Source organism: Dermacoccus sp. Ellin185, from assembly GCF_000152185.1.
GTDB classification, from domain to species: domain Bacteria; phylum Actinomycetota; class Actinomycetes; order Actinomycetales; family Dermatophilaceae; genus Dermacoccus; species Dermacoccus nishinomiyaensis.
This window is the reverse complement of sequence record NZ_AEIQ01000121.1, coordinates 1-48,724: the sequence shown is the minus strand read 5'-3', so window position 1 is coordinate 48,724 and position 48,724 is coordinate 1. Positions and strand designations below refer to the sequence as shown.

The following is a 48,724-nucleotide window of genomic DNA, read 5'->3' as shown; positions in this document are numbered from 1 at the left end:
CGCCCCCCGTCGGGCGCGGCCGTGGCGCCGCCGCCCAGGTCGGCGTCGCCGTCGACGCGGCGGCAGTTCGCCGCGAAGACGATGCACGCGGTCGCCGTTCCGACGGATTCGGGCGTCACGGTTTCGAGCGTGCCCTCCACGGTGCGGACCGAGAGGTGTGCTGCGTGGCTCATGCGCATGAGAGCCGTGTCGTCGCCGAAACCCCCGCGGGCGACCAGGACGTCGTTCATGAGCACGACTATAGGCAGCCCGGCATACCCTGCGGTGCCTTGCGGACCGACGAATTGTCAGTTGCCCATCCAGCCGACTTGACAGAAATGTATACAGCAGGGCTTTGTCGCCGAATCGTCACCTGGCGTTCACCCGCAGGCGTCCGACGCCCGATCCGTCCAGCAGGATTCGTCCTGAGCAGAGTGCTTCAGAAAGGTCCGTCAGAGCAGGATCCAGGCCGCGCTGAGGCCGATACCCGCGAGTTCCAACGGTTCGTGCGCGCGCAGCGTCGACTCCGGGTCGTGACGCAGCGCGTCGGCCGTTGCCTCGTCGACGAGGATCTGACTCGCCGCGGCGGCGTTCGTCAGGCGTGCGGCGCGGTTGACCGTCGTGCCGTAGATGTCGCCGAGACGCGCGAGCACGCGACCCGTCGACAGGCCCACGCGCATCTGCGGCAGCAGGTCGTCGACCTCCGACATCTCCTTGAGCGCACGCGCGATGCGCGAGGCGCCCTCCGGGTCCTGGTGCGAGAAGAGGATCTCGTCACCGACCGTCTTGACGACGGCGCCCCCGTGCTCGCTGACGATGTCCGAGGCGACCGCCTCGAACCGCGTGACGAGCGCCGCGAGATCACTCTCACTGAGCTGACGCGCGAGGCGCGTGAAGGAGACGAGGTCGGCGAAACCGACGGTGCGCACGACACCGAGGTGCGTCTCGGGCTGCGCGTCTGCCAGCAGGCGCGCGAGGGCGACGCCGACGTTGCGGCGCCACACGTAGAGGAGCAACGGCTCGAGGTCGTCGACGAGGCTCGCCATCTCCTCCGCTGCGGCGCGGGCGAGGGGCTTGCCGCCGCGCGGGCCGCCGTCACGCTGCGCGAGCATGTCGACGACGAGTTGCACCTGCCACATCGCGAGTCGATCGGTCGTGCGCCCCAGCGCACGCGCCAGCCCGAGGAGGGTGTCGACGTCGAGATCGTGCGCGGCCGTCATCGCGGACACCGCGCGCAGGGCGTCGAGGTCGGTGTCGGAGAACGCGACGTCCGCCTCACGCGAGTTGGCGAAACCGAGAGCGCGCCACACGCGACGGGTGTCGTCGGCGTCGACCCCGGCGTGCGTCGACAGGTCACGGCGCTTGTAGCGGCGCGGCGCGCCCATGAGGCGTCGCTCGACCGCGTCGATGAACATCGAATCGTCGGAATCGAGGTGGGACACCGGGTCAGCCATCACGTCTCGCCTTCTGCCTCGTACCGATCACTCGTCGGCGTTCCGCCCGTGTGGCTCGCCGGCCTCCGCGCGGCCGCCCAGGCGGGCATGCACGACGTCCGCCACCGAGTACGCCATCGTAGGCGCTGAGCCTGGACGCGCACCGGGAACGGTCGTCACGAGCCGCCCGCCGTCGTCGATGCCGACGCCTCGCCGCCGCGCCACCTTGCCGTCGGGGGTGTGCACGTCGACGAGGCTGCCGATCGTGCGACAGTGTCGACGCACGCTCTCGCGGGCGGCCGCGAGCGCCACGGGTTCGCACCAGGCACGCGCGGCACGGGCGACGTGCGCAGCGACGGCCGCGAGCACCTCGTCACGCGCGGCGTCCAACCCGACGAGTGACGTCGACGTCGCCGTGTCGACGGGCAACTCGCCGCGCTGCTGAGCCACGTTCACCCCGACGCCCGCGACGACGAGGTTGCCCGACGCCACCTGACACAGGACGCCGGCGACCTTGCGCCAGTCGCCGCTCGCCCCGCCGGTGCCCGGGCCGGCGTCGGCGTCGGCGCCGCTCTCGACGCCGTCGTCATCCCACACCAGGACGTCGTTGGGCCACTTCGTGACGAACTCGACGTCCGCCCCGCGCTCGTCGGCCAGCTGCGCGAGGGCGGCGCGCACGGCGTCACCGACGAACAACGGCACCCAACCCCACGTCGCCGCGTCCCGTGGCAGCGGCAGCGTCATCGAGACGGTGACGGCGGCGCCCGTGGGCGTCACCCAGGCCCGATCGAGGCGTCCGCGCCCGGCGCGCTGGCGATGGGCGGCCACGAGGTGCCAGCGCTCGGCGGTGTCGAGGGCGACCACATTCGTCGAATCGACCTCGTCGAACAGGTCGACGCGAGCCCACCCGTCGGCACGCAGATCCCGCGCCATCCCTGGCGAAAAGGCTACTGACGAGTTCGTGTTCGAGGTCACGTGACAAGGTTAGGCTGTCGCCCATGACGCTCGACGACGTGCCCCCGGACACCTCCCTCGATCTGCACACCACGGCCGGAAGGTTGAAGGATCTGGCGAACCGCACGGAGGAGGCGGTGCACGCCGGTTCGGCCCGCGCGGTGGAGAAGCAGCACGCCAAGGGCAAGCTGACGGCTCGTGAGCGCGTCGAACGGCTGCTCGACGAGGGCTCGTTCGTCGAACTCGACGCCCTGGCGCGTCACCGCTCGACGCAGTTCGGGCAGGACAAGAACCGCCCCTACGGTGACGGCGTCGTCACCGGCTACGGCACGGTCGACGGGCGCACGGTCTGCGTGTTCAGTCAGGACTTCACGGTCTTCGGCGGCTCCCTCGGTGAGGTCTTCGGCGAGAAGATCTGCAAGGTCATGGATCTCGCGATGAAGCTCGGCGCACCCGTCATCGGCATCAACGACTCGGGCGGCGCGCGCATCCAGGAGGGCGTCGTCGCGCTCGGTCTCTACGCCGAGATCTTCCGTCGCAACGTGCACGCGAGCGGTGTCATCCCGCAGATCTCGCTCGTCATGGGCCCCTGCGCCGGTGGCGCCGTCTACTCCCCCGCGATCACCGACTTCACCGTCATGGTCGATCAGACGTCGCACATGTTCATCACCGGCCCTGACGTCATCAAGACGGTGACGGGTGAGGACGTCGGCTTCGAGGAGCTCGGCGGCGCGCACACGCACAACTCGCGCTCCGGCGTCTCGCACTACATGGCGAGCGACGAGGACGACGCGATCGAGTACGTCAAGGCGATGCTCGGCTACCTGCCGAGCAACAACATGGACCCGGGGCCCTCGTTCGAGGTCACCGCCGACCTCGAGATCACCGACGCCGACCGCGCGCTCGACACGCTCGTGCCCGATTCGGCGAACCTCGCCTACGACATGAACGACGTCATCGCCGCCGTCGTCGACCCCGCGGATCCTGACGATGCGGGCTCCGGCCCCGACTTCCTCGAGGTGCAGCCGCTGTTCGCACCCAACATCATCTGCGGGCTCGCGCGCGTCGAGGGGCACAGCGTCGGCATCGTCGCAAACCAGCCGGCTCAGCTCGCCGGCACGCTCGACATCAACGCGAGCGAGAAGGCGGCGCGTTTCATCCGCTTCTGTGACTCGTTCAACATCCCGATCCTCACGCTCGTCGACGTGCCCGGCTTCCTGCCCGGTACCGACCAGGAGTGGGGCGGCATCATCCGCCGTGGCGCGAAGCTGCTCTACGCCTACGCGGAGGCGACGGTGCCGCTCGTCACCGTCATCACGCGCAAGGCGTACGGCGGTGCGTACGACGTCATGGGGTCCAAGCACCTCGGCGCCGACGTCAACCTCGCGTGGCCGACGGCGCAGATCGCCGTCATGGGTGCGCAGGGCGCGGCCAACATCGTGTACCGCAAGGAGCTGACGGCGGTCGCCGAGAACGGCAGCGCCGAGGACGTCGAGAAGCGTCGCGCGCAGCTCATCGCCGAGTACGAGGACACGCTCGCCAACCCGTACATCTCAGCCGACCGCGGCTACGTCGACGCGGTCATCCCGCCGCACGAGACGCGCGTCCAGGTCGTCAAGGCGCTGCGGGCGCTGCGTCACAAGCGCGAGGACCTGCCGCCCAAGAAGCACGGAAACATCCCGCTGTGAGCGAGGCAACCGAGAGCCCGCGCCCGACGATCCGGTTCGTCAGCGGCGCGCCGACCGACGAGGAGATCGCCGCCGTCACTGCTGTCGTCCTGGCGCGAGCGGCTGCGGCGTCGGGCACTGAATCATCCGCCCCGGTGCGTTCCATGTGGGGACGCCCCGCGCACGTCCGCCACGCCCGTCCGCGCAGTTGGGCCGAATCGCGCCTGCCGCGCTGAGGCTCGCCTTCGGCGGATGATCGTTGCCCGGAATCGCGTCAGAGGTGACGCGATTGCGGGCAATGATGCTCAGCGCAGCTTGGCTTCGAGCTTGGCCTGGTAGCGCGGCGCCATCACGCCGGCCGCGACGACGCGTTCGATGATCGCGCGGGCACCGCCGGTGTAGGCGCGGAACACGTCGACGACGGTGACGCCGTGCTCGGGCACGTCGACGACGTCGACCATGTCGCCCGCCGTGATCGTCCCGGGCTCGACGACGCGGGTGTACGCGCCGGGCCGTCCGTGGTCGGTGAAGCGCTTGACCCAGCGCGGCTCGTCGATCGCCCAGGCGAAGGTTCGGCAGGGAACGCGGGGGCCGGTCACCTCGAGCAGCGCGGTGCCCATGCGCCAGCGGGTGCCGATGACGGCGTCGTCGACGCGGACGCCCCGCGTCGTGACGTTCTCGCCGAAGGCCCCGTCGGGAATCGAACGCCCCAGCTCGGCGCCCCAGTGGTCGAGCTCCTCACGCGCGACCACGTACACCGCCTGCTCGCTGCCCCCGTGATGCTCGAGATCACCGACGTGGTCACCGCTGACGCCGCTGCGCCCACCCGCCTCGCGCGGGCCGGGGTCGGCGACGCCGATGCTCGCGACGGGTCGCTTGCGCATCCCCGTGCGGTGCTTCTTCGCATCCCACACCTCTGGTCGGCCGATCTGGACACCGACGACGACGAGCTCTCCACCTGCGGTGGGTGACGTGGCGTCGGCCCGCGCCGCTGAGGTGGAAGCCAAGTCCGTGGACGCCGCGGTGGAGCTCGCGGACTCCGCCGAGCCGGATGTCGGTGACGCGGCCGTCGTCGCGGTGGATTTCGCCTGCTCCTCCGAGCCCGATGCCGAGGCCTCGGCCGACGCCCTCTGCCCCGCTGCCGCTGCCTTCACCGCACCCGCCGCAGCGGGCCGGGCGTCAGGATCGGGGTGAGCTGGACTCATCGGCGGCGTCGTCATGGGCGTCAATGTACTTGCGCGCTGTGACGTGCGTCGCGTTGGATCGGTACATGAGCACCTCGAGCGAGCCCCGCGCCACGACCCGTCTCGACGAGATCGCGGACGGCTACCTCGACGCGTCCGTCGCGCTGTCGCCGATCGAGGCAACGGCGCTCGGCATCCCGGGCCAGGATCATCTGCTCGACGACTTCTCCCCCGACGGTTACGCGGCCGCGTCCGATCTGCGTCGCTCGACGTTGTCGGCGCTGCGCACCGCGTCGGCGCAGGACGACGTGGACGCCGTGACGCTCGCCGCGCTGCAGGAGCGCCTCGAGCTCGCCGAGGAGATCCATGACGCCGGCTACGACCTCGCCGACCTCAACGTCATCGCGTCGCCGCTGCAGATGATGCGCGACACCTTCGACCTCATGCCGACCGACAGCGACGAGGACTGGGAGACGATCGCGCACCGGCTGCGCGCCGTCCCCGAGGCGCTCGACGGCTGGTTCGCGTCGCTCGATCACGCCGCGTCGCAGGGCATCGTCGCGGCGCAGCGCCAGATCGAACGCTGCAGCGAGCAATGCGCCGAGCACGGCGGACGCGACGGGTACTTCCTCTCGCTCGCCGAGCGCGCCGCCGTCGAGGGTGGTGGCGATGCCAGCGCGGTGCAGGACGAGGTGCGCGAGGCTGCCGCGCTCGCCGCGCGGGCCTACGCCGACGCAGGGGCGCGGCTGCGCGACGAACTGCTGCCGCGCGCGCCCGAGCACGACGGGGTGGGGCGTGAGCGGTACGCGCTGCACAGCCGCGAGTTCCTCGGCGCGCGAGTCGACCTCGAGGAGACCTACCGCTGGGGTCAGGACGAACTCGCGCGCATCACCGACGAGATGTCGCGCCTCGCCGAACGCATCGCGCCCGGCGCCGGCGTCAAGGGCGCGATGGCCGCCCTCGACGCCGACGACGCGTACGCCCTGCACGGCACCGACGCGCTGCGCGCCTGGATGCAGGCGAGCGCCGACGCCGCCGTCAGCGCTCTGGCGGACACGCACTTCGACATCCCCGACCCGGTGCGTCGCATCGAGTGCATGATCGCGCCCACGTCGTCGGGCGGCATCTACTACACCGGCCCGAGCGAGGATTTCTCCCGCCCCGGACGCATGTGGTGGGCGGTGCCGAAGGGCGTCGAACGGTTCGGCACGTGGCGCGAACTGACGACCGTCTACCACGAGGGCGTCCCCGGCCATCACCTGCAGATCGGGCAGACGATGTACCGCTCGGGCCTGCTCAACCGGTGGCGCCGCATGGGGTCGTGGACATCCGGGCACGCGGAGGGCTGGGCCCTGTACGCCGAGCGCCTCATGGACGAGCTCGGCTTCCACACGGACGACGCCACCCGCCTCGGCATGCTCGACGGGCAGTCGCTGCGCGCCGCGCGCGTCATCGTCGACATCGGCGTGCACTGCGGTTTCGAGGCTCCCGCCGAGGTTGGTGGGGGCGCCTGGACGTACGACAAGGCGTGGGCATTCCTGTCGGCGCACGCCGACATGGCCGAGGGCTTCCTGCGCTTCGAGCTCGACCGCTACCTCGGCTGGCCGGGGCAGGCGCCGTCGTACTCGATCGGCGAGCGCCTGTGGCTGTCGCTGCGCGAGGAGACGCGTCGTCGCGAGGGCGCAGCCTTCGACCTCAAGGCCTTCCACCGTCGCGCCCTCGACATCGGCGGCGTCGGCCTCGACGTCCTGCGCGACGCCATCCTCGCCCCCTGACCCACCTGCGATTCCTATCCACCTTCGCGATTCGCGTCCCCATCGGCGAACCGCGTCCACCTTCGCGCCTCTGAGCGAATGTGAACGAAAAACGCAGATGGGGCGGGCCCCATGCGTGCCTGACGGGGTGGGAGCGGGGGCGCCGGTAGGCTGGCGCAAGCCGATGTCCCCAACCTTCGGAGCGCTACGCCACCATGTCGCCCACCCAGTCGAGCCTCGCCACGACCTCGCCCTACTCGATCGTCGCCGTCGACGCTGACGAGTTCGTCCGGACGATCCACGACGCGGGCGCGCGCGTGCCCGTCGAGCAGTCGCCCGAGTGGGCGCGCTACGACGATTCGCTGCCGGGCCGCCGTCACTGGCGCTACCTGCTCGTCCACGACGCCGCGGGCGCCCACGTCGCCGCACTGAGCCTGACGGAGTTCGCCGGCCGCACGCTGGTGCAGCTGTGGGGCAAGTTCGCCCCGATCTGGCTGACGCACGCGGCGCCCAGCGCCGCTGAGGAGCGCGCCCTGCGCGACGCCCTGGCAGCGTACGTCAAGGCCGAGCACCCCAGGGCGGCACTCGTCCGCCTGCACGCCACGCACGCGGCGCCCGACCTCACCGAGCCGCTCACCGAGGTCTTCTACGACCGTACGCTCGTGCTCGACCTCTCGCTCAGCGAGGACGAGCTGATGGCGTCGATGTCGAAGAACGGCCGCCGTGACCTGCGGTACGGGCTCAAGAACGACGCCCTGGTCTTCACCGACGAGACGGGCATCAGCGAACAGGACTTCGCCGAGCAGGTCTTCCCCGTCTTCACCGAGACCGCCGAACGCGGCCACTTCGACCTGCGTCCCGCGCAGTTCTACTTCAACATGCTCTCCCAGCTCGGCCCCGACATCTGCCGCCTCTACACGGTGCGAGACACCTCTGCGGGCGGCGCCGTCGTCGCGTGGGCGCTCGTCACCATCTATGACGGCGAGGCGCGTTACTTCTACGCCGCGACGAGCGCGGCCGCCCGCAAGAGCTTCGCTGCCAACCGCATGGTCTGGGAGTGCATGCTCGCGGCGAAGAGCCGCGGCGCGTCGACGTTCGACTTCATGGGTCTCGGCAGCGACCGCGCGCCCGCGCTCAGCTCGCTCGACGGTTTCAAGCTCAAGTTCGGCAAGGACGGCGCGCGTGACGTCCCGGGCCCGTGGGATCTCGTCGTGCGCCCGCAGGTGCTCTCCGCGTACCGTGCGTCGACGAAGGCCAAGGCCCTCGTGCGTGACGCCCGCAGCAAGGGTCCGAGCACCGTTCGCAGCCTGCCGTCGCGGACGATGCGCACCGCCTCGTCCGCCGCCACCGCCCTCGCCGCGAAGGTCGCCGGCCCCGCACGCGGTGCGACGCCGGGTCAGGGCGGCACTCCCGCGGTGCTGCCGGTCGTGCTCGACTTCACCCTCTCGGGCTACGCCCTGGCGCGCGCGTTCCACGAGCGTTACGGCCTGACGAGCGTCCTCGTCGTCCCGTTCACGACGGGCGCGACGGCCGACTCAACGCTGTTCCACGACACGCGAGAACTCGGGTTCGCCGCGATCAACGACCACGACCTCGTCCTCACCGAGATCCGCCGTATTGCCGCTGAGAACCTCGATCTGACGATCATTCCGCTGACGAACAACGACGGCTACGTGCAGTCGTTGTCGGCGAAGCGCGACACGCTCGGCACCAACGTCGTCGTGCCACACGAGAGCCCCGCGATGCTCGAGCGCATCTCCGACAAGAACCACTTCAACGCCGTCTGCGCCGAGGCGGGCGTCGCGACGCCGGGCACCGTCGTCCTCGACTTCGCCACCGGGCGCCCGAGCGCCGACGACGTCACGTTCCCCTACCCGATCATCGTCAAGCCCGCCGATTCGGCACTGCACAACGCCTTGTCGATGCCGGGCAAGAAGAAGCTGTACGAGGTCGACTCGCGCGACGAGCTCGACGCGCTCATCACCCGCCTCGTCGACGCGGGTTTCACCGGCGAGATGCTCGCGCAGGATCTCATCCCCGGCGACGAGATCCTGTCGGTCACGATGTACCGCGCGAAGAACGGCGAGATCACGCTGGCGCGCACGTCGCGGGTGCTCCTGCAGGATCCGCGCCCGGCCTACCTCGGCATCCCCGACGTCCAGGTCGTGCAGGACATGCCCGACGTCGTCGAAGCCTCGCGCCGCATCCTCGAGACGGCCGACTATCACGGCTTCGCCAACCTCGACGCCATCCGCGACCCGCGTGACGGTTCCGTCAAGTTCTTCGAGGTCAACCCGCGCTACGGACGCAACTGCTACTACGCCACCGGTTCGGGGGCGAACGTCGCCGAGCAGCTCGTCAGCGACCTCGTCGAGAACTCCCCCGTCACCGCGCCGGCGCCGTCCGACGACCTCGTCTACACCGTCCTGCCGCCGCAGACCATCGCGCGTCTGCTGCCGAAGGGCGCAGAGCGCGACGCCGCCGCGGCGCTCGTCAAGCGCGGACGCTGGGCCGACCCGCTCAAGTACGACGGGGAGCGCAACCCGAAGCACAAGGCGTACGCGCAGATCGCGGCGTGGAACCACGTGCGCGCCTACCGCGGCGCGCCGCGCATCATCGGGGGCTGACGCCGCACGCAGTCTGTCGCTCACCCACTCGCCGCCCGGTCGAGCCCGGCATCGGTCCTCACTGATGCCGGGCTTCGTCATGCTCGCGCCGGCCGCGCCACAACCCTCCCCGTCCGAGACGCAACGAGAGCTGCATCACGTCGATGTGACCTGCATCATGTACAGTTTGGTCTGACCAATAATGGTCCGACCAAAGCTGAGCCAGCCTCCCCACCCCCGCAAGGAGTCCGCGTGATCACCTACACCGCGACCCCCGACGCCGTCGGCGACAGCCTGGCGCTGTCCGCTCTCGTGGGCTCGTTGCCCCTCCTCACGTTCTTCGCGATGCTGTTGATCGCCAAGGCCAGCGCCTACGTCGCAGGCCTCGCGAGCCTCGTCGTCTCGCTCGTCATCGCCGTCGTCGCGTTCGGCATGCCGACACACCTCGCCCTGCTGTCGGCGACACAGGGCGCCGTCTACGGTCTCGTGCCGATCGTGTGGATCGTCGTCATGGCGCTGTGGTTCTACCGGGTCACCGTCATCTCGGGCCGCTTCAACGACCTGCGCTCGATCTTCGACGCGATCGGCGGCGGCGACATTCGCATCCAGGCCATGCTCATCGCGTTCTGCTTCGGCGGCCTTCTCGAGGCCCTCGCCGGGTTCGGCGCGCCGGTCGCCATCACGGCGACGATGGTGCTCGCCCTCGGGCTCAAGCCGCTCAAGACGGCCGTCGTGTGCCTCATCGCGAACACGGCGCCGGTGGCGTTCGGCGCCGTCGCCATCCCGATCACGACCGCCGGGAACCTGACGGGCCTCGACCCCGCGCACATCGGTGCCGTCGTCGGCCACCAGGCACCGTTCTTCGCGATAGCCGTTCCCTTCTTCCTCATGATGATCATCGACGGCAAGCGCGGGCTCGTCCAGGCGTGGCCCGCTGCGCTCGTCACCGGTGGCGCGTTCGCGATCGCGCAGTGGTGGTGTTCGACGTACTTCTCGTACGAGTTGACGGACGTCGTCGCCTCGCTCGTCGGGCTCGCGGCCGCCATCGTCCTGCTGCGCTTCTGGAAGCCCAAGGGCGCCGACGACGTGCGTCGCAGCCTCGACATCGAAGCGCCCGTTCCCGCCGAGGCGCTCAGCGCCTCCCGCATCTGGATGGCCGTGCTGCCCTATCTGCTCGTCGTCGTCGTGTTCGGCATCGCGAAGCTGTGGAAGCTGGGCGTCGACATCCCTGCGAAGCTCAGCGCCACCGACGTCAAGATTCCCTGGCCGGGCCTCAACGGCGAGCTCGTCAACGCCAAGGGCAAGTCGATCTCCTCGACCGTCTACACGCTGCAGTGGCTGTCGAGCCCGGGCACGCTGCTGTTCCTCACCGGGCTCATGGTCGCGATCGTCTACTCCCTGCGTGACGGCGGCGGCCGCTTCCCGCTCACGCTGGGTGAGGCGTTCAAGGAGATCGGGCGTTGCTTCTACACGATGCGCTTCTCGGCGCTGACGATCGCGTCGGTGCTCGCGCTCGCCTACGTCATGAACTTCTCCGGCCAGACCATCGCGATCGGCACGTTCGTCGCCGGGCTGGGCGCGTGGTTCGCGTTCCTGTCGCCCGTGCTCGGCTGGGTCGGCACCGCCGTCACCGGCTCGGACACCTCGGCGAACGCCCTGTTCTCGACGCTGCAGCAGACGGCCGCGGAGAAGGCCGGGCTCGACCCGCACCTCATGACGGCGGCCAACACCTCCGGTGGAGTCGTCGGCAAGATGATCTCGCCACAGTCGCTGGCCATCGCGGCGACAGCCGTCGGCCTGCAGGGCAAGGAGTCGAAGATCTTCCGCGCCGTCGTGCTGTGGTCGCTCGGCATGCTGCTCGTGCTGTGCACGCTCGTCTACCTGCAGGCGCACGCCCTGTCGTGGATGCTGCCCTGAGTCACCTCATCCTCTGAGCCCCGCATGACGGCCGGACGTATTCTGCGGATCCGCTCGCCATCCGCGACAATGTCGACGTGCACATCGCTCTTCCCATCTTCCTGCTCGTCGCGACGACGATCAGTGTCTCCGTCCTCGCGCGCCGCGTCGGCCTGTCGGCGCCGCTGCTGCTCGTCGCCATCGGCGCGGTGGCGTCGTACCTGCCGCAGGTCCCCGAGGTCCACGTCGACTCCGAAGTGATCCTGCTCGGGTTCCTGCCGCCACTGCTGTACGCGACGGCGATCCGCACCTCGATCATCGATCTCAAGCGCGACGTGTTCCAGATCGTCCAGCTGTCGATCCTGCTCGTCCTCGTGACGGCGTTCGCCGTCGGGCTCGTCTCGTGGTGGCTCATGCCCGTCGGGTTCGCCGCCGCGATGGCGCTCGGCGGTGTCGTCGCTCCCCCGGACGCCGTCGCCGCGACCGCCGTCGCCCGCCGCATCGGGTTGCCGCGACGTCTCGTCGCCGTCCTCGAGGGCGAGTCGCTCTTCAACGACGCGACGGCCCTCGTCACCGTCGGCACCGCCGTGAGCGCGCTGACGGGGTCGTTCTCGGCGAGCAGGGCCGGCCTCGCCTTCGTCATCGCGGCGCTCGGCGGCATCGTCATCGGTGTCATCGCGTTCTACGTCGTGGAGTTCGTGCAGAAGCACATCCGCGACGCCGTGACGAGCGTCGCGATCAGCATCATCACGCCGTGGGTCGCCTACCTCCCGGCGGAGGCGATCAAGGCATCTGGTGTCATCGCCGTCGTCGTCACCGGCGTGCTGCTCGGCTTCAAGGCGCCGTACTACAACACGGCGCAGGCGCGGGTCGCATCGCGGATGAACTGGAACTCGATCCAGTTCCTGCTCGAGAACATGGTGTTCCTGCTCATCGGCCTGCAGGTGTCGATGATCATCGACCAGGTCCAAACATCGGACCTCGGCCTCCAACGCACCAGCCTGTACGCGGTCGCCGTCCTCGTCACCGTCATGCTCGTGCGGCCGATGTTCATCATCGCGGCGGCTTGGCTCGGCAAGGTCTCGCGCTGGGATTCGCGCCCCCTCAGCCTGCGCGAGGGCGCCGTCGCAGGCTGGGCGGGCATGCGCGGAGTGGTGACGCTCGCCGCCGCGTTCCTGCTGCCGCCCGAGACGCCGCACCGCGAGTCGCTCGTCTTCATCGCGCTCGTCGTGACGATCGGCACGCTCGTCATCCAGGGCTTCACCCTCGGCCGCGTCGCCAACCTCATGAAGCTACGCGCGCCCGACCCGCGTGAGGACGCCCTCGCGCGCGCCCAGGTCATGCAGGCCTCCGTCGATGCCGGTGAGGCGGCGATGCGCAAGGCCCTCGCCGACGACCCGGAACTGGCGGACACCCCCGAGGCAATCATCAAGTCGCTGCAGAAGCAGGACATGCGCCGCGCGAACCTGCAGTGGGAACTGCTCGGCAACAACGACACGATGGGCCCGACGCAGCAGTACCGCATCCTGCGTCAGAAGATGATCAACGCCGAACGCGACAAGGCACTCGAGATGCGTAACGAGGGCCGCGTCGACCACGAGGTCATCGACAGCATCATGATGCAGCTCGACATCGAGGAGTCGATGATCGTCACCGCCGAGGAGCGCAACGCCGGGCTGCGCGATGCAGGCCCGCTGCTCACGCCGGAGGTTCGTCAGGGCGGCTGCGAACACCTGGAGAAGGCCGCGCACGACTACGCCTCACCCCAGTCGCACGACGGCTGCCAGGGCTGCCTGGAAGAGGGTCGGACGTGGCTGCACCTGCGCATGTGCACCGAGTGCGGGTACGTCGGCTGCTGCGACTCCTCCGCCGGTCAACACGCGACGAAGCACTTCCGCGCGACCGGTCACCCCGTCATGCGCTCGTTCGAGGCGGGTGAGGAATGGCGCTGGTGCTTCGTCGACAACCTGCCGGGCTGACGGGCGTCCGGCCCGCCTCGGCGCGCCGATATTCTTGAGCCCATGACCGTCCTCGTGCTCGCCTCGAAGTCCCCCGCCCGCCTCGCGACCCTGCGCAGCGCCGGCATCGAACCGTTCGTCCTCGTCTCCGACGTCGACGAGGACGCTGTCGTCGTCGCCGCCCGCGCGCAGCACGACGGGCCGGGCGAACTCGCCGCCGAGGACGTGGCGCTCCTGCTCGCGAACGCGAAGTGTGAGGCCGTCGCGTCGGTCCTCGCGCAGGACGAGGTTCCGGCCGAGACGCCCGACGCGTTCATCGAGGACGGCGGCATCATCCTGGGGTGCGACTCGGTGCTCGAGTTCGACGGTGCGATCCTCGGCAAGCCCGCGGACACCGCCGACGCCTGCGCGCGCTGGCAGGCGATGCGGGGGCGCAGCGGCACCCTGCACACCGGTCACTGGATCGTCGACGACCGCGTCGAGGGCACCGGCGCGACGTTCGGTGCCGTCTCGTCGACGATCGTCCACTTCGCCGACCTCGACGACGCGGAGATCGACGCCTACGTCGCCACCGGCGAACCGCTGTGGGTGGCGGGCGCGTTCACGATCGACGGCCTCGCGGGCGCCTACGTCGAACGCATCGAGGGCGACCCTCACACCGTAGTCGGCCTCGGTCTGCCGCTGCTGCGCGAGATGCTCGCCGAGGTCGGCGTCGCCTGGCACGAGCTGTGGAACATGGCAGCCTGACCTGGCTCGATCAGCAGGGACCACCGCACGGGCGCGTGGGGAAACCCTGATCCGCCGCCCTGTCGTCAACCCCTGATGGCGAGAGCTGGTCGCACCGCGTCCGGCGCAGGGCGACGCATCGAAAGGCCGCTTACGCCCCCGTGCGCCTGATCACCTGAGACACTGTCAGCGCACGAACTCATGGGGAGGAACACGATGGGCAACTCGCGCGTCGCGGCATCGCTGACGGCACTGACGTGCGCGGCCGCCTTCGCGGCAGCACCGGCGTACGGCGAGGACCCCGCGACGAACACATTCGTTCCCGGCGGCCACGCGGTCGAGTTGTCCCTCGCCTCCGGCCAGGGCACGCCGCTGGCGCCGGGGCTGTACTCCTCGACGCTGCCCGTCGACGCGACGTCACGGTACGTCGAGGTCAAGCGCGGCGAGGGCGAGCGCCTCAGCGTCAGCATCAACGGTTCGGCGAGCTGGAAGGACAACGCGTGGTCCGTCGACTCCGGTTCGCAGGGCCTGCAGCTCACGCTGACGACAGCGGACGGCGCCACGACGTGCAGTTCCGACTCGGATTCGCTGACGAGCAGCGGCACGCCCGGGTTGCTCGCGACGCACGTCGACGTCGACGAGGCCAAGACTGCGCGCACGTCGTCATCGCTCGGTTCGGGCGCTGACGCCTGCCTGGCCGCGACGTCGTATCGGCTCGAGATCAAGCGCACCATCGACGGCGACAACGCCACGCCCATGCCCGTGCAGATCGCCGTGAAGCGCACGCCCCGCGTCAACGGCACCGTGAGGGTGCCTGCGGGCGAGGTGCCCGACATGACGACGCAGGCGCTCGAGGCGTCCACGACGGCGACGGCCGGTGACGGTTTCGCCAACGCCACGATCCTGCGTCCCGGCGGGTACACGGTGAAGACGCCCATCGGCCGGCGCATGTTCTTCCGCGTGCATCTGTCGTGGGGTCAGCGCATGTCGTTCGGCTGGCAGGCGCCGAAGAACGGCACGACGTACAACCCGTCGCAGGATCTCAACCTGTCGATGCAGATGTTCAACCCCTCCCTCGTCTCCGCGACGCTGTCGGGCGCCGGGACGTCGTCGGGTTACCTGTTCGAGTCGTCGTCGGATCCGGGCTCGAAGGATCTCGGCGTCTACACCGCGCCGATCGACTACGGCAACGCGAACGTCGACTCGAGCGGCTCGGACGCACTGCAGTGGCACAGCGACCCGGGCTGGTACTACGTGGTGCTCGACGTGACGCCGTCGTCGTCGACGCCGAAGCTGCAGGATTCCTCGGAGTTCGACAGTGTCCTGTCCGTGCGCGTCACGGGGACGCCGAACGCGGGCCCGTCGATGGCGGTGCAGCAGCCCGAGCCGGGCAACATCAGCGGCGTCGGCAAGTCGTCGGCCAACCCGCTGCTGTGGGGCGGCGCACTCGTCCTCGGCATCGGCGCGGTCGTCGGGCTCGGGTACGTGCTGCGACGCCGCGAGAAGCACTGACGCTCGTCGGACGCCATCAGACGCACTCGAGCCGTCGCCTGTCGCTGCAGGCCGACGTCTTGCCCGCCCGCGTCCTGCCGGCCGTCGTCAGCCCTGCCAGGAGTACGAGCCGTCCTTCTCGGTGCAGGTGAGGGTCTTGCCGCTCGTCGTCTGGGCGGTCGTGCCGGCGTCGGCGTAGGCGCAGACGCCGCCGGTGTTGGCGAGCTGCGGGTCGTACGCGCCGTCGCCCGCGCCCCACGGCTGCCAGAACGCGAACGCTGCCGCGATGGCCGCCGCCAGAGCGGCCGGAGCCGCGATCCACGCCTTAACGGCGGGGCGACGGCGCACCGCTGCGCCGTCGATGACCGTGGCGGGCGCCGCGGAGGAGTCCGTGAACCCGTCGAGGGCGCGGGCGGCCGCACCTGCCTCGAGGCGGACGAACTCCCCTGACGTCGTCATCTCGGGCAGGCGGTCGGGGATCGGGCGGGCCGCCCATTCCTGCCAGGCGTTCTCCGGGAGCATGAGCCAGCTGAGGGCGTCGCGCGCGTTGGCGGGCCGCCGGTCGGCGACGGGATCGGCGAGGGCGACGAGCAGGTTCCACAGCGAGTCGGGGATACCCTCAGGGCGCGGGGGCACGTCGTCCTTGCGGACACGGATGCTGGCTCCGGGTTTGATGCCGGTCAGCATGTGCAGGCCCATCATTCCGGCGGAGTACAGGTCCTGACGCGGGTCGGGGTCGTGGCCCTTGGCCTGCTCGGGCGACATGTAGCCGGGCGTCCCGAGCACCATCTCGTTGCTCGTCAGGCGGGGCGCGTCGACGCTGACGGCGATGCCGAAGTCGGTGATCCACGCCGAGGGGCGGCCCATGCCGGTCGCTTCGAGCAGGATGTTGGCGGGTTTGATGTCGCGGTGCACGATGCCGGCGCTGTGGCAGGCGTCGAGTCCGTCGAGGATCTGGCGCATGAGTTCCGCGACCAGCGGGTAGGGCAGGGCGCCGTTCTCCTTGACGAGTTCGCTGAGCGAGCCACCGTCGATGAGGGGCATCGTGAAGATGACGCGGCCGTCCTCGCCGGCCCAGCCGAGGGGGGTGACGACGTGATTGTGCTCGATGCGCATGCCTTGTTCGCGCATGAAGCGCAGCAGCGATCCGGCGTCGGACTGGCGCAACAGTTTCGCTGCGACGAGGCGGCGCGACTTGTGGTCGTGGACGCGCCAGACGGACCCCATGCCGCCTTCGCCGATCTGGTCGACCAGCTCGTACCGGCCCGCGAACATCTCACCCATGCCTGCTCCTCCCCTGCGTCGAGTCAAGGATACGGATCACGGGCGCGGGCGCGGGCGTGCAGCGCAGCTGCGATTCTCCTTGCGGTCTCGACCTACGTCGTCGTCGCTCGCGGCGGGGTTCCCTTGAGCGATGCTGCAGTGTGGCACAGATGCTGCTCACGTCGAGCCGTGCTTGTTCACCACCAAACATAAGCTGACGAACCGATCGGTGCCGGACACGCCCCTCGCGTCGGTCAATTACGTCGAGGTGGCTTGGTGCACGCGACGACCGAGTTACCTGTCGCCGCATGCAGACGTCTCCAACGCCGGGTCCGTCCCAGCTCTCGTGAACCCATCGATGGACTCGGGAGGGGGAAACTTGTCTGCGCCATCAGTCGGCCGACGCACGCATCGACCCGTCACACAGCGCGGTTCAACGAATACAACGTCGGCGTTCCGTATGCAGCGGACGTGACGAACGCCTGATCGCCGTACCCGGCCACAACGATCACGGTCTCGTTGGACCGGTGTGTCGGCTTCCCCGACACGAGCTCGCCCGATCTGTCACAGGCGAGGATGTATGAACCATCGTCACCCCACGCGAAGCCGTCCGAGATGGCGACAGGCGTCCACTTGGCTGCGATGACGGATGCCTTGCCCGAGGTGAGATCAACACGGCGGTTTCCCACAGTGGCCCAAGTCTGGTCAGGCGCAATCCGAGCCGTACCGAGGTATGCCTCCCAGCGCGGCTCCGACGGCGTCGTCCAGCGGGGCTTGAGCGTCTTGAGGTCGTATGGTCTTGAGGTCGTATGCCCGCAGCGCTACGTTCCGCCACCTGTTCCACGCCAGAACTAGCACTTCGTCCGTGACAGCGACCACCCGGCCGGGCGTGGCGTCCTTGGGGCCCTGCAACTTGACGGGCTCGGGTCTGGCTTCCCGGACTCAAGCTTTCATGCCTGCGCCCCGGAATCGACCACCAACATGCGGTCACCGATTGTGCCGAAGCTCGATGCCTCGTCCGGGATGTCGAACGGAGCCAGGCCTTTCTTCGTCAACCCGTAGAACCGCCGTCCGCCGGTGCCGATCCAGGCACCCAACAAGTCGAAACCGACACTCGCGTCCTCCGTGGTGAAGGCGTGATCCGTGAAGGAAACACCGGTTCGAAGCTCCCAGCCGAGAAGGCGCTTCGGCGTCGTCACGAAGACGATGAGCTTGCCGTCCCGGTTCAGGATGAACGGGCCGTCCGTGACGATCTCGCCTACTTCGAGCGTGTTGCTCCACCGTCTGCGGCCATCGCGCGCACCTGCCACCACGACCTCGACGGCTCCGGTGCGGGGAGGTTGGGTGAGCACGGCGAACACGCCGTCACGCACATCGACCTGCGGCTTCGGATCGGCGACATCTTCGACCGACCAAACTGCCTGCTCCAGCCACCCCGCAGGTGCGTTCTGCCCGTGAGGAAGTACCACCGAGCGAGAGGGTGTCGACGAGGCTGGTTCCGGGGGCCGCTCGTCATCGCCTGCAGTGGCGTGTGCCCACCCGCCGCCTGCCAGTGCAAGCGCACCGATCGCGCTGCCGCCGTCGAGCAGGGCGCGCCGCGAAGGTGCCACGTCATCGCGCTTGAACCGATTGCTCCAGCCACGCCCGCCCGGCTGCCGCGGCTCGGTGCTCCACGCACTCAGGGCTGTCGGGGGCGCCGACACCGGGGCAGAGTCCAGGTTCGGTTCCTCCGCCGGAGTCACTGCACCGTCCGCACCCACGTTCACCCACACATCCGTGCCCGCTCCGTCGCGCAGGTGCGCCAACACCGGCCCCTCGATTCGAGCTCGGTCCTGCGCGTGAGCCACGAGGGCCGCGGCTGGATCCGCGCCGGGAGGAAGCTCAAGCGGTGTTCCGTCAACGAGGGCTCGCCCGCCGTCGACGACCAGGTCGAGACGCGTCACAGGTCACTCCTCGAGGCCACGGGCAATTGCTGCACCAACGGCGAGCCACGCGCGTTGCGTGCGCGGAGCCAGGTCGTCCCACCTCAACCATTCGCGCGCCATCGCCGGGTCGTGCGGGATGGTCAGCACCTCACGGGCCATGCCCTCGAACCGCGGGGCGACCTGCTCGGGAGCTGGGTCGTTCGTCGAGGCGTGCGACACGACGATGACCGCGTTTCGCGCCAGTTCGGCTCCGTGCCCGCCGGCGGCCGTGAGCGCCTCGAGCAGCAGCTTCGCTGATTCGCAGTGCTTCGGCGTGGTGGCAGTCGGCACGACGAGCGCGTCGCTGTGATGGATCATACGCAGCCAGTTCGGTGCCGACTCGTCGTTGCCGGAGTCGAACACGACAACCCGATAGAAACGACGAAGCAACTCCTGGATCGCATCAAACTCAGCGTCGTCGAGCGCCTGGTCGCGCGCCAGCTTCTGCGGGCGGGATTGTAGAACGTCGCAGCGGTCCGTCGTCTGGTGGTGGGTGAAGCGCGCCATGTCAGCCGCGCGCTCCGACCCGTCAAAGGTGGGTAGCGCGGCGATGAGGTCTTCCTTCGTGGCACCGTGCGCGGCGTTCTCCGTCTGCCAGCCGGCGGCACCGCGGAAGGTGTTGTTGTCGTCGACCAACACCATGCCGCCCCCGAGGCGAGCAAACATCGCAGCAAGGTACAGCGACGTCGGCGTCTTGCCTGAGCCGCCCTTACCGTTGGCGACGGCATTGCCCTTGGGCCGGGTCCACACCTTCGAGACGGCGATCTTGTCCGCTTCCTCGGCCTGCTGTGCCTGGCTCGGGCCACCCATGCCGAACTGGGCGAGAACGCCCGCGAATCCGCCGACGGGCGCCGGGGTGGGCGTCTCGGTGCGGTGCTTCCCGATGAACGTGTGGTCAAAGGGCTGGTGTGCGTCAGGCGCGCGCGGCTCTGGCGGAGCGAACAGAGGTGTCGCTTGGATACGTCGGACGCCTTCGCGGCCGGCTGCGGGCCTGGCAGGTGCGGACTTCGGCGTTGGCCGCCCACGCCGAGCGCAGGGACGTCATGATGTCACCACCGTCCTTCCAGCCAGTGGCCGCCGGCGCGTCATCATCCGCCGGTTCTGGTGCTCTTGGCGTACTCGCGCCCTCGGCCGAGTGGAGACTCTGCATAGTGCCGGCGGCTGGCTCTGCTCGGGACGGCTCGGTGGCAGATTCGATCCCGCGCGAGTTGGCAGGTTCGCCCGTGTCCGCGGACCCTGCGTCGGACGCGGTCGGTTCGACGCGGCCTGCGCTCACTTCACCGTCCGTGATGACGAGGGGAACACTCCCTGATCGTTGCGTACTTCGATGTGCACGCTCTCGCCGGGTCTCGATCCAGTACTCGCCATCTCCTTGGCGGCTCGCACGGCGATGGTGTGCGGGTTGGCCCCCGCGGGAACATCGATGGAGCGGCCGTCGAGGGCAACCTCGTTACCGAAGACGGTCAGGTGGTGCGACGCCATGGTGCAGTTCTCCAGTGTGGTGACGGCATCGCCACGAAGCACGGGCGATGCGCAGGTGGGGTCGCCGTCAGTGTGCGGCGCGCTCGGCTACCCAGGCTGCGAGCGTAGGGTGAGTGACAGCGTTCGTGCCATCCGGGTCGTAGTGGATGACCTGACCGTGTGAGCCGTTCGGGCCGGGGTTGCAGTCGAGCAGGTCGAACGCTCCGGTCCCGTAGTCGTAGAACGGCACCCACCCCTTGACGAAGTCACCGTCCTTGACGCGTCCGGTGCCGGGTTCGATGTTGCGCTCGCTCGGGGCGAGGTTGCTCTCCTCGACGACGTCTTCCCACAACTCGAGGAGTTCTTCGGCTGCCTCTACGGACTCCTCGATCGAGCAGAATTCACGATCGTCGGTGCCGTCGTGCCACTCCAGAACCCTTCGGTACGCGCTCGGAACCTCGATTCCGAGGGATGCCTCCAGGCTCTCGAGCTCATCCGGATCGGCAGCATCGTTCCAGACGAGCTCCTCGCGCGTCGCGATCCGCTCAAGGTTGGCCAGGAGCTGCTGGTCGTCGGTCATGCTGGTATCTCCTCGTCGACGTGATGTGTGGGCATGGGGAGCGCCGGTCAGCCGAGGCGGATCGGCGTTCCGGGAGGCGTGTCTTTCACTTGGTTGTACACCTGGGCGTTGAAGCTCCAGTAGACGTCCATGTCGTTGACCTCCATGTTGGCGATGGTTTCTTCGCCTCCGAGGAACGCAGGAACCTTCAGGCCGATGCAGTCGGTGAATCGCAGGCCGAAGATCTGCAGGGCTGCGAAGGCTTCTTGCATCACTGCTTCTTCAAGGAATTCGACGGCCCCGGGGTCGTCGAGGAGGAAAGCGACGGTACCGGCGTAGTCGGTGAGGGGGCTCGCTTCATTGAACGCACTGTCCGCCCGCAGCGCCATGTCTTCGCCGTCGAGCTGCACCCGGCAGAAGTGACGGCCGCGCCAGTCGAAGGCGAAGGGGGTGAGCTCACTGGCGCGATCGCCGAAGAATTCGTACAGGTTCTGCTGCGCAAGTTCGGCAGATGCCGCGTTGTGGAAGCGGAGCAACCCGTTGTTGAACGTCGCTCCAGCAACGTTGCGTTCGGAGAGAACCCCGTCGAGGAGAGTCGCCTCGTAAGGTCGCGTGTCGGCGTCGGTAGCCGTGAGTGTCAACGACATGAGAACCTCTCGTGTTGCGGGCAGTTGGGTCGGCCGGGCGAACTCGGAACGCCGCTGGGCCGGAAAGCCGACACTAGCAGGGTGGCACCCACACGCCGGGACAGATTCGCCGCCCGACCGGACCAAGGAAGCAAACGGATCTTTCCCGCGCTGAGTCGGCCACTCGTCGCACGAGCGTTCACCTCCACCTCGAATGCCGTTCGCTGAACGGGTCCTCTCGCCCGCCCTCGGAACTCTCTTCTCCTGGAGAAGGGGTTTGGGCATTTCGCCGCCACAGAATTCGAAATTGCGTGTGAGTGTCAACGCTACGATTCACCGAACGCTCCAACCACTGCATATTCGTCCTCGGATCATCCAAGCCACCAACCCTGCACATCACGCGGGCGATCGAGAGCGCACGTACACAACGCCCCATCACTGATGGGTGACCTCAGAGATTGCGCTGACGCTCCTGCTCCAACCACGCCTCATGCCGCGCCGACCCATACGGGCCCGCAAGCACACTCGCACCCGAAACCTCCGCAGGAGGCAACTTCCCCAGCGCACGACGACGAGCCAAACTCGTCCGCTCAGAACGCCGATACGGCAACAAACCCTTGAACCCATCCGGCAAATCCACGCGCTCATCCACCTCAAATACCGGCAACGCCGAACTCAACCCCAGCACCCGCCGCAACAACCCCGCATCAGCCACCAACTCATCCTCAAAATCCTGAGCCGACAACCCCAAATCGTTATACGCAGGCCAAAAACGATACGCAGCCATCTTTGCCATGTCCTGCAACAAATACCTCATGCTCGTTACCTGATCGCTCGACCAATACGACTCCCTGGTCGCATCAGAGCCAGCAATGAAGTACTGAGTCACCGGAAAGCTAAGAATCTTAGACGTCAGCTCCAGCCCCAAATCATCCGCATCGCACGGATCAAAAAACAACCGCTCCCAACCCGGCAAGCTCAACACCTGAGCACACCAATGAAGCGCGCCGCGCTCCATCCCGCGCGCCACCAGACCATCCTTGCCCTGATCCTCGGTCGCCTGGGCACGCATCAACGCGACAGCAACATCGCGCTGCCCCATCACCGTCGCCAACATCGCCACATTGCGGCACCCCTCAGCGAAACCGGCCTCGGTCGCCAACTCAGAACGAATCTCCGGACCCAAGTACTCATTCGCCAGCCGTGAAATGCTCCGATCCCACAACGACAAGGCCTCATCCACACACGCCAACGTCTCCGGAGAAACCTGGCTGTACTCCTCCCACTTGATACCGCGAAACCAACTCACCGCGCCGCCCCCGCCACAAACTCAGTGACCTGCGTACCCGTACCCGGCTCGTCGAAACTTCCGCTCTTGACAAAGGGATTCACAACTCGCCGCCCCTGATGACGCAACTGCGCACCAACACTACGATTCACCGAACGCTCCAACCACTGCATATTCGTCCTGGAATCATCCAAGCCGCCAACCTACCGTCCTCCTCCGGGACGAACCGCGGGAGGGAGTCCCCGCCCCAGCAGTCATCATGGAGGCGATGTACCACGCCTTGATGCCCGAAGTCGGCTGATGGGTTCACCCCCACGTGCCGCCGCGAGCATGTGCTCGCGGCGGCCACAACGTCAGTTGAAGTCGTTCGGGTGGGGGCCGATGCGACCGTCGGAGCTGTCGAGGTCGCTGATGGCGTGGAGGTCGTCTTCGGTGAGTTCGAAGTCGAGGACGTCGAAGTTCTCGGCGATGCGGGCGGGCGTCACGGACTTGGGGATGACGACGTTGCCGATCTGCAGGTGCCAGCGGATGATGACCTGCGCGACGGTCTTGCCGACGCGTTCGGCGATTCCTTCGAGCACGGGGTTGGTGAGGATGTCGCCGCCCTGGCCGAGGGGGCTCCAGGCTTCGACGACGATGCCGTTGTCGGCGCAGAAGTCACGGACGGCCTTCTGCTGGAACTTGGGGTGCAGTTCGACCTGGTTGATGGCGGGGAACTCGCCGGTCTCGTCCTTGAGGCGCTGCAGGTGCTCGGGTTCGAAGTTGCAGACGCCGACGGCGCGGATCTTGCCGGCGTCGCGCAGTTCGAGCATCGCCTTGAAGGTGTCGACGTAGGTGTCCTTCTCGGGCGTGGGCCAGTGGATGAGGTAGAGGTCGAGCGGCAGGATCGATTCGCCGCCGAGGCGTTCGATGGACGCGTCAAAGGCCTTCTTCGTCGCCTCGGCCCCCTGGTCGTCGTTCCAGACCTTCGTCGTGAGGAAGATGTCGCTGCGCGGCACGTCGGAGGCGGCGATGCCCTGCCCGACGCCTTCTTCGTTGTCGTAGATGCGGGCGGTGTCGATGCTGCGGTAGCCGACCTTCAGGGCTTCCTGCACGGCGGCGGATGCGCCGTCGTTCTCGACCTGCCAGACACCGAAGCCCAACTGCGGCATCTCGATGCTCGCCGAGCCGGCCTGGAGGGTCACGGTGGGGACGTTCGTGTTCTCAGCCATGTCAGCGGCAACCACGCCGCGCGCTCTCGTATTCCGGCGTTGAGCGCTCGGATGACGTCGATCCCGGCGCCTGAGGAACCTACCGCCGGGTATTCTCGCCGGTCACCCCCCGCGGCGATAAGGTCACGGACATGAGTTCTGTCACCAAGGTCCTGATCGCCAACCGTGGCGAGATCGCAGTCCGTATTGCGCGCGCGGCGAAGGACGACGGCATCGCCTCCGTGGCCGTCTACGCCGAACCCGACCGTGACGCTCTGCACGTGCGCGTCGCCGATGAGGCCTACTCCCTCGGCGGCTCGACGCCCGGCGATTCCTATCTCGTCGTCGACAGGATCCTCGACGTCGCGAAGCGTTCCGGCGCTGACGCCGTCCACCCCGGGTACGGTTTCCTCGCGGAGAACGCCGAGTTCGCGCAGTCCGTCCTCGATGCGGGCCTGACGTGGATCGGGCCGTCGCCCGCCGCCATCGACTCGCTCGGCGACAAGGTCAAGGCGCGTCACATCGCGACGAAGGCCGGCGCTCCCCTCGTGCCCGGTACGAAGGATCCGGTCGACGACGCGGACGAGGTCGTCGCGTTCGCGAAGGAGCACGGCCTGCCCGTGGCCATCAAGGCCGCCTACGGCGGTGGCGGACGCGGCCTCAAGGTCGCGCGAACGATCGAGGAGATCCCGTCGCTGTACGAGTCGGCTGTGCGCGAGGCCGTCACGGCGTTCGGGCGCGGCGAGTGCTTCGTCGAGCGCTTCCTCGACAGCCCGCGCCACGTCGAGACGCAGTGCCTCGCCGACAACCACGGCAACGTCGTCGTCGTCTCGACGCGTGACTGCTCGCTGCAGCGCCGCAACCAGAAGCTCGTGGAGGAGGCGCCGGCGCCGTTCGTCAGTGACGAGCAGCACGCCGAGCTGCTGCGGGCGTCCAAGGCGATCCTGCGCGAGGCGGGTTACTCGGGTGCGGGCACCTGCGAGTACCTCATCGGCACCGACGGCGTCATCAGCTTCCTCGAGGTCAACACGCGCCTGCAGGTCGAGCACCCCGTCTCCGAGGAGGTGACGGGTATCGACCTCGTGCGCGAGCAGTTCCGCATCGCCCGCGGCGAGGAGCTCGGTTATGACGACCCGACGCCGCACGCACACTCGATCGAGTTCCGCCTCAACGGCGAGGACGCAGGCCGAAACTTCCTGCCGGCGCCGGGCACCGTCGAGAAGTTCGAGGCGCCGAGCGGGCCGGGTGTGCGCGTCGATTCGGGTGTCGTCTCCGGCGACGTCATCGGTGGCGCGTTCGACTCGATGCTCGCGAAGATCATCGTGACGGGCCGCACCCGCAAGGAAGCGCTCGAGCGCTCGCGCCGCGCGCTGGACGAGACCGTCATCGAGGGCATGCCGACGGTGCTGCCGTTCCACCGCGTCGTCGTCGAGGATCCGGCGTTCGCGCCCGAGTTCACCGACGCCCCCGACGCGCCGTTCAGCGTGCACACGCGCTGGATCGAGACGGAGTTCGACAACCAGATCTCGCCGTACGATGGCACGCCCGAGGCCGCGGCCGAGCAGGCTGCCCGTCAGAGCGTCGTCGTCGAGGTCGGCGGCAAGCGCCTCGAGGTGTCGCTACCGGGCGCCCTCGCCGTGAGTTCCGGAGCGGGCAAGGGCTCCTCGGCCGGCCCGCGTCGCGCCGCACGCAAGGGCGGTGGCGGCGCCGCGGCGAGCGGTGACTCGCTCACCGCGCCGATGCAGGGCACCGTCGTCAAGGTGGCCATAGAGGACGGCACCACGGTCGAAGCCGGCGACACGATCGTCGTCATCGAGGCGATGAAGATGGAGCAGCCGATCACCGCGCACAAGGCGGGCGTCGTCAGCGGCCTCGCCGCGACCGTCGGCGAGACGGTGACGGCCGGCACGGTCCTCGCGCAGATCAAGGACGTCGACGCCTGACGGCTCCGACGTTCGAACGCCCCGGCACGCCGAGCGTGCCGGGGCGCCTGCGTCTCACGGGTTCCTACGTCTCACGATGGACGCGAAACGCTGGTTGGCTCGATGCCCCGTAGCTCAGTGCGCCCGTAGCTCAGTGCGTGGGGCGCGCGTCCTCTGGCGACGCGGTGCCGAGCAGCACCATGCGCAGCGTCTTGTCGATGTACGGGCCGCGACGCTCCGCAGGCTGCGCGAGCGCCGACAGGACGATGCCCTCGATGCTCGCGACGGCCGTCTCGGCGCGCAGACGCGAATCGGAGCGCGCGCCGGTCTCCGAGGTGCGGCACACGATCGTCTCGACGATGCTGACGAGCTCGCTGCGCCACTCCCCCACGGCCGGCGCGAGCTCGGGCGTGCGCAGCGACTCGAGGGACAGTTCGAGGATCGCGACCATCAACGCGCCGTCGTCCTGCGTCACCCAGCGTTCGAGCAGGGCCGTCGCGAACGGTGCGGTGGCGAGCGGGTCGTCGGTGCCGGACGGGATCTGCTCGCCCAGCGCGCGGACCTGCACGGCCACGCGGGAGCCGACGTGCGTCGTCAGGCCGGCGAGCAGCGCGGCGCGCGTGCGGAAGCTGACCGAGCACGTGCCCTCGGGAAAACCCGCCTGACGATCGACCGCCCGGTGCGTCAGCCCACGCAGCCCACTCGTCGCGAGGACGCTCGTCGCTGCGTCGAGCAGCGCCGCCGGGCGTGGGTTCTCGCAGGCGGCATCGCTGGGCGCGCTCGTCCTCGTCATCGCGTGCGGCGAGGGATCAGAAGACGTCGCTGCTGTGCAGACGACGTGCGGCCTCGGCGATCGAACCCGTCATCGACGGGTACACCGAGAACGTGTTGGCGACCTGGTCGACCGTCAGGCGGTTCGCGACGGCCATGCCGATCGGGTAGATCAGCTCCGAGGCCTGCGGCGCGACGACGACGCCGCCGATGATCGTGTTCGATCCCGGGCGGGCGAACAGCTTGACGAAGCCGTCGGTGATGTTGCGCATCTTGGCGCGCGGGTTCGTCGAAAGCGGCAGCGTGACGACGCGCGCCTCGATCTTGCCCTCCTCGACGTCGGCCTGGCTGTAGCCGACCGTCGCGATCTCGGGGTCGGTGAAGATGTTGGCCGTGACGCCGCGCAGGTTGAGCGGCTGCACCGCGTCGCCGAGGGCATGGTGCATGGCGACGCGCCCCTGCATCGCTGCGACGGACGCGAGCGGGTATACGCCCGTGCAGTCGCCGGCGGCATAGATGCCCTGCGCGCTCGTGCGCGAGACGCGGTCGGTGACGATGTGGCCCGAGTCGGTGAGGTCGACGCCCGCGGCCTCGAGGCCGATGCCCTTCGTCTGCGGGATCGAACCCACGGCGAGGATCGCGTGCGTGCCTTCGACCTTGCGTCCGTCCTCGAGCGTCACGACGACGGTGTCGCCTTCACGCGTTGCGGCCATGGCGCGGCTGCGGTTGAGGACCGTCATGCCGCGGCGGCGGAAGACGTTCTCGATGACCGTGGCCGCGTCGGCGTCCTGGCCGGGCAGCACGCGGTCACGCGAGCTGACGAGCGTGACGTCGGCGCCGAGGCCGAGGTAGGCGTGCGCGAGTTCGGCACCGGTGACACCAGAACCGACGACGATGAGCTTCTCGGGGACCTCGGTGAGGTTGTAGATGTCCTTCCACGTCAGGATGCGCTCGCCGTCGGGCTTCGCGGTGTCCATGACGCGCGGGGTCGTGCCCATCGCGAGGAGGATGACGTCGGCGCGGATGTCCTCGGTCTCGCCGTTCGTGAGCTCGGCCTCGACCCACCCGTGGCCCTTGACGCGGCCGGTGCCGCGCCGGATGCGCACGCCGACACTCTCGAGCTGAGCCTGGATGTCGACGGACTGCGCCTTCGCCAGGCGCAGGATGCGCTCGTTGACCTGGCCCAGGTTGGCGTGCGCGTGCTGGTTCTCCTCGTTGCCCTCGAAGCCGACGCCGAGGCGGCCGGCCGCCTCGAAGCGCGAGAGGAAGTCGGAGGTGGCGATCAGGGTCTTGGAGGGGACGCAGTCGGTGAGCACCGCGGCACCACCGAGGCCGTCACGGTCGATGACCGTGACCTGCGCACCGAGCTGGGCGGCGACGAGCGCGGATTCATAACCGCCCGGGCCACCACCGATGACGACGACAGACTTCTTCCGTGAGCTCACCCCCCTATCCAATCACTTGACGTCAAGAGACTTCGAATCGCGGGCACGTCGATGCATGTGGCGCGAGCAGGGCACGGCGGTAGGTGCGCCTGCAGGTGCGTCGGCGGGCGCATCGGCAACAGGGACGTTCGCGCGGTCGGCACCGGTTGTCGGCCTCGCCACGTACCCTGAAGGGGTGACTCAGCAGACCACTTCGCCCCTGTCCGATCCGAGCGTCGATCCCTTCGAGATCGCGCGTGACGCCGCGCGCGTCATCGCCGAACGCACGGGCGTCGAGAAGCACGACGTGGCGCTCGTCCTCGGCTCCGGCTGGGGCCAGACCGCCGACCTCATCGGCGAGGTCAAGGCGACGATCGACAACACCGACGTGCCCGGGTTCGGCGCGGCGGCCGTCGCTGGTCACAGCGGGCAGATGCGCTCGATCGAGATCGAGGGCAGTGGCAAGCGCGCCCTCGTCTACGGCACGCGCACGCACTTCTACGAGGGCAAGGGGGTGCGCGCCGTCGTCCACGGCGTGCGTACCGCCGCGGCGGCCGGGTGCGACACCGTGGTGCTGACGAACGGGTGCGGCGGCCTGCGCCCGGAGTGGGGCCCGGGCACGCCCGTGCTCATGAGCGATCACATCAACCTGACGGCCACCTCGCCGCTCGAGGGCGCGACGTTCGTCGACCTCACCGACCTGTACTCACCGCGCCTGCGCGACGTGGCGCGTTCGATCGACTCCTCGCTCGACGAGGGCGTCTACGCGCAGTTCACCGGGCCGCACTACGAGACGCCCGCCGAGGTGCGCATGGCGAAGACGCTCGGCGCCGACCTCGTCGGCATGTCGACGGCCCTCGAGGCCATCGCGGCGCGTCACGCGGGCCTCGAGGTGCTCGGCATCTCCCTCGTCACGAACCCGGCGGCGGGTATCAGCCCCACTCCGCTCGACCACGCCGAGGTCATCGAAGCCGGGCGGGCAGCGGCCGAGCGGTGTGGGCAGTTGCTGTCGGGCATCGTCCGGGCGCTGTGACGGCGCCGACCACCGAATCGATCACCGACGCGAGCGAGGAACGACGATGACGACCGACACGGCCCACCTGCTCGACCAGGCACGTGCCTGGATCGCCGACGACCCCGACGAGGTGACACGCGCAGAACTCGAATCCGTCGTGGCGGCAGCCGAATCCGGCGACGCTGCGGCGCTCGATGATCTGGCCGATCGATTCCGCGGACTGCTCGCCTTCGGTACCGCGGGCCTGCGCGGCGCGCTCGGAGCCGGGCCCAACCGCATGAACCGCGTCGTCGTCCTTCGTGCTGCGGCGGGGCTCACGCGCTACCTGCAGACCTCGCTCGGCAAGCGGGACGTCACGGTCGTCATCGGGTACGACGCGCGCACGAACAGTGACGTGTTCGCCGCCGACACCGCGGCCGTCGTCACCGCTGCGGGTGGGCGGGCGCTCGTCCTGCCGCGTCCGCTGGCGACGCCGGTGCTCGCGTTCGCGATCCGGTACGTCGGGGCTGATGCGGGCGTCATGGTGACGGCGAGCCACAACCCGCCGCAGGACAACGGCTACAAGGTCTACCTCGGCGACGGCAGCCAGATCGTCCCGCCCGCCGACGCCGAAATAGCCGCGGCGATCGACACGTTCCCGTCCGCGGCGTCGATCGAGCGCGCCGAGGACGGCTGGGAGACCCTCGGCGACGACCTCGAGGCCGATTACCGCGACGCGTGTGTCGCCTCGATCACCCCGGGCGGACCGCGCGACGTCGCCGTCGTCCACACGGCGCTGCATGGCGTCGGGTCGACGACGCTGCTCGCGGCGTTCGAGCAGGCCGGTTTCGCGCGCCCGACGCCCGTCGCGTCGCAGGAACAGCCCGACCCGCGCTTCCCCACCGTCAGCTTCCCGAATCCAGAAGAGCCCGGCGCGATCGACGCGGCGCTCGACCTCGCGCGCGAGGTGCGGCCCGACATCGTCATCGCCTCCGACCCGGACGCCGACCGCTGCGCCGTCGCCGCGCCCGACCCGAGGTGCGCGTCGGCTGAGGACCCCCAGGGGTGGCGCATGCTGCGCGGTGACGAGGTGGGGGTGCTGCTCGGGCAGCGTGCACTCGACCTCGCTGCGACCGGCGCGCTGCACGGCGTCGACGGGGGCGCGCCCGTGCTCGCCAACAGCATCGTCAGCTCGCGCCAGCTCGGCGCGATGGCGGCCGATGCGGGCGTCGCGCACGTCGAGACGCTGACCGGGTTCAAGTGGATCGCCCGGGTGCCCGACATTGCCTACGGCTACGAGGAGGCGCTCGGGTACTGCACCGCGCCGTCCGTCGCGCGCGACAAGGACGGCATCTCCGCGGGCCTCGCCGTCGCGGAACTGGCGGCCGGGTTGAAGGCCGAGGGCCGCACCCTCGTCGACCTGCTCGACGACCTCGCCCGCCGCCACGGCGTGTACGCGAGCGACTCGTTCAGCATCCGCGTCGCCGAGCTGGCGCAGATCCCCGCCATCATGGCGGCCCTGCGCGAACGACCTGCGACGCAGATCGGAGACGTCGTCGTCGCGCAGTTCCACGACCTCGCCCTCGGTGACGGCGGCCTGCCGCCGACCGACGGCCTGCGCTACCTGCTCGCCGACGGCACCCGCGTCATCGTGCGCCCGAGCGGAACCGAGCCGAAGGTCAAGGTCTACCTCGAGGCGATCGTGCCCGTGGACGACCTGGCGCCCGGCGTGGACGACGCCCTGGCCGCGGCGCGTGCGGAGGCGGCCCGCCGTCTCGCCGCGACGCGGCGTGCGATGGAGGAGCTCACCGCACTGTGACGTCTCACGAGAGCGCCGCCGAAGGGGGCCTTCCGACGAGCGACGTTGCCCCCGAGAAGGTTTCGACGACTCACCCGCCGGCTCCGGCTGACGCAGACGGGCCTGTCGTGGGCGCGCGGGGAGCGCTCGCCCGCGTCATCGTCGTGTCGGGGCCGTCGGGCAGCGGCAAGTCGCGGCTGGCTCGCCAGTTGTGCGCGAGCCACGGGTGGCCGTTCGTCAATCTCGACGACTTCTACCGCGATCACGACGCGCCCGATCTGCCGCGGTTCGCCTCGGGCGAGATCGACTGGGACAACGCCGGCACGTGGAACGTCGAGGCCGCTGCGCAGTCGCTGGAGCGGTTGTGCCGCACCGGTGCCACCGACGTGCCGCAGTACTCGATCTCGCAGAGTCGTGCGACGGGCACGCACTCCGTCACGCTCGACGGAGCCCGGTTCGTCGTCGCCGAGGGCATCTTCGCGCCCGACGTCATCGCCCCGCTCGCCGAGCGCGGTGTGCTCGGCGAGGCGTGGTGCCTGCGTCGCAACCGGACGGTGACTGCGGCCCGGCGGTTCATCCGCGACGTGGCCGAGCGCCGCAAGCCCCCGCTCGTCCTCGTGCGGCGTGGGGCGCGGCTGTGGCGGGACGAACCCGAACTCGTCAGAGCGCACCTGGCGCGCGGCGCCCAACCCGTCACGTTCTCCGAGGCCGTGCGCCGCGCTGCGGCGCTGCAGTCGTCAGCGATCTGACGGGCGCACCTGGGCGGCGCTCAGGGTGCACGTGCTCGGCCACCGAACGCAGCAGCGTGGGTCACCGACCAGGTCAGGCACGTCAGGCGCGGGCCGCGGCGAACCCGGGTTTGATGACGTCCATGATGATCGCGAGGCGCTCGTCGAACGGGATGAACGCCGACTTCATCGCGTTGACGGTGACCTTCTCGAGGTCGTCGAGACCCCAGCCTGCCTCGCTGACGAGCCCGGTCATCTCCTTCGTCATCGACGTGTCGCTCATGAGGCGGTTGTCGGTGCTGAGCGCGACGCGGAAACCGAGTGCCAGCAGGAACGAGATGGGGTGGCTGCGCAGCGACAACGCCGCACCCGTCTGCAGGTTCGAGATCGGGCACACCTCGAGCGCGATGCGCCGATCGCGGACGAAGGCGGCGAGGCGCCCGAGGCGGACGTCGGCCTCCCCCGCCCGAACACGCTCAGGCAGCGCGGCGCGAGCCGGCTCGTCGAGTTCGGGGTAGGCGACGCCGTCGATCGTGATGTCGTCGGTGATGCGCACGCCGTGCCCGAGCCGTTCGGCGCCGCAGTACTGGATGGCCTCCCAGATGCTCGGCAGCCCGAATGCTTCACCGGCGTGGATCGTGAAGTGCGCGTTCTCGCGGCGCAGGTACTCGAACGCGTCGAGGTGGCGTGTGGGAGGGAAACCGGCCTCGGCACCGGCGATGTCGAAACCGGCGACGCCCTGGTCGCGGTAGGCGACAGCGAGTTCGGCGATCTCGACGCTCTTCGCTGCGTGGCGCATCGCCGTCAGCAGGGCGCGCATGACGATGGGCCTGCCCTGCTCGGCGGCGCGTTCGGCACCGCGTCGGAAGCCTTCGAGCACAGCGTCGACGACCTCGGTGAGGGCCAGACCCTTCTCGATGTGCAGCTCCGGCGCGAAGCGGACCTCGGCGTAGACGACGCCGTCCGCCGCGTGATCCTCGGCGCACTCGGCGGCGACGCGGACGATGGCGTCGCGGGTCTGCATGACGCCGACGGTGTGCTCGAACGTCTCGAGGTAACGCACGAGCGAACCCGAGTCGGCGCTGTCACGGAACCAGCGCGCGAGTGTCTCGGCGTCGTCGGCCGGCAGCGCGTCGTAGCCGGTCTTGCGCGCGAGTTCGAGGACGGTCGCCGGACGAACCCCACCGTCGAGGTGATCGTGCAGCACGACCTTCGGCAGCGCCGCGACGACGTCCTGTGTGAGTGCCCGCGCCGCCGTTTCGTCCAAGCTGTGTGTCGTCGCAGAGGTGTCAGTCATGGCCCAAGTGTAGGGCTCACCTGCCCCGTCCCCATCTGCGATTCTTGTCCACATTCGCGACTTTCGTCCACCTCTGCGAACGGCGTCCACCTTCGCGATTTCCGTCCCATTCGCACATCTCGTCCCCATCTGGGTTTTCGGTCACTCTCGCAAGAGTGACTGAAAATCGCAGATAGGGACGAGATTCGCAAGGGTGGGCAGGAATCGCCGACGGGGACGGGAATCGCGAATATGGACGAGTCGCAGGTGGGGCGGGGTCAGGCGATGCGGTCGATGACGATGTCGCGCGGCGTGGATGACCCTGCGTCGGCGTCGGCGCTGATGTTGTAGCTGCCGTCGAGGGCGGCCACGGCGCGCTCGAAACGCTCCGGCGTGTCGGTGTGCAGCGTCATGAGCGGCGTGCCGGCGCTGATGGTGTCGCCGGGCTTGGCGTGCAGTTCGATGCCCGCGCCGGCCTGCACCGGGTCCTCCTTGCGCGCACGGCCCGCGCCGAGTCGCCACGCCGAGACGCCGACGGCGAGTGCGTCGAGGCGCGTCAGCACGCCGTCGCTCGGCGCGGTGATGACGTGCGACTCCTTCGCCACGGGCAGTTCGGCGTCGGGGTCGCCGCCCTGCGCGGCGACCATGCGGCGCCACGCGTCCATCGCACGCCCGTCGCTCAGCGCTGCGCGCACGGCCGATTCGTCCTGGGGCCGACCGGCGCCGGCGAGCATCTCGACGGCGAGTGCCACCGTGAGGTCGACGACGTCCTTCGGGCCGCCCCCGGCGAGCACCTCGACCGATTCGCGCACCTCGAGAGCGTTGCCGGCCGTCAGCCCGAGCGGCGTCGACATGTCGGTCAGCAGCGCGACCGTGTCGACGCCGGCGTCGTTGCCGAGGTCGACCATCGTGCGCGCCAGTTCGCGGGCGTCGTCCTGCGTCTTCATGAACGCACCCGAGCCGACCTTGACGTCGAGCACGAGCGCGCCCGTGCCCTCGGCGATCTTCTTACTCATGATCGAGCTGGCGATGAGCGGGATGGCCTCGACGGTGCCCGTCACGTCACGCAGCGCGTACAGCTTCTTGTCGGCGGGTGCCAGCCCGTCACCGGCGGCGCAGATGACGGCGCCGACCTCGTCGAGCTGACGCATCATCTCGGCGTTCGTCAGCCCTGCACGCCACCCGGCGATGGCCTCCATCTTGTCGAGCGTGCCGCCGGTGTGACCGAGCCCGCGGCCCGACAGCTGCGGCACGGCGACGTCGAACACCGCGACGAGCGGCGCGAGCGGCAGCGTGATCTTGTCGCCCACTCCCCCGGTCGAGTGCTTGTCGGCCGTGGGCACGCGCAGGGACGAGAAGTCCATCCGCTCACCGCTCGCGATCATCGCTGCGGTCCAGCGTGCGATCTCGTCCCGCGTCATGCCGTTGAGCAGGATCGCCATCGCCATCGCCGACATCTGCTCGTCCGCGACGGCGCCGCGTGTGTAGGCGTCGATGATCCAGTCGATCTCGTCGCGGCTCAACGTGCCGCGATCGCGCTTCGTGCGGATGAGGTCAACGGCGTCGAACGCCTCGTGGGTGGAGGCAGCGGAGGTCATGATTCGCCTTTCAGCTGGGCGGCGGAGGTGGCGACGGCGTCGAGGTTGGTGACGCCGAACGCGTACGGGAGGAGCTCGACGAACGGCAGCGGGTCGCGCCCGTCCATGTCGATGAGCAGGCCAGGTGAATCGACGGACGGCGCCACGGCGTGCTCGGCCAGCAACTGACGGCAGCGTCCACACGGCGTGATCAGGGTGCCGTTGCCGTCGACGCACGACAGCGCGACGAGCCGCTCGCGCGCCGCAGTCGCATCGACGACCGGGCCCGCCCCGCCGTCATACAGGCCGGCGTCGGAACAGTCTGCGCCGGCCATCGCGTTGTCAGCCACACCAGCGTTCACACCCCCGCCGAAACCGTCCCGCTCAGACGTGTTCAACAGTGACGACACAAGCCCGCACTCGGCGCACAGCACGACGCCATAGGCGGCGTTCTCGACGTTGCAGCCGGTGAGCACGCGACCCGAGGTCGTGAGCGCGGCGACGCCGACCGGGAACCGGCTGTAGGGCACGTAGGCGCGCCGCGACGCGGCGATGGCCTCGGAGCGCAGGTGCGCCCAGTCGGGTGTCTGCGCAGCCGAGGCCGTCACACGTGAGTGCCCGCTCACCCGGCTTCACCCTTGCGGTAGACGTCACCGTCGGCCGCCGGCATGCGAAGGTGCTGGCTGGCGAACGCCATGACGAGCAAGGTGACGACGTATGGCGCCGTGCTCGTGAGGTTCGGGTCGATCGTGTTCGAACCGAAGTACCAGCTCAGCACGAGCACCGCCGTCACCGCCAGGATCACCGCCGGCAGCACGCGACGACGCACCGCCATCCAGATCGCGCCGACGATGACGCCCGCGCCGACGAGCAGCAGCAGCGCATGCACCTGGTCGCCGCCGCGCAGCTGCAGCGCCTGCGTGTAGCCGAACAGCAGCGCGCCGAGGGCGGTGCCGAGCGGCATCCAGTTGCCGAAGATCATCGCGGCGAGACCGATGTACCCGCGCCCGCCGGTCTGGCCCTGCTGGAAGCCGTCGGAGGCGACCATCGCGAGGAAGCCGCCGCCGAGGCCGGCGAGGGCGCCGGAGACGAGCACCGCGATCGTCTTGTAGAGGTAGACGTTGACGCCAAGCGTCTCGGCGGCCTGCGGCGCCTCACCGCAGCTGCGCAGACGCAGACCGAACGGCGTGCGCCACAGCACGTACGCTGTCGCCGCGATGAGCAGGACGGTGATGAGCGTCAGCCACGACACGTTCGTCAACAGGCCGCCGAGGATGCCGGCGAGGTCGGAGACGAGGAACCAGTGCTTGCCCTCGAGATCCGACAGCGCTGACGAACCGGGCACGGTGAACGTGCCGATGTCCGGCAGGCTGGGGCTCTGCGTCGCACCGCCGCCGGGCAGGCTCGAGAAGAAGCGTTCGGCGAGGAACTTCGTCAGGCCCGCGCCGAGCAGGTTGATCGCGACACCGGAGACGATCTGGTCGACGCCGAAGAACACCGTCGCGATGGCGTGCAGCACGCCGAACAGCATGCCGCCGGCGATCGCTGCGATGACGCCCGCCCACGCACCCCAGTGATAGGCCGCGTATGCCGCCGACCAGGAGCCCATGATCATCATGCCCTCGAGCCCGATGTTGACGACGCCCGCGCGCTCGGACCACAGGCCACCGAGGCCCGCCAGCGCCAGCGGGACGGCGGCGACGACGGCCGCGGAGATCGCGTTGGCCGAGTCGATGTCGTTGACGCCCGTCGCGACACGCAGCACGGACAGCGCGACGAGGATGCCGAGCAGGCCGAGCGGCAGCAGGGCCTTGCGACCGAGACGGTGGGTGATCCCTGCCGCGGGTCGGGTTGCGACGGTGCTCATGCGCTCGCTCCTGCGGTGTTTCCGGCGGCCAGTTCCGCGGCGACGTGGCGCTGTTCGATGCTCTTGTCCCAGCGGCGCACGAGTTCGTACGCGATGACGACAGCGAGCACCATGATGCCCTGGATGATGTTGACGAGGGAGGCGTTGACGCCGGCGTTGATCTGCAGCGCGTCGGACTGGCCGTTGAGGTAGGCCCACAGCAGCGCGCCGAACGCAATGCCGATCGGGTTGTTGCGTCCGATCAGTGCGACGGCGATGCCCGCGAAGCCGAGACCGCTCTGGCTGTTGGAGCCGTAGTTGTAGTCCTGGCCGAACAGCTGCGGCATGCCGACGAGGCCGGCGACGGCGCCCGACATCAGCATGGCGGAGATCGTCATGCGCTTGACGTTGACACCGCTCGCGACGGCCGCGGATTCCGACGTGCCCGTCGCGCGCAGGTCGAAGCCGAAGCGCGTGCGGTTGATGACGAACCAGTAGACCAGGCCGACGACGACGGCGAGGATGCCGAGGCCGTAGATCGGCCCACCGGACAGGTTCGCGAGCGCCGGCACGTGCGAGCTGTCGGGGATGCTCTTCGTCACCGTGGCGTTCGATCCGGGCGTGCGGTCGGCCACCTTGTTGAGCAGCCACGCGACGACGCCCGTCGCGATCGAGTTGAGCATGATCGAGCTGATGACCTCGGACACGCCGCGCGTCACCTTGAGCACGGCGATGATGCCGGCCCACACGGCGCCGACGAGCATCGCGAGAAGCAGCGCGAAGATGACGTTGAGGAAGCCCGGCAGCCAGCCCTGCGCCGCGAAGAGCGCGGCAGCGAACGCGGCGACGCGGTACTGGCCGTCGACGCCGATGTTGAACAGGTTCATCCGGAAGCCGATGGCGACGGCGACGCCCGACAGGTACAGCACGGCGGTGTCGTTGACGATCGCCTCGGTGACGCCCGGCATCGGCGACGACAGGAACACCTGCCACACCGGCCCGACGGAGTTGCCGAGCGCGAGCAGGACGATCGACGTCAGCACCACGGCGATGGCGATGGCGAGCAGCGGCGCGGCGAGCGCGACGCCGACGCGGCGGAGGGTGGAGTTCATCGGACGGTGTCCTCGCTCGTGCCGGCGGCGGTGGCGCCGGTCGTGTTCTCGGTCTTCGAGGTCGTGGGAATGCCGGCGCTCGCGTCGCTCGCGTCCGAACCGGCACCCGTCATCGCGGCGCCGAGCTGTTCGGCGGTCACGTGATGGGGGTCGAACTCGCCCGACAGCCGCCCTCGCAGGATGACGCGGATCGTGTCGGACAGGCCGATCAGTTCGTCGAGGTCGGCGGAGATGAGCAGCACGGCAAGACCTTCGCGACGTGCGTCCTTGATGTGATCCCAGATCGCGGCCTGCGCGCCGACGTCGACACCGCGCGTCGGGTGCGAGGCGACGAGGACGCGCGGTGCGTGCGACATCTCGCGCCCGAAGATGAGCTTCTGCTGGTTGCCGCCCGACAGCGACCCGGCGGTCACGTCGATGCTCGGCGTGCGCACGTCGTACTCGCTGACGATGCGCTGCGTGTCCTCCTTCGCCGCGCCGGGCGTGAGGCGCCAGCCCTTGCTCGCGGGGGCCTGACGCTGGTGGCCGAGCATGCGGTTCTCCCACAGCGGCGAACCGAGCAGCAGCGCGTGACGGTGACGGTCCTCGGGGATGTAGCCGACGCCGCTGTCGCGGATCTGCTTCGTCGGCCAGGTCGTGACGTCGTCGTCGCCGATGACGACGTGGCCACTGTCGGCGCGGCGCATGCCGAGGATCGTCTCGACGAGTTCGGCCTGGCCGTTGCCCTCGACACCGGCGATGCCGACGACCTCGCCGGCGCGGATGACGAGGTCGATGTCCGACAGCAGTGCCGGGCCGCCGGCGCGGTCGGCGAGCGTCAGCCCGTCGAGGCGCATGACGACGCGGTCGGTGACGGTCGATTCCTGCGTCGCGGGGGTGGGCAGCTGCGAGCCGACCATGAGTTCGGCGAGCTGCTTGCTCGTCACCGACGCGCTCTTGACGCGGTCGATCGTCGTGCCGCGGCGGATGACGGTGATGTCGTCGGCGACGCCGCGCACCTCGTCGAGCTTGTGCGAGATGAACAGCACCGTGAGGCCCTCGGCCTTCATCTCGGCGAGGTTCGCGAACAGTTCGTCGACCTCCTGCGGCACGAGCACGGCCGTCGGCTCGTCGAGGATGAGGATCTTCGCGCCGCGGTAGAGCACCTTGAGGATCTCGACGCGCTGACGGGCGCCGACGCCGAGGTCGGCGACGAGCACGTCGGGGTGGACGCCGAGCCCGTAGGCCTGCGAGATGCGCGTGATCTCCGCGCGCGCCTTCGCCCCGATGCCGTGCAGCTTCTCGGCGCCGAGGACGACGTTCTCGAGGACGGTGAGGTTGTCCGCGAGCATGAAGTGCTGGAACACCATGCCGACGCCGGCCTTGATCGCGTCCTTCGGCGACGAGAACGAGACCTCGTCACCGTTGATGCGGATCGTGCCCTCGTCGGGCTTCTGCACGCCGTAGAGGATCTTCATGAGCGTCGACTTGCCGGCACCGTTCTCCCCCACGATGGCGTGGATCGTGCCGCGCTCGACCTGCAGGTACAGGTCGGAGTTCGCGACGACGCCGGGGAATCGCTTCGTGATGCCTTGCAGGTCGACGGCGAGGGGCCCCTGCGGGGGCGCGCTGACGTCCGGCGCGGTGGCCGACGTCGTCGTGGGATCGGTGGTGTCGATGACGCACACTCCTGCTCGAACCGTGAAGGCCCGGCAAGCAGAACACCCGCTTGCCGGACCTTCACCGGGGGGCGACTCAGTTGGACGGAGTCGTGGGAACCGTGATCTTGCCGTCGACGACCTGCTTCTTCAGGTCATCGACGGTCTTGAGCGTGTCGGCGGACAGGTGGTTGCCCGTCGTGGAGAGCGAGACGCCGTCCTCCTTGAGGCCGTAGACCTTGTTGCCGCCCTTGAAGGAATCGTCCTTGACCGAGTTGACGAAGTCCTCGACGGTGCCCGCGCAACGCTTCATCGCGGACGTCAGGACGGAACCGGCGACGGACTTGTCGGCCGTCAGGGCCTGGTCGGAGTCGACGCCGATGGCCCACTTGCCCTTGGAGTGCGCCGAGGAGATGACGCCGTCGCCCGACTTGCCGGCCGCGGCGAAGACGATGTCGGCGCCGGACTGGAACATGGCGTCGGCAGCGGCCTTGCCGCCGGGGGTGTCGTTGAAGCCCTTGCCGTCGGAGGCGAGGTACTTCGAGTCGACCTTGATGTTCGGGTTGACCTTCTTCGCGCCCGCGATGTAGCCGGCCTCGAACTTCTGGATGAGCGGCACCTTGAGCGCGCCGACGAAGCCGATGTGGCCCGTCTTGCTCGTCTTGGCGGCCGCGGCACCGGCGAGGTAGGAGGACTCGTTCTCCTTGAAGGTGATCTGCTCGACGTTCGAGCCGGCCGACGCGGGCGTCGCGTCGTCGATGATCGCGAACTTGACGTTCGGGAACTTCTTGGCGACCTGGCCGACGGCGTTCGCGTAGACGAAGCCGACGGCGACGATCGCCTTGTTGCCCGAGGAGGCGAGCTGCGTGAGGCGGTTGACGCGCGCCTGGTCGTTGTCCGACTCGGAGGCCTCGGCCGTCGTGATCGACAGGTTCGAGATCTTCTTCTTCGCGTCCTCGAGGCCCTGGTAGGAGGCGTCGTTGAACGAGTGGTCGCCGCGGCCACCCACGTCGAAGGCGATGGCGGCCTTGAACTGGTCGGTGCCCCCGGAGGACGAACCGGAGGACTTGTCGTTCGAACCACAGGCGGCGAGACCGGCCGTCATGGCGACGGCGGCAGCGATGGAAACAACCCGCTTCACGGGGACTCCTTGGGTCTATCGGAACGAAGGCCGCATCGCGCGTCAGCACCCGGGGCGGGCGAGCGACGTCCAGGCACGCAAATGCGTGCTCACGACAGGCTTCGTCTTGGCAGAGGTGGCGCACGTCACGCCACCGGACCGGTTCAGCCTACCGGGGCCGCGCGCCGGGTTGAAGCGACAACGATCCGAGGTGACCGAACCGTTATTGCGCGCCGCCGCGACTCGATGTGGTACAGCACACGTCTCACCCACGACGGTCGTGTCACCGCAGGGCCCGAGCAGTGGTGTTCAGCGCGGCAACGGCGGGTCGGCGACGACGACGAGCGGGCTCGTGCGGCCCGCGCCGTCATGATCTTCGACGAGGTCGTCGACGATGTCGACGAGCGGGTCGCTCAGGCCCGCGGGTAGCGCGCCGAGGCCTTTGAGCCGCAGGACCATGCCGTCCTCGCGCGCGACGACGTCGCCGAGGCATTCCTCGAGGGCGTCCCAGTTGCCGCCGAAGTAAGCGGGCAGCTCGAGCTGGCGCGCGAGAGTGCGCATGAGGTCGGGCTTGTCCGCCACCCCGGCGAGGCGCACCTCCGCGAAGCACCACCCCGCGTCCTTGCACAGCGAGCGCAACTCGTCGGACGTCGGGCCTGTCAGCCCCCGCGGCACCCAGCCGCCCTGGCCCGCCTCGATCAGCCCACGCACCGTCGCAGCCGTCATCTCTGCACCCTCCGGAAGCTCTTGTAGTGGTCGCCCGAGTAATAGATGGTGCCGTCCTTGCCTTGGATCAACCTGCGAGCGCCGCGGTCGGATTCTCCCGGCGTCTCGACGGTGTACTCGTGGTACCAGCCGCGCGGATGCTTGGGCAGGCGGCCCTCACGGTTGGCGAAGACGATGCCGTCACGCGAGTACGGGAACGGCCCCCCTGCGTCGATGAGCTCCAGCGTCGCCCGCGCCTGCGCGGGCAGCTGCGCGACGGGCACCACGCCGGCGGCGTCGCCGTCACCCGATGTGGGGGCACTCGACGATGCCCGGCCCGCCCCGCCCGACTTCTCACCGCCCGACTTCGCACCGGACGACGACGGGCCGTCCGAGTAGGTCGCGGGCGAGAACTTCGACGACGGAGAGCTGCTCGCGCCGCCTCCTCCCCCGCGTCCGGTGAGGACAGCGAGTAGCGCGATGACGGCGAGGGCGGCGAGCGCGATCGTCGCGATCTTCTGCCCGATCCCCATGCCGGCCAGGGGTGATTTGCGGGAGCTCAGGGCCACCACGTCCTTCTCGTTCGGGGGCCCGAGCCCGGGCCGGAGGTATCGACGATTTCTCGAGCGTGCTCATTGTCGCCCGGCCGCGCACTGCCGCCGCTCGTTCACCTCGGCCGGCCCGAGCGATGCCTCAGAACGCGTCGCGCGGCGTGTACTTGCCCCACACCGCGCGCAGGGCGTCGCTCACCTCGCCGCCGGTGGCGCCGACGGCGTGGGCCTCACGCATCGGCCACAGGACGTTGTCGGCGCCGGAGGCCGCGGTCTGCAGCTTCTCCAGCGCGGCGTCGACGGCACCCTGGTCGCGGTTCGCCCGCAGCGTGGCGAGACGCTCGCACTGCTCGGCCTCGATCGCCGGGTCGACGCGCAGCGGCTCGTACGGCTCCTCCTCGTCGAGGGTGTACTTGTTGACGCCGACGACGACCCGCTCCCCCGAGTCGATCTGCAGCGCGACGTCGTAGGCGCTCTTCTCGATCTCGTTCTTCTGGAACCCCTCTTCGATGGCGCGCACCGCCCCGCCCTTGTCCTCGACGGCCTGGATGAGCGTCATCGCCTCCTCTTCGAGGTCGTCCGTCATCGACTCGACGACGTAGGAACCCGCGAACGGGTCGACGGTCTTCGTCACGTCCGTCTCGAACGCGAGGATCTGCTGGGTGCGCAGCGCGAGGCGGGCGGCCTTGGCCGTCGGCAGCGCGATGGCCTCGTCATAGCTGTTCGTGTGCAGGCTCTGCGTGCCACCGAGGACGGCGCCGAGGCCCTGAAGCGCGACGCGCACGAGGTTGACCTCGGGCTGCTGGGCCGTCAGCTGTACGCCGGCGGTCTGGGTGTGGAAGCGCAGCATCTGCGACTTCGGGTTCTTCGCGCCGAACTCGTCCCGCATGATGCGCGCCCACAGACGGCGAGCGGCACGGAACTTCGCCACCTCCTCGAGCAACGTCGTGCGCGCGACGAAGAAGAACGACAGTCGCGGCGCGAAGTCGTCGACGTCGAGGCCCGCGGCGAGCGCCGCCCGCACGTACTCCTTGGCGTTGGCGAGGGTGAACGCGATCTCCTGCGCGGGCGTCGCGCCTGCCTCGGCCATGTGGTACCCGGAGATCGAGATCGTGTTCCAGCGCGGGATCTCGGTGTGGCAGTACTCGAAGATGTTCGAGATGAGCCGCAGCGACTCGGCAGGCGGATAGATGTACGTGCCGCGCGCGATGTACTCCTTGAGCACGTCGTTCTGGATCGTGCCCGTGAGCTTCGTGCCCGGGATGCCCTGCCGCTCGGCAGCGAGCTGATACATGAGCAGCAGGCTCGAGGCGGGCGCGTTGATCGTCATCGACGTCGAGACCTCGTCGAGCGGCAACCCGTCGAACAGGACGAGCATGTCGTCGAGCGAGTCGATGGCGACGCCCACCTTGCCGACCTCGCCGTGCGCGAGCGGTGCGTCCGAGTCGTAGCCCATCTGCGTCGGCAGGTCGAACGCGACGGACAACCCGCCCGTGCCGTTGGCGACGAGCTCGTGGTAGCGCTGGTTGCTCTCACGCGCAGTGCCGAACCCGGCGTACTGGCGCATCGTCCACGGGCGCCCCGTGTACATCGACGGGTACACGCCGCGCGTGAACGGGTACGAACCGGGCTCCCCCAGCCGCGTCGCGGGATCGAAGCCCGCCAGGTCGTTGGCCGAGTACACCGGCTTGAGCCCGAGGCCCGACTCGGTCGTCTGCTTGCGGTCGTCTGCGCCACTCATGACGGCACTGTAACTCGCGTCACGTCCGAAAGGGCGGGCGGGGCACCCGGGTCACGTGCCCCGTGCGCCGGCGCAGGACGCTCTCAGGCGTGACGCGCCCGCAGCGCCGCGTTGAGATTGCGCACGAGCGCCGGGCCGCGGTAGATGAAACCGGAGTACACCTGGACGAGGTCCGCACCCGCATCGACGAGTGCGAGGCCGTCGTCGGCGGTCATGACGCCGCCGACGCCGATGATCGGCAGCTGGGTGCGCGCCGACAGGAACGCGACGACGGCGCGCGCCCGGCGCGTCAACGGGGCACCCGAGAGCCCGCCTGCCTCGGCGGCCAGCGGCTGATCCGCGCGCGCGATGCCGTCGCGCGTCAGCGTGGTGTTCGTCGCGATGAGACCGGCCACCCCGGCACCGTGGACGACGTCGAGGACGTCCTCGAGCGCGTCCTCGGTGAGATCGGGCGCGATCTTGACGAACACCGGCGTCGGGCGCGCGCCGCGCTGTTGCGCCAGGTGCGCCTCGCGCGTCGTGATGGCCTGCAGCAGTTCGAGCAGCGGGGCCTTGTCCTGCAGCGAACGCAGCCCAGGCGTGTTGGGGCTGGAGACGTTGACGGCGAAGTAGTCGGCGAGACCGGAGAGGCGACCGAGCGACGTGAGGTAGTCGCCGACTGCCTCCTCGACGGCCGTCGTCTTCGTCTTGCCGAGGCTGACGCCGACGGGGATCTTGAGCGTGCCGGTCGCGCGCGCGGCGCTCAGGGTGTCGGCGAGCGCCTCGGAGCCGGCGTTGTTGAACCCCATCCGGTTGATGATGCCCTCGCTCGCCTTGAGGCGGAACAGCCGCGGCGTCGGGTTGCCGGGCTGGGGGTGCGCGGTGACGGTGCCGACCTCGACGTGCCCGAAGCCGAGCGCCTGCCAGGACGTGACGGCGACGCCGTCCTTGTCGACGCCCGCGGCGAGGCCGACACGGCCGGGGAAGTCGATGCCGGCCAGGGTGACGGGGTCCGACGGCGCACCGAGCGCGGCGCCGAGGGCGTCGACGGCCAGGCCGTTGCCCGGCAGCGCACCGAGTTGCGCCATCGCCTTGATCGTCGCGTGGTGCGCTGCTTCGGCGTCTCCCCCGCCGATGCGGAAGAGAGCGGGCCTCAGCGCCTTCTCGTACCCGTGGGTGAGCGCGGCGCGGCGGAGGGCGTCGAGATCGAGGTTCATGCCGTCATTGTCGCCGATGGAACCAGCCTCACCGCATCAACCACGCGCAGCGGATAGGCGCCTCCCACTTCTGCGGATGCCTTGTCGGGTTGAACTCTACCGGCGTGACGACGAGGGGCGTAGCACGACACTGTGTCTGTGCTCGCTCAACGGTGTTTGCCCATGTCGGACCCTCGGCGTTCTGCGGATCCCCGCGAAAATCAAGGATCATGCCAACGAGGAACGCGCACGCCACGAGGATGGGCAGCGTCTTTTGACCTCGACCCCACAGCAGCCTCCCCACTCCGACCGCCACCATGGCGAGAAGAATTGACGGCACCAGTGAATACCGTGACGGTTGACCCGCCGCGAACCAGTTTGAGACGGTGAGATCTTGAGGTGACGCGAAGACGATCGAACAAGCCAAAAGATACCAGGCTGTGGCAAGCATCAGAAGGAGCCGACGGTCGCGGCACTTCAGCAGGATGGCAATAGGCAGAAGCACGCCAAGCGCCACGACCGGCCAGGGGGCCAGCTTGTTTGCCACCATCGTACCGGTGACGCCGAACTGCGGGATCTCAAGCCCTCTCACCACGAACTGACCCAAGAGTTCTCCTGGCAGATGGAGCCAAGCAGATACACCAGCTTGTCGCGCCCCCGAGTCAAGCATTGCCGCGTGAATGAGGGCACCTGTGATCGCCGTCAGAGGCGCCAGCCAACCCCGCCCCCGATTCAGCCACACGCCCATGGCCAGAACCGGGATCAACGCAATGGCCAGCGGATCCGACAGCGCGCACAGCAGCCCTGTCACACTCGCCAATGCCGCGCGCAATCCGGTCAGACGTGAGAGAGCGATGACCACGAGGCCCGCGTCACAGAACCACCGCTCGTTGGTCAGGTTGCCGAGCACTTCGTGCTGCCCTGCCGGTACAAGGACGAACATCGAGGCGGCGACAGCGCTGCTCTTCGGTGACCAGTCCAGTGATCTGAACGCCCAGTAGCTGACCGTGGCGAGCCAGATGCGCCACCCCGCGGCCAAAACACCAATCACCGGAGCGAACGCCTCAGGTGGCAACGAAGCCGCAAAAGCCGTGGTCAGCCGCGGTACGACGTGAAGGTAGCCCGTGTACAGCTCGAATACAGAACCCCATCCATGCTCCACCCAGTCATGCAGGAATATGACTCCGTCTTCCTTGTGGACATGGGACAGGGTCCATCCCGAGATCCGAGGGAGGCACAAGAAGACGAACGATGCACTCACGAGCACAGTTGCGGCCCGAGCTCCGATCGTGAATTCGCGTCCCAACAACGCGTCAGCCCTTGCCCTCCAAGTCATGACTGCTACACGCATTCCCATTCGATAACCCCCGCTAGGTATCTGCCAGCTTCGATGAGGTGTGGTGACAACATGACTGGCCCAGCTCAGTGCTCCAGCTTGGTCAACCTCAGGTGAGGTCTTCGCGGCCACTCAGCTTGAGTTGTTCGACGATCTTCTTGACGTCCTGGGCACGCTCACGCGTCGTGACGAGCACCGCGTCGACGGTGTCGACGACGACGACGTCCTCGATGCCCATGGCGACGACGGTGCGCCCCGAGCGCGGTGCGACGACGCCCGTCGCGTCCTGCATGACGACGAGTTCGCTCTCACCGAGCACCTTAACGCCCGGCGCGTCGGCCGATTCGACGAGCAGCGACGCGAGCGAGGCGAAGTCGCCGACGTCGTCCCAGGTGAACGAGCCGGGCACCGTCGCGACGCGCCCGTCGACCGCCGCCGGTTCGGCGATGGCGTTGTCGATGGCGATCTTCGTCAGGCGCGGCCACAGCTCCGAGAGGCGGAACGGGTTGTCAGCGATGATGCGCAGGTACTCGGCCAGGCGCGGCTGGTAGTGCTCGATCATCTCCATGAGCGTCGCGGCGCGCACGACGAACATGCCGGCGTTCCAGGCGTATTCGCCGGTCGCGACGTAGGCCTGCGCCGTCGGGCCGTCGGGCTTCTCGACGAAGGCCTTGACGATCGTCGCGTCCGGCGCACCGTCGATGCCGAGGCTGTTGCCGGCGCGGATGTAGCCGAAGCCGGTTGATGGGTACGTCGGGCGGATGGCGACGGTGACGAGGTAGCCCTCGCGCGCGACTTCGACGGCCTGACGCACGGTGTCCTCGAACACCGACGTGTCGCCGACGACCTGGTCGGCTGCGAACGAGCCGAGGACTGCCTCGGGATCCCGCTTCTCGAGGATTGCGGCGGCGAGGCCGATGGCGGGCATCGACTCGCGCGGGCTGGGTTCGACGAGCAGGTCGTTCGGGCCGAGCTCGGGCAGCTGCTCACGCACGGCCTCGGCGTGCGAGGCGCCCGTGACGATGAGCAGGTTGGAGCCGCACAGCGGCTGCAGCCGGTCGACCGTGCCCTGCAGCAGCGAGCGCCCCGACCCGGTGAGGTCGTGCAGGAACTTCGGCGAGTTCGCGCGCGACAGCGGCCACAACCGTGTTCCCGATCCACCCGCGGGAATCACACCCCAGAAGCCCTCGATCGGGCTCGACTCCACGTCTGACATGACCATTACCGTAGTTCACCCGGGCAGGCGTGGCGGGTCGAGGCGTGCATTCGCGTGGGGCCACGTGCTGTTCACCTGACGCTCAGCGTGGCGCCATCGCGCGGGTGCGCACGCGTCACCGTCGCGGGGTGTGCTGAGCACGTGCGAATTGCGATCGTCACCGAATCGTTCCTGCCGACGCTCAACGGCGTCACCACGAGCGTGTGCCGGGTGCTCGACTGTCTCGCGGCTGCCGGAGGGCACGACGTTCTCGTCATCTGTCCCTCCCCCGCCCCGACGCAGTACCTCGGCTTCCGTGTGACGACGGTGCCGACCGTCACTCTTCGCGCGTTCCGTGTCGGGCTGCCGACCCGGAGACTCGAACAGATCCTGCGCGATTTCGCTCCGGACGTCGTTCATGCCGCCTCACCCTTCGGCCTCGGCGCGCGAGGGTTGGCTGCCGCGCGCAACCTCGGTATCCCGACGGTTGCCATCTACCAGACCGACATGCCCAGTTACGTCGCGCAGCACGGTGGGCCCGTCGGCCCCCTTGCACATCGCGCGTCGTGGACCTGGGTGCGTCACCTTCACTCCCTCGCCGACCTGACGCTCGCTCCGAGCAGCGCGGCGATCACCGAGCTCGCCGCGCACGGCGTGCCGCGTGTCGCGCTGTGGGGGCGCGGCGTCGACACCGCCACCTACTCGCCCGAGCTGCGCCGCTCGCCGCAGGTCGCGCAGCTGCGCTCACGCCTCGCGCCGAACGGCGAGGTGATTGTCGGGTACGTCGGGCGTCTCGCGCCGGAGAAGGAATTGCACCGCCTCGCCGAGATCGCCGACCTGCCGGGCATCAGCATCGCGCTGGTCGGTGAGGGCCCTTCTCGGGATGAGATCGCCGCACTGCTGCCGCGCGCGCACTTCCTCGGCCGTCAGGAGGGCGCGACACTCGCCCACAGCTACGCGAGCTTCGACATCTTCTGCCACACGGGCACGAAGGAGACCTTCGGACAGACGCTGCAAGAGGCGATGGCGTCGCGGTTGCCCGTCGTCGCGCCCGCAGCCGGGGGCCCGCTCGACATCGTCAAGCCGGGCGTCACCGGTCTGCTGTTCAACCCGGACGCGTCCGGCTCGCTGCGGCAGAGCATCGGGACGCTCGTGAGCGACGAGGCGATGCGCGAGCGCATGGGCGCCTCGGGCGCGCGCAAGATGGCCGGCCGCTCCTGGAACGGCATGACGCAGCGTCTGCTCGACTACTACGCGAGCGTCATCGCCGGGTCCCGGGCCCGCTCGGTCTCCCGCGCGGCGTAACAGCCGAGCCAGACAGCCGTCTTGCAGAAGAAGGACCCTACGAGCCCGAATCGACACCTTCGATACGGGCCGATATGTCAGCATTCTGCAGGAAAGGTGCTGCGGCGAACACCTCCGCCTCATCCCACTCCCACCAAGCGATGTCGCGTAGACGCGCTAACGTCCGATCGTCGAAGCGCTTACGTACCACCCGCGCTCGCGAACCAGCCACGATGGTATAGGGCTCGATGTCCCTCGTCACGACGGATCGAGCACCAACGACCGCACCGTGGCCGATGGTCACACCCGACATGATCAACGCCTCGAAACCCACCCAGACATCACTGCCGACCTCGACGTTCCCACGGCTCAACGGATGGCCATGGATTCCTGAGAATCTCGCGTCAAGGGTGTTGAACGGGTATGTGATCACCCAGTCCGGGCGGTGACCACCACCTACCCAATAGACAGAACCTTCTCCCAGCGAACATTAGTCGCCGATCGTGAGCGTGTGCTGCTCCGCGTCATGGAAA

41 protein-coding genes are annotated in these 48,724 nt (G+C 69.0%); 13 read left to right on the top strand and 28 right to left on the bottom strand.

Features of this window, described 5'->3' with window-relative positions; genetic code table 11:
• The 3 genes from HMPREF0321_RS13905 to HMPREF0321_RS13895 form a co-directional block, all read right to left on the bottom strand.
• Positions 1-230, bottom strand: a 230-nt coding sequence (locus HMPREF0321_RS13905) for a hypothetical protein (RefSeq protein WP_040015138.1), incomplete at its 3' end; no start/stop codon positions are given.
• Between the two features lie 201 nt (positions 231-431).
• Positions 432-1,433 carry an adenylate/guanylate cyclase domain-containing protein gene (locus HMPREF0321_RS13900; RefSeq protein WP_006947388.1) on the bottom strand — a complete coding sequence of 334 codons (1,002 nt, stop codon included), beginning with the start codon at positions 1,431-1,433 and terminating at the stop codon, positions 432-434.
• Positions 1,434-1,460: 27 nt separating this feature from the next.
• On the bottom strand, positions 1,461-2,387 hold the full coding sequence (locus tag HMPREF0321_RS13895; protein ID WP_006947377.1) for a biotin--[acetyl-CoA-carboxylase] ligase: 927 nt from the start codon (positions 2,385-2,387) through the stop codon (positions 1,461-1,463).
• Positions 2,388-2,410: 23 nt separating this feature from the next.
• Between HMPREF0321_RS13895 and HMPREF0321_RS13890 the strand changes: the two genes are divergently transcribed.
• On the top strand, positions 2,411-4,054 hold the full coding sequence (locus HMPREF0321_RS13890; protein WP_006947382.1) for an acyl-CoA carboxylase subunit beta: 1,644 nt from the start codon (positions 2,411-2,413) through the stop codon (positions 4,052-4,054).
• Positions 4,051-4,269 carry an acyl-CoA carboxylase epsilon subunit gene (locus HMPREF0321_RS13885; protein ID WP_006947331.1) on the top strand — a complete coding sequence of 73 codons (219 nt, stop codon included), beginning with the start codon at positions 4,051-4,053 and terminating at the stop codon, positions 4,267-4,269. Before HMPREF0321_RS13890 ends, HMPREF0321_RS13885 begins: the two co-directional genes overlap by 4 nt.
• A 69-nt stretch (positions 4,270-4,338) precedes the next feature.
• Here HMPREF0321_RS13885 and HMPREF0321_RS17190 read toward each other — a convergent pair whose 3' ends face one another.
• Positions 4,339-5,253, bottom strand: a complete 915-nt coding sequence (locus tag HMPREF0321_RS17190) for an MOSC domain-containing protein (RefSeq protein WP_235006190.1) — start codon at positions 5,251-5,253, stop codon at positions 4,339-4,341.
• 50 nt (positions 5,254-5,303) lie between these two features.
• Between HMPREF0321_RS17190 and HMPREF0321_RS13870 the strand changes: the two genes are divergently transcribed.
• From HMPREF0321_RS13870 to HMPREF0321_RS13840, 6 genes are all read left to right on the top strand, one after another.
• Positions 5,304-6,992, top strand: a complete 1,689-nt coding sequence (locus HMPREF0321_RS13870; protein ID WP_006947330.1) for a DUF885 domain-containing protein — start codon at positions 5,304-5,306, stop codon at positions 6,990-6,992.
• 194 nt (positions 6,993-7,186) lie between these two features.
• A complete protein-coding gene (locus HMPREF0321_RS15170) occupies positions 7,187-9,598 on the top strand; it encodes a GNAT family N-acetyltransferase (RefSeq protein ID WP_006947347.1) in 2,412 nt (803 codons plus the stop codon).
• Positions 9,599-9,829: 231 nt separating this feature from the next.
• On the top strand, positions 9,830-11,494 hold the full coding sequence (locus tag HMPREF0321_RS13855; RefSeq protein ID WP_006947397.1) for an L-lactate permease: 1,665 nt from the start codon (positions 9,830-9,832) through the stop codon (positions 11,492-11,494).
• 77 nt (positions 11,495-11,571) lie between these two features.
• Entirely contained in the window at positions 11,572-13,452 is a 1,881-nt protein-coding gene (locus HMPREF0321_RS13850; protein ID WP_006947352.1) for a Na+/H+ antiporter, read from the top strand.
• 42 nt (positions 13,453-13,494) lie between these two features.
• Positions 13,495-14,178: a nucleoside triphosphate pyrophosphatase gene (locus tag HMPREF0321_RS13845; RefSeq protein WP_006947392.1), complete on the top strand. Its 684-nt coding sequence runs from the start codon at positions 13,495-13,497 to the stop codon at positions 14,176-14,178.
• A 195-nt stretch (positions 14,179-14,373) separates the two neighbouring features.
• A complete protein-coding gene (locus HMPREF0321_RS13840) occupies positions 14,374-15,669 on the top strand; it encodes a hypothetical protein (protein WP_006947365.1) in 1,296 nt (431 codons plus the stop codon).
• Positions 15,670-15,756: 87 nt separating this feature from the next.
• Here the strand turns inward: HMPREF0321_RS13840 and HMPREF0321_RS13835 are convergent, their stop codons facing one another.
• From HMPREF0321_RS13835 to HMPREF0321_RS13795, 8 genes are all read right to left on the bottom strand, one after another.
• Positions 15,757-16,932 (bottom strand): serine/threonine-protein kinase, encoded by a 1,176-nt coding sequence (locus HMPREF0321_RS13835; RefSeq protein ID WP_006947322.1) that lies wholly within the window; start codon positions 16,930-16,932, stop codon positions 15,757-15,759.
• Positions 16,933-17,861: 929 nt separating this feature from the next.
• A complete protein-coding gene (locus HMPREF0321_RS16215) occupies positions 17,862-18,854 on the bottom strand; it encodes a hypothetical protein (RefSeq protein WP_006947379.1) in 993 nt (330 codons plus the stop codon).
• Between the two features lie 3 nt (positions 18,855-18,857).
• Positions 18,858-19,685 carry a ParA family protein gene (locus tag HMPREF0321_RS13820; protein ID WP_006947376.1) on the bottom strand — a complete coding sequence of 276 codons (828 nt, stop codon included), beginning with the start codon at positions 19,683-19,685 and terminating at the stop codon, positions 18,858-18,860.
• A gap of 462 nt (positions 19,686-20,147) precedes the next feature.
• Positions 20,148-20,357: a hypothetical protein gene (locus tag HMPREF0321_RS13815; protein ID WP_006947350.1), complete on the bottom strand. Its 210-nt coding sequence runs from the start codon at positions 20,355-20,357 to the stop codon at positions 20,148-20,150.
• A gap of 67 nt (positions 20,358-20,424) precedes the next feature.
• Entirely contained in the window at positions 20,425-20,916 is a 492-nt protein-coding gene (locus tag HMPREF0321_RS13810) for an SMI1/KNR4 family protein (protein WP_006947401.1), read from the bottom strand.
• A 47-nt stretch (positions 20,917-20,963) separates the two neighbouring features.
• A complete protein-coding gene (locus HMPREF0321_RS13805) occupies positions 20,964-21,542 on the bottom strand; it encodes a hypothetical protein (RefSeq protein WP_006947335.1) in 579 nt (192 codons plus the stop codon).
• A 430-nt stretch (positions 21,543-21,972) separates the two neighbouring features.
• Complete coding sequence (locus HMPREF0321_RS13800) at positions 21,973-22,830, bottom strand: hypothetical protein (RefSeq protein WP_040015135.1); 858 nt, start codon at positions 22,828-22,830, stop codon at positions 21,973-21,975.
• 332 nt (positions 22,831-23,162) lie between these two features.
• Positions 23,163-24,020, bottom strand: coding sequence for an aldo/keto reductase (locus HMPREF0321_RS13795; protein WP_040015134.1), 858 nt, complete (start codon positions 24,018-24,020; stop codon positions 23,163-23,165).
• Positions 24,021-24,151: 131 nt separating this feature from the next.
• Between HMPREF0321_RS13795 and HMPREF0321_RS13790 the strand changes: the two genes are divergently transcribed.
• Positions 24,152-25,942 carry a biotin carboxylase N-terminal domain-containing protein gene (locus tag HMPREF0321_RS13790; RefSeq protein ID WP_006947319.1) on the top strand — a complete coding sequence of 597 codons (1,791 nt, stop codon included), beginning with the start codon at positions 24,152-24,154 and terminating at the stop codon, positions 25,940-25,942.
• A gap of 130 nt (positions 25,943-26,072) precedes the next feature.
• On the opposite strand, the gene HMPREF0321_RS15165 is transcribed toward HMPREF0321_RS13790, so the two are convergent.
• The gene (locus tag HMPREF0321_RS15165) at positions 26,073-26,714 is read right to left on the bottom strand and encodes a TetR/AcrR family transcriptional regulator (protein WP_006947400.1); all 642 of its coding nucleotides are present in this window, start codon (positions 26,712-26,714) and stop codon (positions 26,073-26,075) included.
• A 16-nt stretch (positions 26,715-26,730) separates the two neighbouring features.
• Entirely contained in the window at positions 26,731-28,137 is a 1,407-nt protein-coding gene (locus HMPREF0321_RS13780) for an NAD(P)H-quinone dehydrogenase (RefSeq protein ID WP_006947339.1), read from the bottom strand.
• Positions 28,138-28,312: 175 nt separating this feature from the next.
• Here HMPREF0321_RS13780 and HMPREF0321_RS13775 point away from each other — a divergent pair, with 175 nt between their 5' ends.
• The 3 genes from HMPREF0321_RS13775 to HMPREF0321_RS13765 all read left to right on the top strand — a co-directional run bounded on the left by HMPREF0321_RS13775 (position 28,313) and on the right by HMPREF0321_RS13765 (position 31,657).
• On the top strand, positions 28,313-29,149 hold the full coding sequence (locus tag HMPREF0321_RS13775; protein ID WP_006947398.1) for a purine-nucleoside phosphorylase: 837 nt from the start codon (positions 28,313-28,315) through the stop codon (positions 29,147-29,149).
• Positions 29,150-29,195: 46 nt separating this feature from the next.
• Positions 29,196-30,929 carry a phospho-sugar mutase gene (locus HMPREF0321_RS13770; RefSeq protein ID WP_006947381.1) on the top strand — a complete coding sequence of 578 codons (1,734 nt, stop codon included), beginning with the start codon at positions 29,196-29,198 and terminating at the stop codon, positions 30,927-30,929.
• A 107-nt stretch (positions 30,930-31,036) separates the two neighbouring features.
• On the top strand, positions 31,037-31,657 hold the full coding sequence (locus tag HMPREF0321_RS13765) for a uridine kinase (protein ID WP_038571323.1): 621 nt from the start codon (positions 31,037-31,039) through the stop codon (positions 31,655-31,657).
• 82 nt (positions 31,658-31,739) lie between these two features.
• Here the strand turns inward: HMPREF0321_RS13765 and HMPREF0321_RS13760 are convergent, their stop codons facing one another.
• The 13 genes from HMPREF0321_RS13760 to HMPREF0321_RS13700 form a co-directional block, all read right to left on the bottom strand.
• Positions 31,740-32,933: an adenosine deaminase gene (locus HMPREF0321_RS13760; RefSeq protein WP_050786631.1), complete on the bottom strand. Its 1,194-nt coding sequence runs from the start codon at positions 32,931-32,933 to the stop codon at positions 31,740-31,742.
• 257 nt (positions 32,934-33,190) lie between these two features.
• Positions 33,191-34,510, bottom strand: coding sequence for a thymidine phosphorylase (locus tag HMPREF0321_RS13755; RefSeq protein ID WP_006947390.1), 1,320 nt, complete (start codon positions 34,508-34,510; stop codon positions 33,191-33,193).
• Positions 34,507-35,097, bottom strand: coding sequence for a cytidine deaminase (locus tag HMPREF0321_RS15160; protein WP_050786630.1), 591 nt, complete (start codon positions 35,095-35,097; stop codon positions 34,507-34,509). The genes HMPREF0321_RS13755 and HMPREF0321_RS15160 overlap by 4 nt, the downstream gene beginning before the upstream one ends.
• Positions 35,098-35,111: 14 nt before the next feature.
• A complete protein-coding gene (locus HMPREF0321_RS13745) occupies positions 35,112-36,356 on the bottom strand; it encodes an ABC transporter permease (RefSeq protein ID WP_006947380.1) in 1,245 nt (414 codons plus the stop codon).
• Positions 36,353-37,447: an ABC transporter permease gene (locus HMPREF0321_RS13740; RefSeq protein ID WP_006947353.1), complete on the bottom strand. Its 1,095-nt coding sequence runs from the start codon at positions 37,445-37,447 to the stop codon at positions 36,353-36,355. The genes HMPREF0321_RS13745 and HMPREF0321_RS13740 overlap by 4 nt, the downstream gene beginning before the upstream one ends.
• Positions 37,444-39,114: an ABC transporter ATP-binding protein gene (locus tag HMPREF0321_RS13735; RefSeq protein ID WP_006947336.1), complete on the bottom strand. Its 1,671-nt coding sequence runs from the start codon at positions 39,112-39,114 to the stop codon at positions 37,444-37,446. The genes HMPREF0321_RS13740 and HMPREF0321_RS13735 overlap by 4 nt, the downstream gene beginning before the upstream one ends.
• A 67-nt stretch (positions 39,115-39,181) precedes the next feature.
• Positions 39,182-40,225 (bottom strand): BMP family protein, encoded by a 1,044-nt coding sequence (locus tag HMPREF0321_RS13730; protein ID WP_006947332.1) that lies wholly within the window; start codon positions 40,223-40,225, stop codon positions 39,182-39,184.
• Positions 40,226-40,513: 288 nt separating this feature from the next.
• Entirely contained in the window at positions 40,514-40,930 is a 417-nt protein-coding gene (locus HMPREF0321_RS13725) for a barstar family protein (protein WP_006947396.1), read from the bottom strand.
• Positions 40,927-41,481, bottom strand: coding sequence for a ribonuclease domain-containing protein (locus HMPREF0321_RS13720; protein ID WP_254654002.1), 555 nt, complete (start codon positions 41,479-41,481; stop codon positions 40,927-40,929). Before HMPREF0321_RS13720 ends, HMPREF0321_RS13725 begins: the two co-directional genes overlap by 4 nt.
• A gap of 121 nt (positions 41,482-41,602) precedes the next feature.
• On the bottom strand, positions 41,603-43,201 hold the full coding sequence (locus HMPREF0321_RS13715; protein ID WP_006947334.1) for a methylmalonyl-CoA mutase: 1,599 nt from the start codon (positions 43,199-43,201) through the stop codon (positions 41,603-41,605).
• Between the two features lie 83 nt (positions 43,202-43,284).
• Positions 43,285-44,397: a quinone-dependent dihydroorotate dehydrogenase gene (locus HMPREF0321_RS13710; protein WP_006947403.1), complete on the bottom strand. Its 1,113-nt coding sequence runs from the start codon at positions 44,395-44,397 to the stop codon at positions 43,285-43,287.
• A 28-nt stretch (positions 44,398-44,425) separates the two neighbouring features.
• Complete coding sequence (locus HMPREF0321_RS13705) at positions 44,426-45,637, bottom strand: hypothetical protein (RefSeq protein WP_131941366.1); 1,212 nt, start codon at positions 45,635-45,637, stop codon at positions 44,426-44,428.
• Positions 45,638-45,821: 184 nt separating this feature from the next.
• Entirely contained in the window at positions 45,822-46,934 is a 1,113-nt protein-coding gene (locus HMPREF0321_RS13700; RefSeq protein ID WP_006947324.1) for a mannose-1-phosphate guanylyltransferase, read from the bottom strand.
• A gap of 135 nt (positions 46,935-47,069) precedes the next feature.
• Between HMPREF0321_RS13700 and HMPREF0321_RS13695 the strand changes: the two genes are divergently transcribed.
• Positions 47,070-48,212, top strand: coding sequence for a glycosyltransferase family 1 protein (locus HMPREF0321_RS13695; RefSeq protein ID WP_040015139.1), 1,143 nt, complete (start codon positions 47,070-47,072; stop codon positions 48,210-48,212).
• Positions 48,213-48,249: 37 nt separating this feature from the next.
• Here HMPREF0321_RS13695 and HMPREF0321_RS17300 read toward each other — a convergent pair whose 3' ends face one another.
• On the bottom strand, positions 48,250-48,624 hold the full coding sequence (locus HMPREF0321_RS17300; protein WP_286697315.1) for a CatB-related O-acetyltransferase: 375 nt from the start codon (positions 48,622-48,624) through the stop codon (positions 48,250-48,252).
• Positions 48,625-48,724: the final 100 nt, after the last annotated feature.

Bases quoted from the DNA above. Each gene is read 5' to 3' on its own strand.
- HMPREF0321_RS13820 (WP_006947376.1), bottom strand. From the start codon at position 19,685: ATGGGTGGCCCGAGCCAGGCACAGCAGGCCGAGGAAGCGGACAAGATC.
- HMPREF0321_RS13810 (WP_006947401.1), bottom strand. From the start codon at position 20,916: ATGACCGACGACCAGCAGCTCCTGGCCAACCTTGAGCGGATCGCGACG.
- HMPREF0321_RS13715 (WP_006947334.1), bottom strand. From the start codon at position 43,201: ATGAGTGGCGCAGACGACCGCAAGCAGACGACCGAGTCGGGCCTCGGG.
- HMPREF0321_RS13710 (WP_006947403.1), bottom strand. From the start codon at position 44,397: ATGAACCTCGATCTCGACGCCCTCCGCCGCGCCGCGCTCACCCACGGG.
- HMPREF0321_RS15165 (WP_006947400.1), bottom strand. From the start codon at position 26,714: ATGACGAGGACGAGCGCGCCCAGCGATGCCGCCTGCGAGAACCCACGC.
- HMPREF0321_RS13790 (WP_006947319.1), top strand. From the start codon at position 24,152: ATGAGTTCTGTCACCAAGGTCCTGATCGCCAACCGTGGCGAGATCGCA.
- HMPREF0321_RS13755 (WP_006947390.1), bottom strand. From the start codon at position 34,510: ATGACCTCCGCTGCCTCCACCCACGAGGCGTTCGACGCCGTTGACCTC.
- HMPREF0321_RS17190 (WP_235006190.1), bottom strand. From the start codon at position 5,253: ATGACGACGCCGCCGATGAGTCCAGCTCACCCCGATCCTGACGCCCGG.
- HMPREF0321_RS13845 (WP_006947392.1), top strand. From the start codon at position 13,495: ATGACCGTCCTCGTGCTCGCCTCGAAGTCCCCCGCCCGCCTCGCGACC.
- HMPREF0321_RS15170 (WP_006947347.1), top strand. From the start codon at position 7,187: ATGTCGCCCACCCAGTCGAGCCTCGCCACGACCTCGCCCTACTCGATC.
- HMPREF0321_RS13870 (WP_006947330.1), top strand. From the start codon at position 5,304: ATGAGCACCTCGAGCGAGCCCCGCGCCACGACCCGTCTCGACGAGATC.
- HMPREF0321_RS13805 (WP_006947335.1), bottom strand. From the start codon at position 21,542: ATGTCGTTGACACTCACGGCTACCGACGCCGACACGCGACCTTACGAG.
- HMPREF0321_RS13840 (WP_006947365.1), top strand. From the start codon at position 14,374: ATGGGCAACTCGCGCGTCGCGGCATCGCTGACGGCACTGACGTGCGCG.
- HMPREF0321_RS13795 (WP_040015134.1), bottom strand. From the start codon at position 24,020: ATGGCTGAGAACACGAACGTCCCCACCGTGACCCTCCAGGCCGGCTCG.
- HMPREF0321_RS13835 (WP_006947322.1), bottom strand. From the start codon at position 16,932: ATGGGTGAGATGTTCGCGGGCCGGTACGAGCTGGTCGACCAGATCGGC.
- HMPREF0321_RS13760 (WP_050786631.1), bottom strand. From the start codon at position 32,933: ATGACTGACACCTCTGCGACGACACACAGCTTGGACGAAACGGCGGCG.
- HMPREF0321_RS13740 (WP_006947353.1), bottom strand. From the start codon at position 37,447: ATGAACTCCACCCTCCGCCGCGTCGGCGTCGCGCTCGCCGCGCCGCTG.
- HMPREF0321_RS13700 (WP_006947324.1), bottom strand. From the start codon at position 46,934: ATGGTCATGTCAGACGTGGAGTCGAGCCCGATCGAGGGCTTCTGGGGT.
- HMPREF0321_RS13890 (WP_006947382.1), top strand. From the start codon at position 2,411: ATGACGCTCGACGACGTGCCCCCGGACACCTCCCTCGATCTGCACACC.
- HMPREF0321_RS13745 (WP_006947380.1), bottom strand. From the start codon at position 36,356: ATGAGCACCGTCGCAACCCGACCCGCGGCAGGGATCACCCACCGTCTC.
- HMPREF0321_RS13815 (WP_006947350.1), bottom strand. From the start codon at position 20,357: ATGGCGTCGCACCACCTGACCGTCTTCGGTAACGAGGTTGCCCTCGAC.
- HMPREF0321_RS13900 (WP_006947388.1), bottom strand. From the start codon at position 1,433: ATGGCTGACCCGGTGTCCCACCTCGATTCCGACGATTCGATGTTCATC.
- HMPREF0321_RS13725 (WP_006947396.1), bottom strand. From the start codon at position 40,930: ATGACGGCTGCGACGGTGCGTGGGCTGATCGAGGCGGGCCAGGGCGGC.
- HMPREF0321_RS13770 (WP_006947381.1), top strand. From the start codon at position 29,196: ATGACGACCGACACGGCCCACCTGCTCGACCAGGCACGTGCCTGGATC.